66 protein-coding genes (2 of these 66 running past the window's edge) are annotated in these 54,238 nt (G+C 58.8%); 52 read left to right on the top strand and 14 right to left on the bottom strand.

Annotation, left to right across the window (positions count from 1 at the left end):
* From rpoC to bfr, 35 genes are all read left to right on the top strand, one after another.
* Window positions 1–3,707, top strand: the 3' portion of a protein-coding gene (gene rpoC, locus E1K68_RS24870) for a DNA-directed RNA polymerase subunit beta' (RefSeq protein ID WP_003194653.1). The gene continues 493 nt to the left of window position 1, outside the view; 3,707 of the gene's 4,200 nt are visible here — the last part of the coding sequence; its start codon lies off the left edge, out of view; its stop codon occupies window positions 3,705–3,707.
* Between the two features lie 216 nt (window positions 3,708–3,923).
* Window positions 3,924–4,295 carry a 30S ribosomal protein S12 gene (rpsL, locus tag E1K68_RS24865; RefSeq protein WP_002555494.1) on the top strand — a complete coding sequence of 124 codons (372 nt, stop codon included), beginning with the start codon at window positions 3,924–3,926 and terminating at the stop codon, window positions 4,293–4,295.
* Between the two features lie 118 nt (window positions 4,296–4,413).
* On the top strand, window positions 4,414–4,884 hold the full coding sequence (rpsG, locus tag E1K68_RS24860) for a 30S ribosomal protein S7 (RefSeq protein WP_002555493.1): 471 nt from the start codon (window positions 4,414–4,416) through the stop codon (window positions 4,882–4,884).
* Between the two features lie 30 nt (window positions 4,885–4,914).
* A complete protein-coding gene (gene fusA / locus E1K68_RS24855; protein WP_003194651.1) occupies window positions 4,915–7,020 on the top strand; it encodes an elongation factor G in 2,106 nt (701 codons plus the stop codon).
* 30 nt (window positions 7,021–7,050) lie between these two features.
* Window positions 7,051–8,244 carry an elongation factor Tu gene (tuf, locus tag E1K68_RS24850; RefSeq protein WP_003176426.1) on the top strand — a complete coding sequence of 398 codons (1,194 nt, stop codon included), beginning with the start codon at window positions 7,051–7,053 and terminating at the stop codon, window positions 8,242–8,244.
* Window positions 8,245–8,401: 157 nt separating this feature from the next.
* Window positions 8,402–8,713, top strand: a complete 312-nt coding sequence (gene rpsJ / locus E1K68_RS24845; protein WP_003186070.1) for a 30S ribosomal protein S10 — start codon at window positions 8,402–8,404, stop codon at window positions 8,711–8,713.
* Window positions 8,714–8,794: 81 nt separating this feature from the next.
* Window positions 8,795–9,430 (top strand): 50S ribosomal protein L3, encoded by a 636-nt coding sequence (rplC, locus tag E1K68_RS24840; protein ID WP_003194649.1) that lies wholly within the window; start codon window positions 8,795–8,797, stop codon window positions 9,428–9,430.
* Window positions 9,431–9,442: 12 nt separating this feature from the next.
* Entirely contained in the window at window positions 9,443–10,045 is a 603-nt protein-coding gene (gene rplD, locus E1K68_RS24835) for a 50S ribosomal protein L4 (protein WP_003176424.1), read from the top strand.
* Complete coding sequence (rplW, locus tag E1K68_RS24830; RefSeq protein ID WP_002555488.1) at window positions 10,042–10,341, top strand: 50S ribosomal protein L23; 300 nt, start codon at window positions 10,042–10,044, stop codon at window positions 10,339–10,341. Before rplD ends, rplW begins: the two co-directional genes overlap by 4 nt.
* 14 nt (window positions 10,342–10,355) lie before the next feature.
* Window positions 10,356–11,180 carry a 50S ribosomal protein L2 gene (gene rplB, locus E1K68_RS24825; RefSeq protein WP_003186055.1) on the top strand — a complete coding sequence of 275 codons (825 nt, stop codon included), beginning with the start codon at window positions 10,356–10,358 and terminating at the stop codon, window positions 11,178–11,180.
* A 16-nt stretch (window positions 11,181–11,196) separates the two neighbouring features.
* Complete coding sequence (gene rpsS / locus E1K68_RS24820; RefSeq protein WP_002555486.1) at window positions 11,197–11,472, top strand: 30S ribosomal protein S19; 276 nt, start codon at window positions 11,197–11,199, stop codon at window positions 11,470–11,472.
* An 11-nt stretch (window positions 11,473–11,483) separates the two neighbouring features.
* The gene (gene rplV, locus E1K68_RS24815) at window positions 11,484–11,816 is read left to right on the top strand and encodes a 50S ribosomal protein L22 (protein ID WP_003103908.1); all 333 of its coding nucleotides are present in this window, start codon (window positions 11,484–11,486) and stop codon (window positions 11,814–11,816) included.
* Window positions 11,817–11,829: 13 nt separating this feature from the next.
* Window positions 11,830–12,516: a 30S ribosomal protein S3 gene (gene rpsC, locus E1K68_RS24810; RefSeq protein ID WP_003176422.1), complete on the top strand. Its 687-nt coding sequence runs from the start codon at window positions 11,830–11,832 to the stop codon at window positions 12,514–12,516.
* A gap of 12 nt (window positions 12,517–12,528) precedes the next feature.
* Complete coding sequence (gene rplP, locus E1K68_RS24805) at window positions 12,529–12,942, top strand: 50S ribosomal protein L16 (RefSeq protein WP_003176421.1); 414 nt, start codon at window positions 12,529–12,531, stop codon at window positions 12,940–12,942.
* A complete protein-coding gene (gene rpmC, locus E1K68_RS24800; protein ID WP_002555481.1) occupies window positions 12,942–13,133 on the top strand; it encodes a 50S ribosomal protein L29 in 192 nt (63 codons plus the stop codon). Before rplP ends, rpmC begins: the two co-directional genes overlap by 1 nt.
* A gap of 2 nt (window positions 13,134–13,135) precedes the next feature.
* Window positions 13,136–13,402, top strand: coding sequence for a 30S ribosomal protein S17 (rpsQ, locus tag E1K68_RS24795; RefSeq protein WP_003194644.1), 267 nt, complete (start codon window positions 13,136–13,138; stop codon window positions 13,400–13,402).
* 23 nt (window positions 13,403–13,425) lie between these two features.
* Complete coding sequence (gene rplN / locus E1K68_RS24790; RefSeq protein WP_002555479.1) at window positions 13,426–13,794, top strand: 50S ribosomal protein L14; 369 nt, start codon at window positions 13,426–13,428, stop codon at window positions 13,792–13,794.
* 11 nt (window positions 13,795–13,805) lie between these two features.
* Window positions 13,806–14,120 carry a 50S ribosomal protein L24 gene (gene rplX / locus E1K68_RS24785; protein WP_003176416.1) on the top strand — a complete coding sequence of 105 codons (315 nt, stop codon included), beginning with the start codon at window positions 13,806–13,808 and terminating at the stop codon, window positions 14,118–14,120.
* A 22-nt stretch (window positions 14,121–14,142) separates the two neighbouring features.
* Window positions 14,143–14,682 (top strand): 50S ribosomal protein L5, encoded by a 540-nt coding sequence (gene rplE / locus E1K68_RS24780; protein WP_003194642.1) that lies wholly within the window; start codon window positions 14,143–14,145, stop codon window positions 14,680–14,682.
* Between the two features lie 13 nt (window positions 14,683–14,695).
* A complete protein-coding gene (gene rpsN, locus E1K68_RS24775; RefSeq protein WP_003176414.1) occupies window positions 14,696–15,001 on the top strand; it encodes a 30S ribosomal protein S14 in 306 nt (101 codons plus the stop codon).
* Between the two features lie 208 nt (window positions 15,002–15,209).
* Window positions 15,210–15,602, top strand: coding sequence for a 30S ribosomal protein S8 (gene rpsH, locus E1K68_RS24770; protein WP_003176413.1), 393 nt, complete (start codon window positions 15,210–15,212; stop codon window positions 15,600–15,602).
* Between the two features lie 12 nt (window positions 15,603–15,614).
* A complete protein-coding gene (rplF, locus tag E1K68_RS24765) occupies window positions 15,615–16,148 on the top strand; it encodes a 50S ribosomal protein L6 (RefSeq protein ID WP_003194640.1) in 534 nt (177 codons plus the stop codon).
* 10 nt (window positions 16,149–16,158) lie between these two features.
* Window positions 16,159–16,509 (top strand): 50S ribosomal protein L18, encoded by a 351-nt coding sequence (gene rplR / locus E1K68_RS24760; protein ID WP_003186037.1) that lies wholly within the window; start codon window positions 16,159–16,161, stop codon window positions 16,507–16,509.
* Window positions 16,510–16,512: 3 nt separating this feature from the next.
* Entirely contained in the window at window positions 16,513–17,013 is a 501-nt protein-coding gene (gene rpsE, locus E1K68_RS24755; protein ID WP_003176409.1) for a 30S ribosomal protein S5, read from the top strand.
* Between the two features lie 2 nt (window positions 17,014–17,015).
* On the top strand, window positions 17,016–17,192 hold the full coding sequence (gene rpmD / locus E1K68_RS24750; RefSeq protein WP_003176408.1) for a 50S ribosomal protein L30: 177 nt from the start codon (window positions 17,016–17,018) through the stop codon (window positions 17,190–17,192).
* Window positions 17,193–17,195: 3 nt separating this feature from the next.
* A complete protein-coding gene (gene rplO / locus E1K68_RS24745; RefSeq protein ID WP_003176407.1) occupies window positions 17,196–17,633 on the top strand; it encodes a 50S ribosomal protein L15 in 438 nt (145 codons plus the stop codon).
* The gene (gene secY / locus E1K68_RS24740) at window positions 17,634–18,962 is read left to right on the top strand and encodes a preprotein translocase subunit SecY (RefSeq protein WP_003194637.1); all 1,329 of its coding nucleotides are present in this window, start codon (window positions 17,634–17,636) and stop codon (window positions 18,960–18,962) included.
* A 28-nt stretch (window positions 18,963–18,990) separates the two neighbouring features.
* Window positions 18,991–19,107, top strand: a complete 117-nt coding sequence (gene rpmJ / locus E1K68_RS24735; protein WP_002555468.1) for a 50S ribosomal protein L36 — start codon at window positions 18,991–18,993, stop codon at window positions 19,105–19,107.
* 129 nt (window positions 19,108–19,236) lie between these two features.
* Window positions 19,237–19,593: a 30S ribosomal protein S13 gene (rpsM, locus tag E1K68_RS24730; protein WP_003194635.1), complete on the top strand. Its 357-nt coding sequence runs from the start codon at window positions 19,237–19,239 to the stop codon at window positions 19,591–19,593.
* Window positions 19,594–19,623: 30 nt separating this feature from the next.
* Window positions 19,624–20,013 carry a 30S ribosomal protein S11 gene (gene rpsK / locus E1K68_RS24725; protein WP_002555466.1) on the top strand — a complete coding sequence of 130 codons (390 nt, stop codon included), beginning with the start codon at window positions 19,624–19,626 and terminating at the stop codon, window positions 20,011–20,013.
* An 18-nt stretch (window positions 20,014–20,031) separates the two neighbouring features.
* Window positions 20,032–20,652 (top strand): 30S ribosomal protein S4, encoded by a 621-nt coding sequence (gene rpsD, locus E1K68_RS24720; protein WP_003176404.1) that lies wholly within the window; start codon window positions 20,032–20,034, stop codon window positions 20,650–20,652.
* A 22-nt stretch (window positions 20,653–20,674) separates the two neighbouring features.
* Window positions 20,675–21,676 (top strand): DNA-directed RNA polymerase subunit alpha, encoded by a 1,002-nt coding sequence (gene rpoA, locus E1K68_RS24715; protein WP_003176403.1) that lies wholly within the window; start codon window positions 20,675–20,677, stop codon window positions 21,674–21,676.
* 41 nt (window positions 21,677–21,717) lie between these two features.
* On the top strand, window positions 21,718–22,104 hold the full coding sequence (gene rplQ / locus E1K68_RS24710) for a 50S ribosomal protein L17 (RefSeq protein WP_003176402.1): 387 nt from the start codon (window positions 21,718–21,720) through the stop codon (window positions 22,102–22,104).
* Window positions 22,105–22,342: 238 nt separating this feature from the next.
* A complete protein-coding gene (locus tag E1K68_RS24705) occupies window positions 22,343–23,791 on the top strand; it encodes a catalase (RefSeq protein ID WP_003194632.1) in 1,449 nt (482 codons plus the stop codon).
* A 155-nt stretch (window positions 23,792–23,946) separates the two neighbouring features.
* Entirely contained in the window at window positions 23,947–24,411 is a 465-nt protein-coding gene (bfr, locus tag E1K68_RS24700; protein ID WP_003176400.1) for a bacterioferritin, read from the top strand.
* 66 nt (window positions 24,412–24,477) lie between these two features.
* Here the strand turns inward: bfr and uvrA are convergent, their stop codons facing one another.
* Entirely contained in the window at window positions 24,478–27,312 is a 2,835-nt protein-coding gene (gene uvrA, locus E1K68_RS24695; RefSeq protein WP_003194630.1) for an excinuclease ABC subunit UvrA, read from the bottom strand.
* Between the two features lie 178 nt (window positions 27,313–27,490).
* Here uvrA and E1K68_RS24690 point away from each other — a divergent pair, with 178 nt between their 5' ends.
* The 3 genes from E1K68_RS24690 (at window position 27,491) to tam (ending at window position 30,357) form a co-directional block, all read left to right on the top strand.
* A complete protein-coding gene (locus E1K68_RS24690) occupies window positions 27,491–28,885 on the top strand; it encodes an MFS transporter (RefSeq protein ID WP_034133877.1) in 1,395 nt (464 codons plus the stop codon).
* A gap of 9 nt (window positions 28,886–28,894) precedes the next feature.
* On the top strand, window positions 28,895–29,410 hold the full coding sequence (locus E1K68_RS24685) for a single-stranded DNA-binding protein (protein WP_003194626.1): 516 nt from the start codon (window positions 28,895–28,897) through the stop codon (window positions 29,408–29,410).
* 185 nt (window positions 29,411–29,595) lie between these two features.
* Window positions 29,596–30,357, top strand: coding sequence for a trans-aconitate 2-methyltransferase (gene tam, locus E1K68_RS24680; protein WP_003194624.1), 762 nt, complete (start codon window positions 29,596–29,598; stop codon window positions 30,355–30,357).
* Window positions 30,358–30,378: 21 nt separating this feature from the next.
* Here tam and E1K68_RS24675 read toward each other — a convergent pair whose 3' ends face one another.
* Window positions 30,379–30,942 carry a cysteine hydrolase family protein gene (locus tag E1K68_RS24675; protein ID WP_212614773.1) on the bottom strand — a complete coding sequence of 188 codons (564 nt, stop codon included), beginning with the start codon at window positions 30,940–30,942 and terminating at the stop codon, window positions 30,379–30,381.
* A gap of 96 nt (window positions 30,943–31,038) precedes the next feature.
* Here E1K68_RS24675 and E1K68_RS24670 point away from each other — a divergent pair, with 96 nt between their 5' ends.
* From E1K68_RS24670 to E1K68_RS24660, 3 genes are all read left to right on the top strand, one after another.
* Window positions 31,039–32,010, top strand: a complete 972-nt coding sequence (locus E1K68_RS24670) for a GlxA family transcriptional regulator (protein WP_120248732.1) — start codon at window positions 31,039–31,041, stop codon at window positions 32,008–32,010.
* 168 nt (window positions 32,011–32,178) lie between these two features.
* The gene (locus E1K68_RS24665; RefSeq protein WP_212614772.1) at window positions 32,179–33,291 is read left to right on the top strand and encodes a DUF3182 family protein; all 1,113 of its coding nucleotides are present in this window, start codon (window positions 32,179–32,181) and stop codon (window positions 33,289–33,291) included.
* Window positions 33,281–34,036 (top strand): alpha/beta fold hydrolase, encoded by a 756-nt coding sequence (locus E1K68_RS24660; RefSeq protein WP_003194616.1) that lies wholly within the window; start codon window positions 33,281–33,283, stop codon window positions 34,034–34,036. The genes E1K68_RS24665 and E1K68_RS24660 overlap by 11 nt, the downstream gene beginning before the upstream one ends.
* Before the next feature lie 113 nt (window positions 34,037–34,149).
* On the opposite strand, the gene E1K68_RS24655 is transcribed toward E1K68_RS24660, so the two are convergent.
* The 4 genes from E1K68_RS24655 to E1K68_RS24640 are packed head-to-tail and all read right to left on the bottom strand — an operon-like array spanning window position 34,150 to window position 38,063.
* Complete coding sequence (locus tag E1K68_RS24655; RefSeq protein ID WP_003194614.1) at window positions 34,150–35,115, bottom strand: lysylphosphatidylglycerol synthase domain-containing protein; 966 nt, start codon at window positions 35,113–35,115, stop codon at window positions 34,150–34,152.
* On the bottom strand, window positions 35,105–36,367 hold the full coding sequence (clsB, locus tag E1K68_RS24650) for a cardiolipin synthase ClsB (protein ID WP_212614771.1): 1,263 nt from the start codon (window positions 36,365–36,367) through the stop codon (window positions 35,105–35,107). Before clsB ends, E1K68_RS24655 begins: the two co-directional genes overlap by 11 nt.
* A complete protein-coding gene (locus E1K68_RS24645) occupies window positions 36,364–37,140 on the bottom strand; it encodes an endonuclease/exonuclease/phosphatase family protein (protein ID WP_032895083.1) in 777 nt (258 codons plus the stop codon). The genes clsB and E1K68_RS24645 overlap by 4 nt, the downstream gene beginning before the upstream one ends.
* Window positions 37,137–38,063, bottom strand: a complete 927-nt coding sequence (locus E1K68_RS24640; RefSeq protein ID WP_003194609.1) for a DUF72 domain-containing protein — start codon at window positions 38,061–38,063, stop codon at window positions 37,137–37,139. The genes E1K68_RS24645 and E1K68_RS24640 overlap by 4 nt, the downstream gene beginning before the upstream one ends.
* A gap of 188 nt (window positions 38,064–38,251) precedes the next feature.
* On the opposite strand from E1K68_RS24640, the gene E1K68_RS24635 reads away from it, so the two are divergent.
* Window positions 38,252–40,336, top strand: coding sequence for a mechanosensitive ion channel domain-containing protein (locus E1K68_RS24635; protein WP_169900131.1), 2,085 nt, complete (start codon window positions 38,252–38,254; stop codon window positions 40,334–40,336).
* Window positions 40,337–40,448: 112 nt separating this feature from the next.
* Complete coding sequence (locus E1K68_RS24630; RefSeq protein WP_032900893.1) at window positions 40,449–41,333, top strand: sugar nucleotide-binding protein; 885 nt, start codon at window positions 40,449–40,451, stop codon at window positions 41,331–41,333.
* A gap of 164 nt (window positions 41,334–41,497) precedes the next feature.
* Here E1K68_RS24630 and E1K68_RS24625 read toward each other — a convergent pair whose 3' ends face one another.
* From E1K68_RS24625 to E1K68_RS24605, 5 genes are all read right to left on the bottom strand, one after another.
* A complete protein-coding gene (locus tag E1K68_RS24625) occupies window positions 41,498–42,196 on the bottom strand; it encodes an OmpW family outer membrane protein (protein WP_212614770.1) in 699 nt (232 codons plus the stop codon).
* A gap of 147 nt (window positions 42,197–42,343) precedes the next feature.
* On the bottom strand, window positions 42,344–42,865 hold the full coding sequence (locus tag E1K68_RS24620; protein ID WP_032900890.1) for a DUF3299 domain-containing protein: 522 nt from the start codon (window positions 42,863–42,865) through the stop codon (window positions 42,344–42,346).
* An 11-nt stretch (window positions 42,866–42,876) separates the two neighbouring features.
* Complete coding sequence (locus E1K68_RS24615) at window positions 42,877–44,142, bottom strand: ABC transporter permease (protein WP_003194597.1); 1,266 nt, start codon at window positions 44,140–44,142, stop codon at window positions 42,877–42,879.
* A 1-nt stretch (window position 44,143) separates the two neighbouring features.
* Window positions 44,144–44,854 (bottom strand): ABC transporter ATP-binding protein, encoded by a 711-nt coding sequence (locus E1K68_RS24610; RefSeq protein ID WP_054896940.1) that lies wholly within the window; start codon window positions 44,852–44,854, stop codon window positions 44,144–44,146.
* Between the two features lie 148 nt (window positions 44,855–45,002).
* A complete protein-coding gene (locus tag E1K68_RS24605; RefSeq protein WP_003194593.1) occupies window positions 45,003–45,602 on the bottom strand; it encodes a DUF2796 domain-containing protein in 600 nt (199 codons plus the stop codon).
* Between the two features lie 130 nt (window positions 45,603–45,732).
* On the opposite strand from E1K68_RS24605, the gene E1K68_RS24600 reads away from it, so the two are divergent.
* Window positions 45,733–46,074 (top strand): hypothetical protein, encoded by a 342-nt coding sequence (locus tag E1K68_RS24600; protein ID WP_003194591.1) that lies wholly within the window; start codon window positions 45,733–45,735, stop codon window positions 46,072–46,074.
* Here the strand turns inward: E1K68_RS24600 and trxA are convergent.
* From trxA to E1K68_RS24585, 3 genes are all read right to left on the bottom strand, one after another.
* A complete protein-coding gene (trxA, locus tag E1K68_RS24595) occupies window positions 46,071–46,943 on the bottom strand; it encodes a thioredoxin (protein WP_019818859.1) in 873 nt (290 codons plus the stop codon). The genes E1K68_RS24600 and trxA overlap by 4 nt on opposite strands.
* A gap of 125 nt (window positions 46,944–47,068) precedes the next feature.
* Window positions 47,069–47,725 carry a 50S ribosomal protein L11 methyltransferase gene (locus E1K68_RS24590; RefSeq protein ID WP_003194588.1) on the bottom strand — a complete coding sequence of 219 codons (657 nt, stop codon included), beginning with the start codon at window positions 47,723–47,725 and terminating at the stop codon, window positions 47,069–47,071.
* Window positions 47,722–48,177: a YbaY family lipoprotein gene (locus E1K68_RS24585; protein ID WP_034133864.1), complete on the bottom strand. Its 456-nt coding sequence runs from the start codon at window positions 48,175–48,177 to the stop codon at window positions 47,722–47,724. Before E1K68_RS24585 ends, E1K68_RS24590 begins: the two co-directional genes overlap by 4 nt.
* A 140-nt stretch (window positions 48,178–48,317) precedes the next feature.
* Here E1K68_RS24585 and nrdR point away from each other — a divergent pair, with 140 nt between their 5' ends.
* The 8 genes from nrdR to E1K68_RS24545 form a co-directional block, all read left to right on the top strand.
* The gene (nrdR, locus tag E1K68_RS24580) at window positions 48,318–48,782 is read left to right on the top strand and encodes a transcriptional regulator NrdR (protein ID WP_019818855.1); all 465 of its coding nucleotides are present in this window, start codon (window positions 48,318–48,320) and stop codon (window positions 48,780–48,782) included.
* Window positions 48,779–49,906 carry a bifunctional diaminohydroxyphosphoribosylaminopyrimidine deaminase/5-amino-6-(5-phosphoribosylamino)uracil reductase RibD gene (gene ribD, locus E1K68_RS24575; RefSeq protein WP_003194582.1) on the top strand — a complete coding sequence of 376 codons (1,128 nt, stop codon included), beginning with the start codon at window positions 48,779–48,781 and terminating at the stop codon, window positions 49,904–49,906. Before nrdR ends, ribD begins: the two co-directional genes overlap by 4 nt.
* Window positions 49,907–49,955: 49 nt before the next feature.
* Window positions 49,956–50,618, top strand: a complete 663-nt coding sequence (locus E1K68_RS24570) for a riboflavin synthase (protein WP_003194580.1) — start codon at window positions 49,956–49,958, stop codon at window positions 50,616–50,618.
* Between the two features lie 15 nt (window positions 50,619–50,633).
* The gene (ribBA, locus tag E1K68_RS24565) at window positions 50,634–51,725 is read left to right on the top strand and encodes a bifunctional 3,4-dihydroxy-2-butanone-4-phosphate synthase/GTP cyclohydrolase II (RefSeq protein WP_003194579.1); all 1,092 of its coding nucleotides are present in this window, start codon (window positions 50,634–50,636) and stop codon (window positions 51,723–51,725) included.
* An 89-nt stretch (window positions 51,726–51,814) separates the two neighbouring features.
* Window positions 51,815–52,291, top strand: coding sequence for a 6,7-dimethyl-8-ribityllumazine synthase (ribE, locus tag E1K68_RS24560; protein ID WP_003194576.1), 477 nt, complete (start codon window positions 51,815–51,817; stop codon window positions 52,289–52,291).
* Window positions 52,288–52,788 carry a transcription antitermination factor NusB gene (gene nusB, locus E1K68_RS24555; RefSeq protein ID WP_003194574.1) on the top strand — a complete coding sequence of 167 codons (501 nt, stop codon included), beginning with the start codon at window positions 52,288–52,290 and terminating at the stop codon, window positions 52,786–52,788. The genes ribE and nusB overlap by 4 nt, the downstream gene beginning before the upstream one ends.
* Before the next feature lie 18 nt (window positions 52,789–52,806).
* Window positions 52,807–53,772: a thiamine-phosphate kinase gene (gene thiL, locus E1K68_RS24550; protein ID WP_169900137.1), complete on the top strand. Its 966-nt coding sequence runs from the start codon at window positions 52,807–52,809 to the stop codon at window positions 53,770–53,772.
* A gap of 54 nt (window positions 53,773–53,826) precedes the next feature.
* Window positions 53,827–54,238, top strand: partial view of a transporter substrate-binding domain-containing protein gene (locus E1K68_RS24545; RefSeq protein ID WP_120248740.1) — the 5' portion only. The gene runs 311 nt beyond the window's last position; the window shows 412 of its 723 coding nt (coding positions 1–412); the start codon lies at window positions 53,827–53,829; its stop codon lies off the right edge, out of view.

Raw genomic sequence — 54,238 nt, 5'->3', positions numbered from 1 at the left:
ACTTCGAAGCGCTGGAAGAGTTCGGCGACGATTTCGATGCCCGCATGGGTGCCGAAGCTGTCCGCGAACTGCTGCACGCTATCGACCTGGAGCACGAGATTGGTCGTCTGCGCGAAGAGATTCCGCAAACCAACTCCGAAACCAAGATCAAGAAGCTGTCCAAGCGTCTGAAGTTGATGGAAGCCTTCCAGGGTTCCGGCAACTTGCCAGAGTGGATGGTGCTGACCGTTCTGCCGGTTCTGCCGCCAGACCTGCGTCCGCTGGTACCGTTGGACGGTGGTCGTTTCGCGACGTCCGACCTCAACGACCTGTACCGCCGCGTGATCAACCGTAACAACCGCTTGAAGCGCCTGCTTGATCTGTCCGCTCCGGACATCATCGTGCGCAACGAAAAGCGTATGTTGCAAGAAGCGGTCGATGCCCTGCTCGACAACGGTCGTCGTGGCCGCGCTATCACCGGTTCCAACAAGCGTCCTCTGAAATCCCTGGCTGACATGATCAAGGGTAAGCAAGGTCGTTTCCGTCAGAACTTGCTCGGTAAGCGTGTTGACTACTCCGGTCGTTCGGTAATTACCGTAGGCCCGACCCTGCGTCTGCACCAGTGCGGTCTGCCTAAGAAGATGGCACTCGAGCTGTTCAAGCCGTTCATCTTCGGCAAGCTGGAAATGCGCGGTCTCGCGACCACCATCAAAGCGGCCAAGAAAATGGTCGAGCGCGAACTGCCAGAGGTTTGGGACGTTCTCGCTGAAGTGATTCGCGAACACCCGGTTCTCCTCAACCGTGCACCGACCCTTCACCGTCTGGGTATCCAGGCGTTTGAACCTGTACTGATCGAAGGTAAGGCTATCCAGCTGCACCCTCTGGTCTGTGCTGCGTACAACGCCGACTTCGACGGCGACCAAATGGCCGTGCACGTACCGCTGACACTGGAAGCCCAGTTGGAAGCGCGTGCGTTGATGATGTCGACCAACAACATCCTGTCGCCAGCCAACGGTGAGCCAATCATCGTTCCGTCGCAGGACGTTGTATTGGGTCTGTACTACATGACCCGTGAAGCGATCAACGCCAAGGGCGAAGGTCGTGTGTTCGCTGACCTGCAAGAAGTTGACCGTGTGTTCCGTGCCGGCGAAGCCGCACTGCACGCCAAGGTCAAGGTGCGGATCCACGAAACCGTCAACGACCGTGACGGCGGCAGCGTGAGCAACACCCGTATCGTCGACACCACTGTCGGCCGTGCGCTGTTGTACCAGGTTGTGCCAAAAGGTCTGTCTTACGACGTCGTCAACCTGCCGATGAAGAAAAAGGCGATCTCCAAGCTGATCAACCAGTGCTACCGCGTGGTTGGTTTGAAAGAGACCGTTATCTTCGCTGACCAGTTGATGTACACAGGTTTCGCTTACTCGACTATCTCCGGCGTTTCCATCGGCGTTAACGACTTCGTTATCCCGGATGAAAAAGCTCGCATCATCAGTGCTGCCACTGACGAAGTGAAAGAGATCGAGAGCCAGTACGCCTCCGGCCTGGTAACCCAGGGCGAGAAGTACAACAAGGTGATCGACCTTTGGTCCAAGGCGAACGACGAAGTTTCCAAGGCGATGATGGCAAACCTCTCGAAAGAGAAAGTCATCGACCGTCACGGCGACGAAGTTGACCAGGAATCCTTCAACTCGATGTACATGATGGCCGACTCGGGCGCACGGGGTTCTGCTGCGCAGATCCGTCAGCTCGCCGGTATGCGTGGCCTGATGGCCAAGCCGGACGGCTCCATCATCGAAACGCCGATTACTGCGAACTTCCGTGAAGGTTTGAGCGTACTCCAGTACTTCATCTCCACTCACGGTGCTCGTAAGGGTCTTGCGGATACCGCGTTGAAAACCGCTAACTCCGGTTACCTGACTCGTCGTCTGGTAGACGTTGCACAAGATCTGGTTGTAACCGAGATCGATTGCGGCACCGAGCACGGCCTGCTGATGACTCCGCACATTGAAGGCGGTGACGTTGTAGAGCCACTGGGTGAGCGCGTATTGGGTCGTGTGATTGCCCGTGACGTGTTCAAGCCAGGTACCGAGGAAGTTATCGTTCCTGCCGGCACCCTGGTTGACGAGAAGTGGGTCGAGTTCATCGAACTCAACAGCATCGACGAAGTGATCGTTCGCTCGCCGATCAGCTGCGAAACCCGCTACGGCATCTGCGCCAAGTGCTACGGCCGTGACTTGGCTCGTGGTCACCAGGTGAACATCGGTGAAGCGGTCGGCGTTATCGCTGCCCAGTCCATCGGTGAGCCGGGTACCCAGCTGACCATGCGTACGTTCCACATCGGTGGTGCGGCAAGCCGGACCTCCGCAGCCGACAGTGTTCAGGTTAAGAATGGCGGTACCGTCCGCCTGCACAACCTCAAGCACGTTGAGCGAGTGGATGGCCACCTGGTTGCTGTGTCCCGTTCCGGTGAGCTGGCCATCGCTGATGACTACGGTCGTGAGCGCGAGCGTTACAAGCTGCCGTACGGTGCTGTGATTTCGGTTAAAGAAGGTGACAAGGTCGACGCTGGCGCAATCGTGGCCAAGTGGGATCCGCACACTCACCCGATCGTTACCGAAATGAAAGGTACCGTGACCTACGTGGGCATGGAAGAAGGCATCACGATCAAGCGTCAGACTGACGAATTGACCGGTATGACCAACATTGAAGTACTCGACGCCAAAGATCGTCCAGCTGCCGGTAAGGACATCCGTCCTGCCGTGAAGATGGTCGATGACAACGGCAAGGATCTGTTGCTGCCAGGCACTGACGTAATCGCTCAGTACTTCCTGCCAGCCAACGCCCTGGTCGGTGTAGCGGATGGTGCGAAGATCGCGATCGGTGATGTTATCGCGCGTATCCCGCAAGAAACTTCGAAGACCCGTGACATCACCGGTGGTCTGCCGCGTGTTGCCGACTTGTTTGAAGCTCGTCGTCCGAAAGAAGCGTCGATTCTGGCTGAAGTCAGCGGTACCATCGCGTTCGGTAAAGAGACCAAGGGCAAGCGCCGTCTGGTCATTACTCCGAACGACGGTAGCGATCCGTACGAAGAGCTGATTCCGAAGTGGCGTCACCTGAACGTGTTCGAAGGCGAACAGGTAAACCGCGGCGAAGTTATCTCCGACGGCCCTAGCGATCCACACGACATCCTGCGTCTGCTGGGTGTAAGTGCGCTGGCCAAGTACATCGTTAACGAGATCCAGGACGTTTACCGTCTGCAAGGCGTGAAGATCAACGACAAGCACATCGAGACCATCCTGCGTCAGATGCTGCGTAAAGTTGAAATCGCTGAATCCGGCGATTCCAGTTTCATCAAGGGCGACCAGATGGAACTGACTCACGTACTGGTAGAAAACGAGCGCCTGGCGAACGAAGAGAAATTTGTCTCCAAGTTCACTCGCGTGCTGCTGGGTATCACCAAGGCGTCGTTGTCCACTGAGTCGTTCATCTCGGCGGCCTCCTTCCAGGAGACCACTCGCGTACTGACCGAAGCAGCGGTAACCGGCAAGCGCGATTACCTGCGCGGCCTGAAAGAAAACGTAGTCGTGGGTCGTCTGATCCCGGCAGGTACCGGTTTGGCTTACCACAGCGAGCGTAAGCGTCGCCGTGATGCTGACAAGCCGTTGCGCGTAAGCGCCAGTGAAGTGGAAGCTGCACTGACCGAAGCGCTGAACTCAAGCGGTAACTGAGTTCTGCGATAGATGAGTCTGGGCCCTGACACTCCCATTCGTCGGATCGAGGCATTTTTGCCCCGGTTCGACGCGAGGGGAGGTCGGGGCCTTGCCTTGACTGGGGACAAGATCCTCTTTAGACTCTTGTACCCCTAAATTTGGCGGGAATTCGTTCCTGCCATTTTGCTTTTCTTGCAAGACAATAGCGTCGCAAGACAACAGTGGAGCTAGTAGATGGCAACTATCAACCAGCTGGTACGTCAGCCGCGTAAGCGTATCGTCGAGAAATCCGACGTACCTGCGCTGCAGAACTGCCCGCAACGTCGTGGCGTATGCACCCGTGTGTATACCACCACGCCGAAAAAACCTAACTCGGCACTGCGTAAAGTATGCCGTGTGCGTCTGACCAACGGTTTCGAGGTTTCCTCGTACATCGGCGGTGAAGGCCACAACCTGCAAGAGCACAGCGTGGTACTGATCCGCGGCGGTCGTGTAAAAGACTTGCCAGGTGTTCGTTATCACACCGTACGCGGTTCTTTGGATACTTCCGGCGTTAAAGGTCGTAACCAGGGTCGTTCGAAGTACGGTACCAAGAAGCCTAAGTAGTAGCGGCTTTTTGTAAACCTGAATCATCTTATTTTCTGAGTCGATAAGAGTAAGGTCGGAGGCGTCCCGAAAGGGCACCGATTCCGAGCGAACCTGAAGACCGTTTGAGGGCTTATCCATGCCAAGAAGACGCGTAGCAGCCAAGCGCGAAGTGCTTGACGATCCAAAATACGGAAGCCAAATCCTGGCCAAGTTCATGAACCACGTGATGGAAAGCGGCAAGAAAGCCGTTGCCGAGCGTATCGTTTATGGCGCGCTGGAAAAGGTTAAAGAACGCAAGAACAGCGACCCCCTGGAAATCTTCGAGAAAGCTCTCGACGCCATCGCTCCGCTGGTCGAAGTGAAGTCGCGCCGTGTAGGCGGTGCTACTTACCAGGTTCCGGTTGAAGTTCGCCCGTCCCGTCGTAACGCTCTGGCAATGCGCTGGTTGGTAGACTTCGCCCGTAAGCGTGGCGAGAAGTCTATGGCTCTGCGTTTGGCCGGCGAACTGTTGGACGCTGCTGAAGGTAAAGGTGCTGCTGTTAAGAAGCGTGAAGACGTGCACCGTATGGCTGAAGCCAACAAAGCTTTCTCGCACTACCGCTTCTAATTTTAGCTTCACTAATTTTGCGAGGGCTTTATGGCTCGTACTACTCCGATTAGCCGCTACCGTAACATCGGTATCGTCGCTCACGTGGATGCTGGTAAAACCACCACCACCGAGCGCGTACTGTTTTACACCGGCAAAAGTCACAAAATGGGCGAGGTGCATGACGGCGCCGCGACCACAGACTGGATGGTTCAGGAGCAGGAGCGTGGTATTACCATTACTTCTGCTGCTATTACCGCCTTCTGGAAAGGTTCCGAGAAGCAGTACAAAGACGAGCATCGCTTCAACGTAATCGATACCCCGGGCCACGTAGACTTCACCATTGAAGTTGAACGTTCCCTGCGCGTACTCGATGGCGCTGTCGTTGTGTTCTGCGGTACCTCGGGCGTTGAGCCTCAGTCGGAAACCGTATGGCGTCAAGCCAACAAGTACGGCGTTCCACGTCTTGTTTATGTAAACAAGATGGACCGTGCTGGTGCCAACTTCCTGCGCGTGATCGGTCAGATCAAGCAGCGTCTGGGTCACACTCCGGTGCCTATCCAGTTGGCTATCGGTTCCGAAGACAACTTCCAGGGTCAGATCGATCTGATCAACATGGAAGCTGTTTACTGGAATGATTCCGACAAAGGTATGGTTCCTGTTCGTAAGCCTATCCCTGAAGAGCTTCAGGAACTGGCTGACGAGTGGCGCAACAACATGGTTGAGGCTGCCGCCGAAGCCAGCGAAGAGCTGATGAACAAGTACCTCGAAGGTGAAGAACTCACCAACGTGGAAATCAAGGCCGCTCTGCGTCAGCGTACTATCGCTGGTGAGATCGTCTTGGCTGTTTGCGGTTCCTCGTTCAAGAACAAGGGTGTTCCCCTGGTTCTCGACGCCGTTATCGACTACCTGCCTGCTCCAACCGACATTCCTGCTATCAAGGGTTCCAACCCTGATAACGAGGAAGAAGAAATGGAGCGTCACGCCGATGACAACGAGCCGTTCTCGGCTCTGGCGTTCAAGATCGCTACCGACCCATTCGTGGGTACTTTGACCTTCGTCCGCGTTTACTCGGGCGTGTTGGCCTCCGGCGACGGCGTGATCAACTCGGTTAAAGGCAAGAAAGAGCGCGTGGGTCGTATGGTGCAAATGCACGCAAACGCCCGTGAAGAGATCAAGGAAGTACGCGCTGGTGACATCGCGGCCCTGATCGGCATGAAGGACGTCACCACTGGTGAGACTTTGTGCGACGCTGCCAAGCCAATCATCCTGGTTCGCATGGACTTCCCGGAGCCGGTTATTTCGGTTGCCGTAGAGCCTAAGACCAAGGATGACCAGGAAAAAATGGGTATCGCTCTGGGCAAGCTTGCTCAGGAAGATCCATCTTTCCGCGTCAAGACTGATGAAGAGACTGGTCAAACGATCATCTCCGGCATGGGCGAGCTGCACCTGGACATCCTGGTTGACCGGATGCGCCGTGAGTTCAACGTCGAAGCCAACATCGGTAAGCCTCAGGTTTCCTATCGTGAGCGCATCACGAAGAACTGTGAAATCGAAGGCAAGTTCGTTCGTCAGTCCGGCGGTCGTGGTCAGTTCGGTCACTGCTGGATCCGTTTTGCTCCTGCTGACGAAGGTCAGGAAGGTCTGCAATTCGTGAACGAAGTAGTAGGCGGTGTTGTTCCTAAGGAATACATCCCTGCTATCCAGAAGGGTATCGAAGAGCAGATGAAGAACGGTGTTGTTGCCGGCTATCCGCTGATCGGCCTGAAAGCAACCGTTTTTGACGGTTCTTACCACGACGTCGACTCCAACGAGATGGCGTTTAAGGTGGCTGCTTCCATGGCAACCAAGCAACTGGCCCAGAAGGGCGGTGGTGAGTTGCTTGAGCCAATCATGGCGGTAGAAGTTGTTACACCTGAAGACTATATGGGTGATGTCATGGGCGACCTTAACCGTCGTCGCGGCATGATCTTGGGTATGGAAGACACGGTTTCCGGCAAAGTGATTCGCGCCGAGGTTCCGTTGGGCGAGATGTTCGGTTATGCGACCGACGTTCGTTCCATGTCTCAGGGTCGCGCAAGCTACTCTATGGAATTCAAAAAATACAACACAGCTCCGGCGCACATCGCTGAAACTGTATCCAAAAAACAAGGCTGATTCAGTCCTTTAGGCAAGGAGTTAATTGTCGTGGCTAAAGAAAAATTTGATCGTTCCCTACCGCACGTCAACGTTGGCACCATCGGTCACGTTGACCACGGTAAAACCACTCTGACTGCTGCTCTGACTCGCGTTTGCTCCGAAGTATTCGGTTCCGCAATCGTTGATTTCGATAAAATCGACAGCGCGCCAGAAGAGAAAGCTCGTGGTATCACCATCAACACCGCGCACGTTGAATACAACTCGCTGATCCGTCACTACGCTCACGTTGACTGCCCAGGTCACGCTGACTATGTGAAGAACATGATCACCGGTGCTGCCCAGATGGACGGCGCAATCCTGGTTTGCTCGGCCGCTGATGGTCCGATGCCACAAACCCGTGAGCACATCCTGCTGTCCCGTCAGGTAGGCGTTCCGTACATCGTGGTTTACCTGAACAAGGCTGACCTGGTAGACGACGCTGAGCTGCTGGAACTGGTTGAGATGGAAGTGCGCGATCTGCTGAGCACTTACGACTTCCCAGGCGACGACACTCCGATCATCATCGGTTCTGCTCGTATGGCTCTGGAAGGCAAAGACGACAACGAAATGGGCACCACGTCCGTTCGTAAACTGGTTGAGACTCTGGACAGCTACATCCCAGATCCAGTCCGTGTTATCGACAAGCCGTTCCTGATGCCAATCGAAGACGTATTCTCGATCTCTGGTCGCGGTACTGTTGTAACTGGTCGTATCGAGCGCGGTATCGTCAAGGTTCAAGATCCACTGGAAATCGTTGGTCTGCGTGACACTACCGTCACCACCTGCACCGGTGTTGAAATGTTCCGTAAGCTGCTCGACGAAGGTCGTGCTGGCGAGAACTGCGGCGTTCTGCTTCGTGGTACCAAGCGTGACGACGTTGAGCGTGGCCAGGTTCTGGTCAAGCCAGGTTCGGTTAAGCCGCACACCAAGTTCGAAGCTGAAGTGTACGTGCTGAGCAAAGAAGAAGGCGGTCGTCACACTCCGTTCTTCAAAGGCTACCGTCCACAGTTCTACTTCCGTACTACTGACGTGACTGGTAACTGCGAACTGCCGGAAGGCGTAGAAATGGTAATGCCAGGCGACAACATCAAAATGGTTGTCACCCTGATCAAAACCATCGCTATGGAAGACGGTCTGCGTTTCGCAATCCGTGAAGGCGGCCGTACCGTTGGTGCTGGCGTTGTAGCTAAAATCATCGAGTAATCTCTCTTTTGAGTGAGCTTTGATGTTTTGAGAAAGCCCCCGCTTAGCGGGGGCTTTTTTATTGGGTTGACACCTATCTAGGGCGTCTATAGAATTGCGCCTCCTTTTAACGGGCGTATTGCGCCCGGTGGGAATAGCAGCCGGAGTCTGAAATCCAATGCAAAATCAGCAAATCCGTATCAGGTTGAAGGCTTTTGACCATCGCCTGATCGACCAATCCACCCAGGAAATCGTGGAAACCGCGAAACGTACTGGTGCTCAAGTGCGTGGTCCAATTCCACTGCCTACCCGTAAAGAGCGGTTCACCGTTCTGGTCTCCCCGCACGTCAACAAAGACGCGCGTGACCAGTACGAGATCCGTACTCATAAGCGCGTACTGGACATCGTCCAGCCAACGGATAAAACCGTTGATGCACTTATGAAGCTCGATCTGGCGGCCGGTGTGGAAGTACAGATCAGCCTCGGCTAAGACTTGGGTCTTAGTCGTGTAACGCTCTGAAATGGGCGGCCATAGCGGGTGAAAGCCCCGTACACTCATGAGGTTTACAACATGACTATTGGTGTAGTCGGTCGTAAATGCGGTATGACCCGTATTTTCACCGAAGAAGGTGTCTCCATTCCGGTCACGGTCATTGAGATCGAACCGAATCGCGTCACCCAGTTCAAAACTGAAGAGACCGATGGCTATCGTGCAGTGCAAGTCACTGTCGGCGAGCGTCGTGCTTCGCGCGTGACTGCTGCTCAAGCAGGTCACTTCGCTAAAGCAAACGTTGCAGCTGGTCGTACTGTCATGGAGTTCCGTCTTGAAGACGGCGACTACCAGGCTGGCGATCTGATCAACGCTGAAATCTTCGCCGCTGGTCAACTGGTCGATGTGACCGGTCAGTCCAAAGGTAAAGGCTTCCAGGGTACGATCAAGCGTTGGAATTTCCGTGGTCAAGACAACACTCACGGTAACTCCGTTTCCCACCGCGTCCCGGGCTCTATTGGCCAGTGCCAGACTCCTGGTCGTGTATTCAAGGGCAAAAAAATGTCCGGTCATATGGGCGCTGAGCGCGTGACCGTGCAGTCCCTCGAAGTAGTGCGCGTCGACGCTGAACGCAATCTGTTGTTGGTCAAGGGTGCTGTTCCTGGCGCTACTGGCGGCAACCTGGTTGTACGTCCAGCGGCCAAGGCTCGCGGTTAAGGGGAAGCTGACATGCAATTAAATGTAAATGACGCTCAAGCGATCGAAGTTTCCGAACTGACATTTGGCGGCGAATTCAACGAGACGCTCGTTCACCAAGCAGTCGTGGCCTACATGGCCGGCGGCCGTCAAGGTAGCAAGCAGCAAAAGACCCGTTCCGACGTACGTGGTGGCGGTAAGCGCCCTTGGCGTCAGAAAGGCACTGGCCGTGCTCGTGCCGGTACTATCCGTAGCCCAATCTGGCGTGGCGGCGGTACCACTTTCGCAGCTCGTCCACAGGATCACTCTCAGAAGCTCAACAAGAAGATGTACCGCGCAGCACTGCGCTCCATCCTTGCTGAACTCGTGCGTACTGATCGTCTGGTCGTGGTTCAGGACTTCGCTGTTGAAAGTCCAAAAACCAAAGATCTGCTGGGCAAACTGAACAACATGAGCCTGACCGACGTTTTGATCGTGTCCGAAGCTGTTGATCAGAACCTGTACCTGGCTGCTCGCAACCTGCCACACGTTGATGTACGTGACGTGCAAGGTTCCGATCCAGTTAGTCTGATCGCATACGACAAGGTGTTGATCACCGTGTCGGCCGTGAAGAAATTCGAGGAGCTGCTGGGATGAACCAGGAACGCGTATTTAAAGTTCTGCTTGGCCCGCACGTTTCCGAAAAGGCTACGGTTCTGGCTGACAAGAAAGGCCAGTTCGTTTTCAAGGTTGCAACTGACGCAACCAAGCTGGAAATCAAGAAGGCCGTCGAAAGCCTGTTCAGCGTGAAAGTAGAGCGTGTTACTACCCTGAATGTTCTGGGTAAGAGCAAGCGCACTGCTCGCGGTCTGGGCAAGCGTAATGACTGGAAGAAGGCAGTTATCTCCCTTCAGCCAGGCCAAGATCTCGATTTCAGCAGCAGTGCTGAGTAAGGAAGGGGTGCATCATGGCAATCGTTAAATGCAAACCGACTTCCCCTGGCCGCCGTTTTGTGGTCAAGGTGGTCAACCAGGAGCTGCATAAAGGCGCTCCTCACGCACCGCTGCTCGAGAAAAAATCGAAGTCTGGTGGTCGTAACAACAATGGTCGCATTACCACTCGTCACATCGGTGGTGGCCATAAGCAGCATTATCGTCTGGTCGACTTCCGTCGCAACGACAAAGATGGCATCGCTGCCACTGTCGAGCGTATCGAATACGATCCAAACCGTACTGCTCACATCGCTCTGCTGCTGTACGCAGATGGCGAGCGTCGCTACATCATCGCCCCTAAAGGCGTGAGTGCTGGCGACCAGCTGATCGCAGGTGCTCTGGCACCGATCAAGCCGGGCAACGCTCTGCAACTGCGTAACATTCCAGTTGGTAGCACCGTACACGGCATCGAATTGAAGCCAGGTAAAGGCGCACAGATCGCTCGTTCCGCTGGTGCTTCGGCTCAGCTGATCGCTCGTGAAGGTGTCTACGTGACCCTGCGTCTGCGTTCTGGTGAGATGCGTAAAGTACTGGCTGAATGCCGTGCGACCCTGGGCGAAGTCTCGAACTCCGAGCACAGCCTGCGTTCGTTGGGTAAAGCTGGTGCCAAACGCTGGCGTGGCGTTCGCCCAACCGTTCGTGGTGTTGCCATGAACCCGGTTGACCACCCACACGGTGGTGGTGAAGGTCGTACCTCTGGTGGTCGTCATCCGGTATCGCCATGGGGCTTCCCGACTAAGGGCGCGAAGACTCGTGGTAATAAGCGTACCGACAAAATGATCGTCCGTCGTCGCAAGTAAATAGAGGGATACGACAGTGCCACGTTCTCTGAAAAAAGGTCCTTTTATTGATCTTCACCTACTGAAGAAGATCGAAGTGGCGGCGGAAAAGAACGATCGCAAACCAGTTAAAACCTGGTCGCGTCGTTCGATGATCCTGCCACAAATGGTCGGTTTGACCATCGCAGTACACAACGGTCGTCAACACGTCCCAGTTCTCGTTAACGAAGACATGGTCGGCCACAAACTGGGCGAGTTTGCCGGTACCCGCACTTATCGTGGGCACGTGGCAGACAAGAAAGCCAAGCGTTAAGGGGTTAGGAAATGGAAGTAGCCGCTAAGTTGTCGGGCGCTCGAATCTCCGCCCAGAAAGCCCGCTTGGTCGCCGACCAGATCCGCGGGAAGAAGGTGGGCGAAGCGCTCAACCTGTTGGCTTTCAGCAGTAAGAAAGCCGCCGAGATCATGAAGAAAGTGCTGGAGTCGGCCGTAGCCAACGCCGAGCATAACGAAGGCGCAGACGTTGATGACCTGAAGGTCAGCACCGTTTTCGTCAACGAAGGGCGTTCGCTGAAGCGCATCATGCCACGTGCCAAAGGCCGTGCTGATCGCATCGTCAAGCGGTCTTGCCATATCACTGTCAAGGTTGCTGACAAGTAACGGAGTCGAAGAGATGGGTCAGAAAGTACATCCCATTGGCATTCGCCTGGGAATCGTCAAGGAGCACACCTCCGTCTGGTACGCAGACGGTCGGACTTATGCGGACTATTTGTTCGCTGATCTGAAGGTGCGTGAGTATCTCCAAGACAAACTAAAAAGCGCGTCCGTAAGCCGTATCGATATCCATCGTCCGGCCCAAACTGCACGTATCACCATCCACACCGCTCGTCCAGGTATCGTTATCGGGAAGAAAGGTGAAGATGTTGAGAAACTGCGTCAGGACCTGACCAAGCAAATGGGTGTGCCTGTGCACATCAATATCGAAGAGATCCGCAAGCCGGAGCTCGACGGTATGCTGGTTGCGCAGAGCGTAGCTCAGCAGCTGGAGCGTCGCGTAATGTTCCGTCGCGCTATGAAGCGCGCCGTACAGAACGCCATGCGCATTGGTGCCAAAGGCATCAAAATCCAAGTGAGCGGTCGTCTCGGCGGTGCTGAAATCGCACGTACTGAATGGTATCGCGAAGGTCGTGTGCCACTGCACACCCTGCGTGCCGACATCGACTATGCCAACTACGAAGCTCACACCACTTACGGTGTGATCGGTGTAAAGGTTTGGATCTTCAAAGGCGAAGTAATTGGTGGTCGCCAAGAAGAACTGAAACCACAAGCACCAGCGCCTCGTAAAAAAGCTGCTAAGTAAGGGGTACGCCAAATGTTGCAACCTAAGCGTACGAAGTTCCGCAAGCAGATGACAGGCCACAACCGTGGTCTGGCTCAGCGCGGTAGCAAAGTCAGCTTCGGCGAGTTCGCGCTGAAGTCTGTAGCTCGTGGTCGTCTCACCGCTCGTCAGATCGAGTCAGCGCGTCGTGCTCTGACCCGTCACGTAAAACGTGGCGGCAAGATCTGGATCCGTGTATTCCCGGACAAGCCGATCTCCAAAAAACCTCTCGAGGTTCGGATGGGTAAAGGTAAGGGTAACGTGGAATACTGGGTAGCCCAGATTCAGCCAGGCAAAGTCCTGTATGAAATCGAGGGTGTTTCTGAAGAGCTGGCGCGTGAGGCTTTCGCCCTGGCTGCTGCAAAGCTGCCGCTCGCCACCTCCTTTGTTAAACGGACGGTGATGTGATGAAAGCGAATGAACTTCGTGAAAAATCCGCACAGCAGCTGAACGAGCAACTGCTCGGCCTGCTGCGCGACCAGTTCAATCTGCGTATGCAGAAAGCAACTGGCCAGTTGGGGCAGTCTCATCTGCTCTCGCAAGTTAAGCGTGACATCGCTCGCGTGAAGACTGTGCTCAACCAGCAGGCAGGTAAGTGATCATGGCTGAAGCCGAAAAGACTGTCCGTACGCTGACTGGCCGTGTTGTCAGCGACAAGATGGACAAAACCATCACCGTTTTGATCGAGCGTCGCGTTAAGCACCCGATCTACGGTAAATACGTTAAGCGTTCGACTAAGCTGCACGCGCACGACGAAACCAATCAGTGCCACATCGGCGACAAAGTCACTATTCGTGAAACTCGTCCGATGGCCAAGACCAAGTCTTGGGCACTGGTTGATGTTCTCGAACGCGCTGTGGAAGTCTAAGGACTAGGGGTCGGAGAAATTATATGATTCAGACTCAATCCATGCTCGATGTGGCCGATAACAGCGGCGCTCGCCGTGTTATGTGCATCAAGGTGCTGGGTGGCTCCCATCGTCGTTACGCTGGTATCGGTGACATCATCAAAGTTACCGTGAAGGAAGCAATTCCTCGCGGTAAGGTGAAAAAAGGCCAAGTGATGACTGCTGTTGTAGTCCGCACTCGTCACGGCGTACGTCGTGCTGATGGCTCCATTATCCGCTTTGATGGCAACGCTGCTGTTCTTCTGAACAACAAGCAAGAGCCGATCGGCACCCGTATCTTTGGGCCAGTGACCCGTGAACTTCGTACTGAGAAGTTCATGAAGATCGTCTCGCTCGCCCCAGAAGTGCTGTAAGGAGATCCGACATGCAAAAGATTCGTCGTGACGACGAGATCATCGTGATCGCCGGCAAAGACAAAGGTAAGCGCGGTAAGGTGCTTAAGGTTCTCGCTAATAACCGTCTGGTTATCGGTGGTCTGAACCTGGTCAAGCGTCATACCAAGCCTAACCCGATGTCGGGCGTGCAGGGCGGTATCGTCGAGAAAGAAGCTCCGCTGGATGCTTCTAACGTCGCCATCTTCAACGGCGAAACCAACAAGGCTGACCGCGTTGGTTTCAAAGTAGAAGACGGTAAGAAAATTCGTGTCTTCAAGTCGACCCAAAAAGCGGTTGATGCTTGAACACTGCTAGGTAGATTAGACCATGGCACGACTACAAGAGATTTACCGGAAGGAAATCGCCCCTAAGCTTAAGGAAGAACTTAAGCTCGGGAACGTGATGGAAGTTCCGCGCGTTACCAAAATCACCCTGAACATGGGTCTGGGCGAAGCGATCGGCGACAAAAAAGTCATCGAGCACGCTGTTGCCGACCTGGAAAAGATCACCGGTCAAAAAGTCGTTGTGACTTACGCTCGGAAATCCATCGCTGGCTTTAAAGTCCGTGAAGGTTGGCCGATCGGCGTCAAAGTGACTCTGCGCCGTGAGCGTATGTACGAATTCCTGGATCGTCTGCTGTCGATCTCCCTGCCTCGGGTTCGCGACTTCCGCGGCCTGAATGCCAAGTCCTTCGATGGTCGTGGTAACTACAGCATGGGCGTGAAAGAGCAGATCATCTTCCCGGAAATCGACTACGACAAGATCGATGCTCTCCGCGGTCTGGACATCACCCTGACCACCACTGCCAAGAACGATGATGAAGGTCGCGCCCTGCTGCGTGCTTTCAAATTCCCGTTCCGCAACTGATTGGAGTAGGACCATGGCCAAGATGAGCATGAAAAACCGCGAGCTGAAGCGTCAGCTCACGGTTGCCAAGTACGCCAAGAAGCGTGCAGCACTGAAAGCAATCATCGTTGATCTGAACGCAAGTCCAGAAGCACGTTGGGAAGCTACAGTTGCTCTGCAGAAGCAGCCACGTGACGCAAGCGCTTCGCGCATGCGTAACCGCTGCCGCCTGACCGGTCGTCCACACGGCGTTTACCGCAAGTTCGGCCTCGGCCGTAACAAACTGCGTGAAGCGGCAATGCGTGGTGACGTACCAGGTCTGGTTAAAGCCAGCTGGTAAGTACTTTCAACGTCCAGGTGGTCGGAATCGCAAGATACTGACCGCCGGTGACCTTGAATCTGGATCAAGCCCCTTTTGGGGCTTGTTTCATTTCTGGAGTATGTCTAAAATACGCGGCTCGCCTGAGCCCGTGTTTTTTGTGCTCGGAGATTCTCGGCGACATATGTAGCCGCAAGGCTAATTTTTTTGTATTAGGAGCGTCTAGCCCATGAGTATGCAGGACCCGTTAGCGGACATGCTAACTCGTATCCGTAATGCCCAGATGGCTGAAAAGTCCGTCGTAAGCATGCCATCTTCCAAGTTGAAGGTAGCTGTTGCCAAAGTCCTGAAAGACGAAGGCTACATTGCGGGTTATCAGATCAGCAGCGAAATCAAACCACTGCTGTCCATCGAGCTGAAGTACTTCGAAGGCCGTTCGGTCATCGAGGAAGTGAAGCGCGTTAGCCGTCCAGGCCTGCGTCAGTACAAGTCCGCTGAAGATCTGCCGAAAGTTCGTGGCGGTCTGGGCGTGTCTATCGTCTCCACCAACAAAGGTGTGATGACGGATCGTGCTGCGCGCGCTGCCGGTGTCGGCGGCGAAGTTCTTTGCACTGTGTTCTAAGGGGGGATAAGCATGTCTCGCGTCGCTAAGAACCCCGTTAAGCTGCCAGCCGGTGTCGAAGTCAAATTCGCAGGCCAACAGCTTTCGGTGAAGGGTGCCAAGGGTACTCTTGAACTGAACATCCATTCGTCCGTTGAGATCGTTGAGGAAGCTGGTGAGCTGCGTTTCGCTGCTCGCAATGGCGATCAACAAACTCGCGCAATGGCCGGTACCACGCGTGCGTTGGTAAACAACATGGTCCAAGGCGTAAGCCAAGGCTTCGAGCGTAAGCTCCAGCTGGTCGGTGTTGGTTACAAAGCGCAAGCAAAAGGCACGGTTTTGAACCTTGCCCTTGGCTTCTCGCACCCAGTGGATTACGAACTGCCAGCGGGCATCACTGCTGAGACTCCTAGCCAGACCGATATCCTGATCAAGGGCATCGATAAGCAGCTGGTAGGTCAAGTGGCCGCTGAGATCCGCGACTTCCGTCCACCAGAGCCGTACAAAGGCAAAGGTGTGCGCTACGCGGACGAAGTCGTCCGTCGTAAAGAAGCCAAGAAGAAGTAGGGCATAGCAAATGACCGACAAAAAAGTTACTCGACTGCGTCGCGCTCGCAAAGCACGCCTGAAAATGCACGAACTCGAAGTCGTGCGTCTCTGCGTGTTCCGCTCGTCGCAGCACATCTACGCCCAGGTCATCTCGGCCGACGGCAACAAAGTCCTGGCAAGCGCCTCGACTTTGGATAAAGAACTGCGTGATGGTGCCACTGGCAACATCGACGCGGCCACAAAGGTTGGCCAGCTGGTCGCTACGCGTGCTAAGGCCGCTGGCGTCTCGCAAGTGGCTTTCGACCGCTCTGGCTTCAAGTACCACGGTCGCGTGAAAGCGCTGGCTGATGCTGCTCGTGAAGCTGGGCTGGAGTTCTAAGTTATGTCAAATAACGACCAAAAGCGCGACGAAGGCTACATTGAGAAGCTGGTTCAAGTTAACCGCGTAGCCAAAACCGTTAAAGGCGGCCGTATCTTCACTTTCACCGCGTTGACCGTGGTAGGTGATGGTAAAGGGCGTGTTGGCTTCGGCCGTGGCAAGTCACGTGAAGTGCCTGCTGCGATCCAGAAGGCAATGGAAGCTGCTCGTCGCAACATGATCCAAGTTGATCTGAACGGCACCACTCTGCAGTACGCAATGAAGTCCGCTCACGGCGCTTCGAAGGTGTACATGCAGCCTGCTTCTGAAGGTACCGGTATCATCGCTGGCGGCGCTATGCGTGCTGTCCTCGAAGTTGCTGGCGTTCAGAACGTTCTGGCCAAGTGCTACGGCTCGACTAACCCAGTAAACGTGGTTCACGCCACTTTCAAGGGTCTGAAGGCTATGCAATCTCCTGAGTCCATCGCTGCCAAGCGTGGTCTGACTGTCAAGGAGATCTTCTGATCATGGCTACCGTTAAAGTAACGCTGATCAAAAGCATGACCGGCCGCATCCCTAACCACAAATTGTGCGTTAAAGGTTTGGGTCTGCGTCGCATCGGTCACACTGTAGAAGTCCAGGATACTCCCGAGAATCGCGGGATGATCAACAAGGCTTACTACATGCTGCGTGTAGAGGGTTAATCGATGAAACTCAATGATCTGAGTCCAGCGCCGGGTTCCCGTCGCGAAAAGCATCGTCCGGGCCGTGGTATCGGTAGTGGTTTGGGTAAGACCGGTGGCCGTGGCCACAAGGGTCAAACCTCCCGCTCCGGTGGCACCATTGCTCCAGGCTTTGAAGGCGGTCAACAGCCGCTGCATCGTCGCCTGCCTAAGTTCGGTTTCGTATCCCTGAAAGCCATGGATCGCGCAGAAGTGCGTCTGTCCGAGCTGGCTAAAGTGGAAGGCGACATCGTTACTGTGCAGACCCTGAAAGATGCCAACGTGATCAACGTCAACGTACAGCGTGTGAAAATCATGCTGTCCGGTGAAGTGACTCGCGCTGTCACTATCGGCAAGGGAATCGGCGCCACCAAAGGTGCGCGTTCGGCTATCGAAGCAGCTGGCGGCAAGTTCGAGGAATAAATGGCTAAGCAAGGTGCTCTCTCAGCGCTCGGCAAAGGCGGTATGTCTGAACTTTGGGCTCGTCTGCGTTTTCTGTTCCTGGCGATTATCGTCTACCGAATAGGCGCACACATCCCGGTTCCAGGTATCAACCCGGACCGACTCGCAGACCTGTTTCGACAGAATGAGGGGACCATTCTTAGCTTGTTCAACATGTTTTCCGGCGGCGCGCTGGAGCGGATGAGCATCTTTGCACTGGGGATCATGCCGTACATTTCGGCATCGATCATCATGCAACTGATGACAGCCGTCAGCCCGCAGCTGGAGCAGTTGAAGAAGGAAGGTGAAGCTGGCCGTCGCAAGATTAGCCAGTACACCCGCTACGGCACTGTCGTCCTCGCCCTGGTTCAAGCTATCGGCATGTCCGTTGGCCTGGCCGGGCAGGGCGTTGCGTTCACTGGTGACTTTGGCTTCCATTTCGTCGCAGTATCCACGTTTGTGGCTGGTGCGATGTTCATGATGTGGCTGGGTGAGCAGATTACTGAGCGTGGTGTTGGCAACGGTATCTCGATGTTGATTTTCGCAGGTATCGTCGCCGGTCTTCCGAGAGCAATCGGGCAGTCTTTCGAGTCTGCGCGTCAGGGTGATATCAATATCTTCGCCTTGGTTGCCATCGGTTTGCTGGCAGTAGCGATTATCGGTTTTGTGGTGTTCATTGAGCGTGGCCAGCGTCGTATTGCTGTTCACTACGCCAAGCGTCAGCAGGGCCGTAAGGTCTTTGCTGCGCAGACCAGCCACTTGCCGCTGAAAGTGAATATGGCCGGTGTTATTCCGGCAATTTTCGCGAGCAGCATCTTGCTGTTTCCGGCTTCGTTGGGTACCTGGTTTGGTCAGTCTGAAAATATGGGCTGGCTGCAGGACCTCTCTCAGTCGATCGCTCCTGGTCAGCCGTTGAATATTCTGCTGTTTAGTGCAGGGATTATTTTCTTCTGCTTCTTCTATACGGCGTTGATGTTCAATCCGAAAGACGTAGCGGAAAACCTGAAGAAGTCCGGTGCCTTTATTCCGGGCATCCGTCCAGGTGAGCAGTCGGCACGCTACATTGATGGCGTTCTGACTCGTTTGACCCTGTTCGGTGCTCTATATATGACGGCCGTGTGCCTGTTGCCCCAGTTCCTGGTGGTTGCAGCAAACGTTCCGTTCTACCTTGGCGGGACCTCGTTGCTGATCGTGGTCGTGGTTGTGATGGACTTCATGTCCCAAGTACAATCGCACCTCGTTTCGCACCAGTACGAATCCCTGATGAAGAAAGCCAACCTGAAGGGCTACGGCAGCGGCATGTTGCGCTGAGTACCCCATAAGGTTCGAGGAGTTGGTGATGAAAGTTCGTGCATCGGTGAAAAAGCTGTGCCGTAACTGCAAGATTATTCGCCGCGAAGGTGTTGTTCGAGTAATTTGCAGCGCGGAACCGCGTCACAAACAGCGCCAAGGCTGAGTGTGATCCGCTTGAAGCCCGGCAGCTAGTGCGCTGCCGGGTTGATTATTTGTTATTACAGCGATATTATCTCGCGCCCTATTTCTTGGCTTCCGGGGCGTAGGTAGCTGTCAATTGGAGTCCCACTGAATGGCCCGTATTGCAGGCGTTAACATTCCAGATAACAAGCACACTGTTATCTCGCTGACCTACATCTATGGTGTTGGTCGCACTACTGCGCAGAAAATTTGCGCAGTCGCTGGGGTAAACCCAGCCGCTAAGATCAAGGATCTGAGCGACGAGCAGATTGAACAGCTGCGTGGCGAAGTGGCGAAGTTCACCACTGAAGGTGACCTGCGTCGCGAAATCAACATGAAAATCAAGCGTTTGATGGACCTCGGTTGCTATCGCGGTCTGCGTCATCGTCGTGGTCTTCCAGTACGCGGTCAGCGTACCAAGACTAACGCGCGTACCCGTAAAGGTCCGCGTAAGCCGATCCGCAAGTAATCGCCCCAGCGAATCGACAGGAAAATTATCATGGCAAAACCTGCTGCTCGTCCTCGTAAAAAAGTTAAAAAGACAGTGGTTGATGGCATCGCCCACATCCATGCATCTTTTAACAACACCATCGTGACCATCACCGACCGTCAAGGTAACGCGCTTTCTTGGGCTACCTCCGGTGGTTCGGGTTTCCGCGGTTCCCGCAAGTCCACCCCGTTTGCTGCTCAAGTAGCTGCTGAACGTGCTGGTCAAGCTGCGCTGGAATATGGCCTGAAAAACCTCGACGTTAACGTCAAGGGTCCAGGTCCAGGTCGTGAGTCTGCTGTCCGTGCTTTGAACGGCTGTGGCTATAAGATCGCCAGCATCACCGACGTGACGCCAATCCCGCACAACGGGTGCCGTCCGCCGAAGAAGCGCCGCGTGTAATCCAGGAGATTGTAAAGAATGGCTCGTTACATTGGTCCAAAATGCAAACTCGCTCGTCGCGAAGGCACCGATCTCTTCCTGAAGAGCGGCGTGCGCGCGATCGAATCGAAGTGCAACATTGAAGCAGCACCTGGTATCCACGGCCAACGCCGCGGTCGCCAGTCCGACTACGGCACCCAACTGCGTGAAAAGCAGAAGGTCCGTCGTATCTACGGCGTTCTCGAGCGTCAGTTCAGCGGCTACTACAAAGAAGCTGCTGGCAAGAAAGGTGCAACCGGTGAAAACCTGCTGCAACTGCTCGAATGCCGTCTGGACAACGTTGTATACCGTATGGGCTTTGGTTCGACTCGTGCCGAATCCCGTCAGCTGGTATCGCACAAGTCGATCAGCGTTAACGGTCAGACCGTAAACGTTCCGTCCTACCAGGTTCGTGCTGGTGACGTGGTCGCAGTTCGCGAGAAAGCAAAAAACCAACTTCGCATTGTCCAAGCTCTCGATCTGTGTGCCCAACGTGGCCGCGTAGAATGGGTAGAAGTAGACACTGAGAAGAAGTCGGGCGTTTTCAAGAACGTTCCTGCTCGCAGTGATCTGTCCGCCGACATCAACGAAAGCCTGATTGTCGAGCTCTACTCCAAGTAAGGGCTAGAAAATAGGTGCATCCATGCAGATTTCGGTAAATGAGTTCCTGACACCCCGCCACATTGATGTGCAGGTTGTCAGTCCAACCCGCGCCAAAATTACTCTCGAGCCTCTCGAGCGTGGTTTTGGCCACACCCTGGGCAACGCGCTGCGCCGCATCCTGTTGTCCTCAATGCCCGGCTGTGCAGTAGTCGAGGCCGAGATTGACGGTGTGCTCCACGAGTACAGCGCCATCGAAGGTGTACAGGAAGACGTAATTGAAATCCTGTTGAACCTTAAAGGTCTGGCTATCAAGCTGCACGGCCGTGACGAAGTTACGCTGACCTTGTCGAAGAAGGGTTCGGGGGTGGTTACCGCTGCCGATATTCAGCTGGATCATGATGTCGAGATCGTTAACCCCGATCACGTAATCGCTAACCTGGCGTCTAACGGCGCCCTGAACATGAAGCTCACTGTAGCTCGTGGTCGTGGTTATGAACCGGCCGACTCGCGTCAGAGCGATGAAGACGAAAGCCGCAGCATTGGTCGCTTGCAGCTTGACTCTTCGTTCAGCCCGGTTCGCCGTATCGCATACGTGGTGGAAAACGCCCGTGTCGAACAGCGTACTAACCTGGACAAGCTGGTTATTGATCTGGAAACCAACGGTACCCTGGATCCTGAAGAGGCTATCCGCCGCGCTGCAACCATTCTGCAACAGCAGTTGGCTGCGTTCGTCGACCTCAAAGGTGACAGCGAACCAGTGGTAATCGAGCAGGAAGACGAGATCGATCCGATCCTGCTTCGCCCGGTTGACGATCTGGAACTGACTGTACGTTCGGCTAACTGCCTTAAGGCGGAAAACATTTACTACATCGGTGACCTGATCCAGCGCACCGAAGTAGAACTGTTGAAGACTCCGAACCTGGGCAAGAAATCCTTGACTGAAATCAAGGACGTTCTGGCCTCCCGCGGTCTGTCCCTCGGCATGCGCCTCGACAACTGGCCGCCTGCAAGTCTTAAGAAGGACGACAAGGCGACTGCCTGATCGTCGTAATCACCGAACGTGAGTTTGGTAAGGAATGAACCATGCGTCATCGTAAAAGTGGTCGTCACCTGAGCCGTACCAGCTCGCACCGCAAGGCCATGTTCCAAAACATGGCGGTGTCGCTGTTCGAGCACGAGCTGATCAAAACTACACTGCCGAAAGCTAAAGAACTGCGTCGCGTTGCTGAGCCGCTGATCACTTTGGCCAAGACAGACAGCCTGGCTAACCGCCGTCTGGCTTTCGACCGTACTCGTTCGAAAGCTATCGTTGGTAAGCTCTTCAACGACCTGGGCAAGCGTTACGCTACCCGTGAGGGTGGCTACCTGCGCATCCTCAAGTGCGGTTTCCGCGCTGGCGACAACGCGCCTATGGCGTACGTCGAGTTGGTTGATCGTGCTACTGCCGGCGAAGCTGTAAGCGCCGAGTAAGACGACAAGCTGCAACGAGAAACCGGGCCTAGTGCCCGGTTTTTTGTGCGCGTAACAAAAGCGCGCTGCGTACAAGAATCCTCAAGCGACACGCTTCACTATGAGCGTTGGGTATGTTGGTAGTTATTTTCTATTGATGCCTACAATTTAATGAATTTGTAGGTGCCATGTGGATGGTCAATACTCCCTCCAAGCCGATTAGCCGGCAGTTCCAAGTCCGACCTGAGGAAGATTGCGCATGAGCCAGAATAAAGTCCTTACCACCGCCAGCGGCGCACCCGTTGCGGACAACCAGAACTCACGTTCCGCCGGCCCACGTGGCCCCTTGCTGCTCGACGATTTTCACCTGATCGAGAAGCTCGCGCACTTCAACCGTGAAAACATCCCTGAGCGTCGCGTGCACGCCAAAGGTTCGGGTGCCTACGGTACCTTCACTGTAACTAAAGACATTACCCAGTACACCAGCGCCAAGTTGTTCGAGTCCGTTGGCAAGCAGACGCCTACGTTCCTGCGTTTTTCTACCGTAGGCGGTGAGCGTGGTTCGGCTGACACTGAGCGCGATCCACGTGGCTTCGCCTTGAAGTTCTACACCGAGGAAGGCAACTGGGACATTGTCGGTAACAACACCCCGGTGTTCTTTATCCGTGACCCGCTGAAATTCCCTGACTTTATCCACACCCAGAAGCGTCTGCCCCAAAGCAATCTGAAAAGCGCACAAATGATGTGGGATTTCTGGTCGCATTCCCCGGAGGCGCTGCACCAGGTCACCATTCTGTTTTCGGACCGTGGCATCCCAGACGGCTACCGTCACATGCACGGCTTCGGCAGCCACACTTACAGTCTGATCAACGCCAAGGGCGAACGCCACTGGGTGAAGTGGCACTACAAGACCAAGCAAGGCATCAAGAACCTGGCGCCGGCCGAGGCTGCACGCCTGGCGGGTACCGACCCTGACTACGCCCAGCGTGATCTGTTTGGTGCGATCGAGCGCGGTGACTTCCCGAAATGGCGCGTCTGCATCCAGATCATGACTGAGGCTCAAGCAAACGCTCATTACGAGAACCCGTTTGACGTGACCAAGACCTGGTCGCAAAAAGAATTCCCTTTGATTGAAGTGGGTGAGTTGGAGCTCAATCGTAATCCGCAGAACTACTTCGCCGAAGTCGAGCAGGCCGCATTTGGCCCAAGCAATATGGTCCCAGGCGTTGGCCTGTCGCCGGACCGCATGCTGCAAGGCCGGGTCTTCGCCTACGCTGATGCGCACCGCTACCGTGTGGGCACCAACCACCAGCAACTGCCGGTGAACGCGCCACGTAGCCCGGTTAACAGCTACCAGCGTGACGGCTCCATGGCTTTCGGTAGTAACGGCGGTGCGGCTCCGAACTACGAGCCAAACAGCTATGCCGATGCACCGAAACAAGCCCCGCAGTATGCAGAGCCGGCACTGGCCCTGAGCGGCGCCGCTGATCGCTACGATCATCGTGAAGACACGGACTACTACAGCCACGCCGGTGCGCTGTTCCGTCTGATGAATGATGAGCAGAAAGCCCTGCTCACCAATAACATCGCCGGTGCTATGGGTGGCGTTTCCAGCGACGTGGTCCAGCGTCAACTGCAGCACTTCTATAAGGCTGACCCGGCTTATGGAGAAGCAATCGCAAAGGCACTGGGTGTATCGCTTAACTGACTCTAAACGATAAGCAGAACCGCCCTCATTTGGGCGGTTTTTGCGTTATTTCAGCTACTTTTCTCCGGAAATCTTCACTTTTCTGCCGTTTGTCCCGTGACCTTCAAGTCAGCATGGTTCAAACTACAGTCTTTCAAGCAGGGAGATGTAGGGCGATGCAAGGTCACCCCGACGTAATCGATTACCTCAACACGTTGCTGACGGGCGAACTGGCAGCTCGTGACCAATATTTCATCCATTCGCGTATGTACGAAGACTGGGGCTTTACTGAGCTCTACGAGCGTATCAACCACGAGATGGAAGAAGAAGCACAGCACGCTGACGCCCTGATGCGCCGTATCCTGATGCTCGAAGGCACGCCGCGTATGCGTCCTGATGATCTGGACGTGGGTACCACAGTGCCTGACATGCTCGCTGCCGATCTTCGCCTTGAGTACAAGGTCCGTGCCGCACTCTGCAAGGGCATCGAGCTTTGCGAGCAGCACAACGACTATGTCACCCGGGAAATACTGCGGGTGCAGTTGAATGACACCGAAGAAGATCACACCTACTGGCTGGAAAAGCAGTTGGGCCTGATCAAGCTGATCGGCCTGGAGAATTACCTGCAATCGCAGTTCTGATTCCCGGCTATAAAAAGCCCCTGTCACCGCAAAGTGACAGGGGCTTTTTATTGGACGATGAAAAGATCAGGCCCGATCGCGTTCCAGCAATGGTTTCAGGTAGTAACCGGTGTGCGACTGAGGCATTTCGGAAACCTGCTCCGGCGTGCCCACTGCGATGATCTGGCCACCCTTCGAGCCACCTTCCGGCCCCAGGTCTACCAGCCAGTCGGCCGTCTTGATCACATCAAGGTTGTGCTCGATCACCACCACGGTATTGCCGTGGTCCCGCAAGCGGTGGAGTACGTCCAGCAACTGCTGGATATCCGCAAAGTGCAGGCCAGTGGTCGGCTCATCGAGGATGTACAAGGTTTTGCCAGTATCGCGCTTGGACAGCTCGCGAGACAGCTTGACCCGCTGCGCCTCGCCACCTGACAGCGTGGTCGCGGACTGCCCCAGCTTGATGTACGACAGGCCCACATCCATCAGCGTCTGCAGTTTGCGCGCCAACGCCGGCACTGCGTCGAAGAACTCGCGAGCTTCCTCGATGGTCATTTCCAGGGTCTCGTGAATGCTCTTACCCTTGTACTTGATCTCCAGGGTCTCGCGGTTGTAGCGCTTGCTCTTGCACACATCGCACGGCACGTAGATGTCCGGCAGGAAGTGCATCTCCACCTTGATCAGGCCATCGCCCTGGCACGCTTCACAGCGCCCGCCCTTGACGTTGAACGAGAACCGGCCTGGCCCATAACCTCGTGAGCGCGACTCTGGCACGCCAGCGAACAACTCACGGATAGGCGTAAACAGCCCGGTGTAGGTGGCTGGGTTTGAACGCGGCGTACGCCCAATCGGGCTCTGGTCGATATCGACCACCTTGTCCAGATGCTCCAGGCCCTTGATGCTGTCGTGGGCCGCTGCTTCCAGGGTGGTCGCGCCGTTCAGGGCGGTGGCACTCAGGGGGAACAGGGTGTTGTTGATCAGCGTCGACTTGCCCGAACCGGAAACACCGGTCACGCAGGTCAGCAGGCCCAGCGGAATCTCCAGGTCGACATTGCGCAGGTTGTTGCCGCGCGCGCCCTTGAGATGCAGCGCCATCTTCTTGTTACGCGGCGTTCGCTTGGCGGGTACTTCAATTTTCACACGGCCGGACAAGTATTTGCCGGTCAGTGAATCAGGATGTGCCATCACCTCGGCAGGCGTGCCTTCAGCAACAATATGGCCACCATGCACGCCCGCGCCGGGGCCGATATCGACCACGTAGTCCGCCAGGCGGATAGCGTCTTCATCATGCTCGACCACGATTACGGTATTGCCGATATCGCGCAGGTGTTTGAGCGTGCCCAGTAGGCGGTCGTTATCGCGTTGGTGCAAGCCAATCGACGGCTCGTCGAGGATATACAGCACGCCCACAAGACCGGCGCCAATCTGGCTGGCCAGGCGAATGCGCTGTGCCTCACCGCCAGACAAGGTGTCGGCGCTGCGGTCCAGCGACAGATAGTCCAAGCCCACGTTAACCAGAAACTGCAATCGCTCGCGAATCTCTTTGAGGATCTTGTCGGCAATTTCCCCGCGACGACCGGTCAGCTTCAGCACGCCAAAGTATTCACAGGCATCGCCGATCGGCAGGTTGGTCACTGCCGGCAGGGTCTTCTCGCCTACCCATACATGCCGGGCTTCACGGCGCAGACGCGTGCCACGGCAATCCGGGCAAGGTTGTGTGCTGAGGAATTTCGCCAGCTCCTCGCGCACGCTCGCCGATTCGGTTTCGCGGTAGCGGCGTTCCAGGTTCGGCACGATGCCTTCGAACGGGTGCGAGCGCTTGACGATATCGCCACGGTCGTTCAGGTACTTGAAGTCGACGTTCTGAGAACCGCTGCCATTGAGAATGACCTTCTGCTGGTCTGCCGGCAATTGGTTGAACGGTACTTCCAGGCTGAACTTGTAGTGGGACGCCAACGACCCAAGCATCTGGAAGTAGTAGACGTTACGCCTGTCCCAGCCGCGTATCGCACCCTCGGCCAAGGTCAGTTCGCCATTGACCAGGCGCTTGATATCGAAAAACTGCTTCACACCCAGGCCGTCGCAGGTCGGGCAGGCGCCGGCCGGGTTGTTGAAGGAAAACAGCTTGGGTTCCAGCTCACTGATGGCATGGCCACAAATCGGGCAGGCGAACCGCGCGGAGAAGATGATCTCTTCGCCCGGCTCGTCATCCATCGGCGCTACCAGGGCAATGCCATCGGCCAGCTTCAGCGCGGTTTCGAACGATTCCGCCAAACGCTGCTGCAGGTCGGCGCGCACCTTGAATCGGTCCACCACCACATCAATGGAGTGCTTTTTCTGCTTGTCCAGCTTCGGCGCTTCATCCAGCTCGTAGAGCTTGCCGTTGATGCGCGCTCGCACGAAGCCCTGGGCCCGCAGCTCTTCGAAGACCGACAGGTGTTCACCCTTGCGCTCGCGAATGACGGGCGCCAGCAGCATCAGCTTGGCGCCTTCGGGCTGGGCCAGCACCAGGTCGACCATCTGGCTGACGGTCTGGGCTTCCAGGGGGATATCGTGGTCCGGGCAACGGGGGATACCCACGCGTGCGTAGAGCAGGCGCAGGTAGTCGTAGATCTCGGTAATGGTACCCACGGTAGAGCGCGGGTTGTGGGACGTGGACTTCTGCTCGATGGAAATAGCCGGCGACAGGCCTTCAATGGTGTCGACATCGGGCTTTTCCATCATCGACAGGAACTGCCGGGCATAGGCCGACAGCGATTCCACATAGCGACGCTGACCTTCGGCATACAGCGTGTCGAACGCCAGGGACGATTTGCCGGAGCCGGACAAGCCGGTGATGACGATCAGTTTGTCCCGGGGCAGGGTCAGGTCGATGTTCTTCAGGTTGTGGGTTCTAGCCCCACGAATCAGGATCTTGTCCAAGATGGCCTCGCACGGCGGGCGTAAATGATGCCGGAGTATACGGCTAAAGACTGGATGAATATACACTGTCAAAACGCCGCTTGCAGCCTTACATGAAAGCTGCGCGGCAAAGCGCCGCATATACCCTCTCAATCGATGGGACTGGTAGAATCGCCGCCGGTTCACACGAGGTTTTTCCATGCACGATCCCCACAGCGAACGCATGAGTAGCGGCGAGACCCGAGCGGCAAGCGGGCTGGCCCTGGTGTTCGCCTTCCGTATGCTGGGCATGTTTATGGTGTTGCCGGTGCTGGCCACCTATGGGATGGATCTCGCAGGCGCCACCCCCGCCTTGATCGGCCTGGCGATTGGCGCCTATGGCCTGACCCAGGCGATTTTCCAGATTCCGTTCGGGATTATTTCCGACCGCATTGGCCGTCGCCCGGTGATCTATCTCGGGCTGATCGTATTCGCCCTTGGCAGTGTGCTCGCGGCCCAATCCGATTCGATCTGGGGCGTGATCGCCGGGCGCATCCTGCAGGGCGCCGGTGCGATCTCCGCCGCCGTGATGGCGCTGCTCTCGGACCTGACCCGCGAACAACACCGCACCAAGGCCATGGCGATGATCGGCATGACCATCGGCCTGTCGTTTGCCGTGGCCATGGTGGTCGGCCCCTTGCTCACGCGCGCGTTCGGCTTGCATGGGCTGTTCCTGGCCACGGGCGGCATGGCGTTGTTCGGCATCCTGATTGTGGCGTTTATGGTGCCGCGCTCCACCGGCACCCTGGCGCACCGTGAATCGGGCGTTGCACGCAAGGCGTTGCTGCCGACGCTCAAGCACCCGGACCTGCTGCGCCTGGATTTAGGTATCTTCGTATTACACGCCATGCTGATGTGCAGCTTCGTCGCCTTGCCCCTGGCCCTGGTGGAAAAAGCCGGGCTGCCCAAGGAGCAGCACTGGTGGGTCTACCTCACTGCGTTGCTGATTTCGTTCTTCGCCATGATCCCGTTCATCATCTATGGCGAGAAGAAACGCAAAATGAAACGAGTTTTACTCGGCGCCGTCGCGACATTGATGCTCACTGAACTATTCTTCTGGCAGTTCGGCGACAGCCTGCGCGCACTGGTGATCGGCACGGTGGTGTTTTTCACCGCGTTCAACCTGCTCGAGGCGTCGTTGCCGTCACTGATCAGTAAAGTTTCACCGGCAGGCGGCAAGGGCACGGCCATGGGGGTGTATTCCACCAGCCAGTTCCTGGGCTCCGCGTTGGGCGGTATCATGGGCGGCTGGATGTTCCAGCATGGCGGTTTGTCGGTTGTGTTCCTTGGATGCGCCGCGCTGGCTGCACTTTGGCTGGTCTTTGCTGTTACCATGCGCGAACCTCCCTACGTCACCAGCCTGCGTTTGCCGCTATCGCCCGAGGCGATCCGCGAAGCCGGCCTGGTCGAGCGCCTGAAGGCCGTGGTAGGGGTAACGGATGCAGTGGTGGTCGCTGAAGAGGCGGCCATTTACATCAAATTGGACACCGAATTATTGGATCGCGCGACGCTCGAGCAACTGGTCAACCCAGTGCCGACAGCGCGCCCAGCCTAGGAGAACGTTATGGCCCGTGGGGTTAACAAAGTCATATTGGTCGGTACTTGCGGCCAGGATCCCGAAGTTCGCTACTTGCCTAACGGTAATGCTGTGACCAACCTGAGCCTGGCGACCAGCGAACAGTGGACCGACAAGCAGACCAACGAGCGCAAAGAGAAAACCGAGTGGCACCGCGTGTCGTTGTTCGGCAAGGTCGCAGAGATCGCCGGTGAATACCTGCGCAAAGGTTCGCAGGTGTACATCGAAGGCAAACTGCAAACCCGTGAGTGGGAAAAAGACGGCATCAAGCGTTACACCACCGAAATCGTGGTCGACATGCAAGGCACCATGCAACTGCTGGGCGGCCGTCCACAGGGCGACCAACAGGGCCAGGGCGGCATGTCCAACTCGGCACCGCGCCCACAGCAGTCGCGTCCGCAGCCAAGCCAGCAGCCACAGCGTGAGTCGCGCCCAGCGCCACAACAGGCTGCTCCGCAACCGGCTCCGGATTTCGACAGTTTTGATGACGATATCCCGTTCTAAGGTCCAAGACCGACCCTGAACAAACAAAACCCCCGATAGCGAAAGCATCGGGGGTTTTTTATGGGCAATGCCCAGGTGTCGGTGCACGGGATGCCTTTGTGCAAACAGCACACCAACCCCAGCATTTGTTCTCATGGCTCACAAGATTTAGGCTGTCGCCACCTCTAGCAAGAAGGAAAGCTGTGATGACCTGGTCCGCCAAGCAGTACACGATGTTCGAACAGCAGCGCACTCGCCCCGTCCGTGACCTGGTGGCGGCCATTCCCAACACCGACGTGAACACCGCCGTCGACCTGGGTTGCGGGCCGGGGAACTCCACCGAAGTACTGGCCGAGCGTTTCCCCCAAGCGCACGTCACGGGCATGGACAGCTCCGATGACATGTTGCTGGACGCCCGCAAGCGCCTGCCCAGGTTGAACTTCGAGCTGGCAGACATCGGCGCCTGGCATCCGGCGCAACGCTTGGATGTGATCCTGGCCAATGCCTCGCTGCAATGGCTGCCCGATCACGCCACGCTGTACCCGCACTTGGTCCACCAACTGAACCCAGGCGGTACGCTGGCGGTGCAAACCCCGGACAACCTTGACGAGCCCGCCCATCGCCTGGCCCGTGAAGTTGCGGCCGATGGCCCATGGGCGGCCAAGATTGGGGCGGTCAAACACAATGAACGGCACACCGCCAGTTACTACTACGAACTGCTGAGCAAGCATTGCAGTACCGTGGATGTGTGGCGCACCACCTATCAGCACCCGTTGGCGGACCACGGGGCGGTGGTGGAGTGGTTCAAGGCTTCGGCATTGCGGCCTTTTCTTGCGCCGTTGACCGACGATGAAAAAGCCGCCTTCCTGCAGCAATACCAGGCGCGAATTACCCAGGCTTATCCAGCCCTGGCCGATGGCACGGTGTTGTTGCCTTTTCCGCGGCTGTTCATCATTGCCACGCGCTAAAGCGATCAGCCCGGGTGGCGGTCACGCGGCCGCTGCTTGGGCCTTCAAATATTCCTCTGCCGACACCACACCCGCATAGCCAAAGGCCAGGGAGGCCATGTACGCGCCGTGCACCTGCGCCGCCGGAATCACCTGGCCGTTGAATTCCTGGTCGCGGGTCGCGCAGGCATCATGAATCACCGTAACCTTGTAGCCCAGGTCCGCCGCTGCCCGCACCACGGCGTCAACGCACATATGGCTCATGCTACCCACCACCACCACGTCGGTGATGCTGCGCCGTTCCAGCAGTTCGCGCAGGTTGGTTTGGCGAAACGCATTCACGAAGTGTTTGAGCACCACCGGTTCATCGCCCTCGTTGAGCACCTTGGCATGCAAATGCGCGCCTTCGGAGCCCGGTGTGAAGAACGGTGCGTCGTCGCCAGCGAACTCATGCCGTACATGAATCACCGCATCGCCTGCTTGCCGAAACGCCTGTAGCACCTGCGCTGCCTTGTCCGCTGCGGCTTCCACGCCGTCGAGCGGCCACTTGCCCTGGGGGAAGTAGTCGTTCTGGATATCGATTAGGATGAGCGCCTGCTTGGCCATGTGTGTTGCCTCGTGATGGGTTGATGGGCCTAGTATCTTATCTGGCGGCCGCGCCGAGGATTGGCTGCACCGACAATAACAGGGGGAAAACTGACAATGGCCGCGCAACGCAGCACTGTCGAGCTGGGTGTGTTGATCTACCAGGGCGCGCAACTCGCCGCAGTCCACGGGCTGACCGACCTGTTCGGGGTCGCTAACCGCATCGCCGCCGAGCATGAATCTGCGCAACTGCCGCTGCTGCGGGTCAGCCACTGGCAGGTAGATGCCCGCGGCATGCCCGCGCGCACGTTCGACAGCCACCCAGGCCCCGACCAACCGATGATGGCCGTGTTGGTGCCGCCCTCGATTGCCGAGTTCACCGAAGACCAGGCGCCGCCTGCACTGCTGCAATGGCTGCGCCAGCAACATGCAGCCGGCACCGTGCTGGGCGGTGTGTGCATCGGTTCGATCATGCTGGCGCGCAGCGGCTTGTTGGATGGTCGCAGCGCCACCACCCACTGGTCCTCCGCGAAGTCTTTTGCGGCCAGTTACCCGGCGGTGCGCCTGGAAGCGGATAAACCCATTGTCGATGACGGCGACTTGATCACTTCCGCGGGGCTGATGGCTTGGTCCGAACTGGGCCTGCGCCTGGTCGACCGGCTGATGGGCCCGAGCGTTGCGGCCGATACGGCGCGTTTTCTGGTGATCGAACACAGCGCCAGCGCCAGCCAATGTGGTAGCAACTTTGCGCCGCTTCTCAGGCACGGTGATGGTGCAGTCCTCAAGGTCCAGCATTGGCTGCAAGCCAGTGGCGCGGTGGATGTGTCCGTGGCGGCGATGGCGCAGGAGGCCAACCTGGAGGAGCGTACCTTCCTGCGGCGCTTTCGCAACGCCACCGGGTTGAAACCCACCGAGTACTGCCAGCACCTGCGTGTCGGTAAGGCACGGCAGATGCTGGAGTTCACCAACGGCACGATCGATCACATTGCCTGGACCGTGGGCTATCAGGACCCCAGCGCCTTTCGCGCCATTTTCAAGAAAATCACCGGCTTGTCCCCCAGCGATTACCGCAACCGCTTTGGGGTTTGAATCGTGCAGAACGCCGCAGGGTTAACCTCGGGTCGTGCAGAATAAAACAGGCTAACGGCCATCACTTTGGGCGCAACTGATTGATTTAACAGCCACGCCCGCAAACCCTACGTTGGCCTGATCCATGCAGCCCTCCTGCTACACAACGGCTGATAGAAAGGGGAACGCATGACCCCCATAAGTCGCAACAAGAAGCTAGTGGTTGCCCACTCCATGCGAGAAGGCGCGCCCTTGCATGAAATCGAAACCAACCGCGCCCTCGCACGCTGGCTGGCGCAGATCCTGGGGCTCAAGTTCGGTGGCAGTTACGACCCGGCCCTGCATGCGGGTCGGGAATTGTATCTGCTGCCCACGCAAACCCTGGTCGGGCCCGCCCAAGCGCGCCTGCTCAATATCGAGGGGCCACAAGATCTGTGGGGCGGCTATGTCGATCACGCTTTCATCTGCACCAAAGCCATCAGTCACGGCCTGCTGAGTCCTGAGGCCAAGGCGCCCGAAGGCTGGTCGCCGACATTCTGCGAGCGTGTGCGTGACGTGGTGTTGGACGGCGTGAGTGTGTTCGCCCTTGAGGACGCGCGGCCTGCCGCGACCCGCTTGCTCTACAGCGGCCCGATTCGTCTGAAACCCGTAAATGCCTGTGCAGGGCGGGGGCAGGAAGTTATCCACAGCCTGGATGAGTTCGACGCGATAGTGGCGCGCCCGGAAGCGGCCGGAATGTTCAATCAAGGCGTGGTGCTGGAACAAGACCTGCACGAGGTGGTCACCCATAGTGTGGGCCAGAGTTTTATCGGCGATCACCTCTTCAGCTACTGCGGCGAGCAGCACCTGACGCAAGACGGGCTGGGGGAAGAGGTCTACGGCGGTTCCGATCTGCTGGTCGTCCCCGGTGATTATGCAGCGCTGCTCAAACTGAATCTGCCTGAAGACGTGCATAAGGCTATCGAACAGGCGCTGGTGTTCGACCGTGCTGCGAATGAGGCCTACCCAGGCTTCTTCGCCTCGCGCCGCAACTACGACATCGCCCAAGGCCTGGACAGCACAGGCCAGCGCCGCAGTGGCGTGCTCGAACAATCCTGGCGCATGGGCGGGGCCAGCAGCGCGGAAGTCGCGGCGCTGCAGAGCTTTATCAACCATCCGGGCCTCAAGGCCATCCGTGTGTCCTCGGTAGAAACCTATATAGACCAAGCGCTGCCGGCGGATGCCATCGAGGTATACCGAGGCCCGGCCGAAAACAGCGACTTTCTACTCAAGTATGTGACGGTCAAGACTTATGACGGCTAGAAGCGAGAGCATCAGCATTGATATAGACGACGAACAAATGAGCGGGACCTTCCTCAGCCCCAAGTCCAAAGTGCCCGGTGTGTTGTTCGTGCACGGTTGGGGCGGTAGCCAGGAGCGCGACCTGGAGCGGGCCAAAGGTATCGCAGGCCTTGGGTGTGTGTGCCTGACCTTCGACCTGCGTGGTCATGCTGGCACCGGCATCCCCTTGTCCCGCGTCACCCGCGAAGACAACCTGCGCGACCTGCTGGCCGCTTATGACCGCCTGCTGTCCCACCCGGCGATCGACACCTCGGCGGTGGCGGTGGTAGGCACCAGTTATGGCGGCTACCTGGCAGCGATCCTCACCTCATTGCGCCCGGTGCGTTGGCTGGCGCTGCGAGTGCCGGCGCTGTACCGCGACCAGGAATGGCTCAAGCCCAAGCGCGACTTGGACAAAGCCGACCTGATGGATTACCGCGGCACCCTCGTGCACGCCGAAACCAACCGGGCCCTGCATGCCTGCGCGCAATTTACCGGCGATGTGCTGATTGTCGAGTCGGAAACCGACGACCATGTGCCCCACGCCACCATCATGAGTTACCGCGCGGCGTGCCAGCAGACCCACTCCCTGACCCACCGCATCATCGACGGCGCCGACCATTCCCTGAGCGACCCGGTGTCGCAACAGGCGTATACCTCGATACTGGTGGACTGGATTACCGAGATGGTGGTGGGGGAGCGGTTGAGCATCATTCAGGCCCGATAGTCGTTGTCCTCGTGATCGCTATCGCGGGGAAGCCCGGCTCCCACTTTGGAATGCATTCCCCTGTGGGAGCCGGGCTTGCCCGCGATAGCGATTCAACAGTCACCACCGTCTCATCAGGCTGTCTTCTTCACCCGCAACGCCTTGGCCTTGGCCTCCACCCCCAAATACATCACCAGTGCAATCAACAACGGGCAAATAAAATAAATTGCCCGGTACGCGATCAGCCCCGCCAGCAAACTCCCCCGCGACGCCTCATGTTGCAATAGCGCAATGAACACTGCCTCCAACACCCCCAACCCGGCCGGGATATGGGTGACCACCCCGGCAATCGCACTGATCAACAGCACCCCCAGCACCAACGGGTAATCCAGTTTGGCCGGCAGCAAGGTGAATATCACTGCGGCCATCAACGACCAGTTCAACGCACCCAGAGCCAGCTGCAAACAGGCCATGCGCAGCGACGGCAAGTTGATCTCGATACCGCGAATCGACCACGCGCGCTTTTTAGAAAACCGGCACGCCGCCAGGTAACCCAGGCTCGCGAGCACCAATAACACCCCGACCCCTTGCAAGGCGCCGCTGCTGAGCTTCCAGCCTGGCGGCAGGGTCACCAACCCGCTGCTGAACACCACCCCGGCCAACGCCATATAGCCGAACCAATTGGTGGCCAGGCTCAGGCCGAGGATCTTGGCGATATTGCTGGTGCTCACGCCCAGGCGCGAATACAGCCGGTACCGCATGGCAATGCCGCCGACCCAAGCGCTGAGGTTGAGGTTGAACGCGTAGCTGATGATGCCCACCGGCAATATCTGCTTCCAGCGCAGCGGCTGGCGAATGTAGGTGCGGCCGATCAGGTCAAAACAGGCGTAGACAATGAAACTGCACAGCGTCAGCGCGCCGGCGATGAACAATGTGCGCAGCTTGAACTCGCTCAGGGTCTGGAACACTTCGCTCCAGTCGATGCGCCGGGCGAGCAGGGTAAACAACACGATCAGCAGCACGAAGAACGCAATCGTCAGCGGTTTCTTCCAGCGCTTGAACCCAGAGGCTTGCGCTTGGGGGCGGGCTTCAGACGTCATGGGGCGCGGCCTCAAAAGGTTTCAAGCGCGGTTTGTGGGCCGGCAACCAACTGGCCAGTACCGGGAAATGGCGCATCACATGAAACACCAGGAAACCCACGGTCAAGCGCCAGAGCCACAGGCGTGGTTTGCGCTTTTCCGGCATGGTCTGGCAATGATTGTGGGCGAGGGCTTCCAGGCGTTCGTAGAGCTGTTGATTGAAAGCCCGGTCGCGAATCAGCACGTTGGCTTCCAGGTTCAGTGCCAGGCTCAGTGGGTCCAGGTTGCTGGAGCCGACGGTGCTCCATTCGTCATCCACCAGCGCCACCTTGCCGTGCAGCGGGCGTTGGCAGTATTCGTGGATCACCACGCCATCCTTGAGCAAGTAGTCATAGAGCATGCGCGCGGCCAGTTTCGCCAACAGCACGTCCGGCTGGCCCTGCATGATCAACTGCACCTGCACGCCACGGCGTGCCGCGTTACGGATCTCGCGAAGCAGGCGATAGCCGGGGAAGAAGTACGCGTTGGCGATCACCACCCGCTGCCGGGCCTGGCTCAAGGCGTGGATATACGCGTCTTCGATGTCATCACGATGCTGGATGTTATCGCGATAGATCAGACGTACCAGGCCGTCGCCTGGCTCGTTCGTCCAGGGCGAAGGCCGTTGTTGGCGCCGCCGCCAACCGCGACGGCTGCGCACCTGGCGGCCACTTTGGGCGAGGGCGAAATGGTGGAGGTCGGCCACAGCCGGGCCGATCACCTGTACTGAGTAATCCTGCTTGGCTTCGGGGCCGAAATCCGCCAGGTGATCGGCAGAAAAATTGATCCCGCCGATAAACGCCACGCGGGCGTCCACCACGACGATCTTGCGATGCAGGCGGCGAAACCAGTTAGTGCGTATGCCAAGGGTCTTGGGCGCCGGGTCGAACATCTGCACCATTACCCCGGCCTCGGCCAACTCCCGCAGGAAGCCCGGGCTCAGTTCGCCGCAGCCAAAACCGTCGAGGCTGACCACCACCTTCACCCCGCGCTTGGCCGCCTCGATGAGGATGCTGTGCAGCTCAACGCCGACCTTGTCTTCAAAGAGGATAAAGGTCTCCAGCAGGATCTCGCGCTCGGCGCCGCGCAACGCCTCGAATACGGCAGGAAAGTACGCCTCGCCGTTCTCCAGCAATTGCACCTGGTTGCCGCTCTGCCAGCCGTAATCCAGATCCCGCGCCTTGCTGTCGTCTGGCGGTTGGTCTGTGGCGATATGGTCTACCGCAACGTTCATAGCTCCACCTCCACCGACAGCGGCACATGGTCTGAGAGATGGGACCAAGGCCGAGTGGTGAGCACGCGCGGGTTGTGCACCGTCAGGTTGCGCACATAAATACGGTCCAGCGGCAGTAGCGGCAGGCGTGCTGGGAAGGTGCGCGCCGGTTTACCGAGGGTGTGCATGAACACTTCCTGCAAACCGCTTTGGCTCAGGTCGGCCTTTTGCCGCCAGTCGTTGAAGTCGCCAGCGACCACCAACGGCGCATCAGCCGGAATCTCGCTGATACGTTGTTCCAGCAACCGCAACTGCTGTTGGCGATGCACCTCGCGCAAGCCCAGGTGGATGCAGATCGCGTGCACCTGCTGACCGCTGCCCGGCAGGCGCAGCACGCAATGCAGCAGGCCGCGGTTTTCATGGCCGCTTTGCGATATGTCGAGGTTGTCATAGCGGATGATCTGAAATTTGGACAGCAGTGCATTGCCATGGTCGCCATGGGGGTACACCGCATTGCGGCCATAGGCAAACTGCGGCCAGATGCTGTCAGCGAGAAATTCATACTGCGGCATTTTTGGCCAGTCGCTGTAGCGCTGTGGATGGCGTTCGTGGGTGCCATGAATTTCCTGCAAGAACACCATGTCTGCGCCCACACTGCGCACCGCTTCACGCAGCTCGGGCAAGATGAAGCGGCGATTCAGCGCGGTGAAACCCTTGTGGATATTGACCGTCAGCACTGTAAAGCGGGTGATGGCGGTGGTCGGCGGGGTGGGGATCAGCTCTGGATGTGTCATGGCAATACTCCTGGTTCCGGCAGCCGGCCAGGTTCGGTGAGCAGGTGTTGGTCCAGCCCGAAACGTTGCAGCAATTGGCGTGCATCGAAGGGGGCGCGAACTTTGATGTCGTTGTCGAAAAAGCAGAACACATCGCGCTGTTTACGCCTGCGGGGCGTGTGGTGCGGGTCGACCAGGTGTGCATCGGCAGGCTGCTTGCCGTGGGCCCAGCGCTCGATGCGGTCACCCCAGCGCTGGAGCGCTTCGGCGCTATAGCCACTGGCGTATAACTGCTTGTCGCCGTGCAAGCGCAGGTACATGAAGTTGGCGGTCACGTCTTCCATGTATGGCCACTTGCCTGCGGTGTCTGCGACCACCAGGGCCACCCCGTGTTTATCCAGCATCTGGATGAACTCCGGCACGGCAAAACTCGTGTTGCGAATCTCCACGGCATGGCGCAACGGCTTCTTGGCATAGGCCTTCATGCTCGCCTTGCCGTTAAGGCGCGGCTCATGCTGGCGCGCGAGGGCGGCGGCCTGCTGGGTATCGGTAGGTAATTCAGCCAAAAAGGTTTCGAACAGCGTGGCGTCGAATTTGAAGCTGGGCGGAAACTGCCAGAGGATTGGGCCGAGTTTTTCTTTGAGTTCCAGCACCCCGGAAGCGAAGAAATTCGCCATCGGCTTGTGTACATCGCGCAGGCGCAGGATGTGCGTGATGAAACGGGGCGCCTTGACACTGAACATGAAACCTTCAGGCGTATCGGCATACCACTCGGCATAGCGCTTAGGGGTTTGCAGCGCGTAGAACGAGCCGTTGATTTCGATGCTGTTGACGGCGCGTGACGCAAACTGCAACTCGCGTTTCTGGGTCAGCCCTTCGGGGTAGAAGTCCCCGCGCCAGGGCGTGTAGCGCCAGCCGGAAATGCCGATGTGAATCGCCGCCATGTGTGCTCCCGTGGTTGGTGGGTGAGGTGACCTCCGTTATGGGATGACTGCGCTATTTGGCTGAAAGTTTCCACATTCCTACAGGCGGTACAGGGTAGGAAAAGATCGGAGGGCATCGCCCATGCGGGGAACGATCAAGGCCTAAACCCGTCAGTTTCTTACAGACCCTGCTGAAGGAGCTCGCTGTTTTGCTGAATCTAAAGACTGCATTACTGCTCGGTGCGTTGCTGCTTTGCGGTAACGGCGCACTGCAAGCCGCAGCGACGGCACCCGCTGCCGAGACGCCGGCCAAGCCGGAATTGCTGGTGCAAGGCGGGCTACTCGGGGCCATCAGTTCCAGCATTGATGACGTGCAAGACAAGCTCGACCTCAACCAGAACCTCATTGACGCCTGGCGCCTGCGGGCCGACCGCGCCGCAGACGAAGTAGGGCGCCTGGTGGACCAGACCACCGCTCGCTCGCCGTGGAGCGTGGCCGGCGATTTCCTGCTGTTGTCTGGCGTGTGGGCCGGTGCCTTTGCTGTGCTGACGATGCTGGGGCGCCTGGTTGTGAAACGCGCGAGCCGCCGCGCATTCCTTGCGCGGCGTCAACGGCTGCAAGGCTTGCTGGGCTATGTGGTGCCCTACACGATTCCAGCGCTGATCTGCCTGCCGTTGACCCTTTATGTCAGTCACTTTTTAGCTGCGTCTGTCGGTCGCGCCCTGGCGCTGTGTTTTGCCTACGCCACCAGCAGTGGCATCTTTTCCACCTCGTTGCTGCTGTGCGTCATTGTCATGTTTAACGTCGGGCACAAGCGGCCTGCGGTGCGGATCATTCGTGACTATTGCCCCAAGCCGCTGTTCCTGATCGGCTTTCTCGCGGCCCTCAGCGATGCGCTGACCAGCCCGCAAATCGCTCGGCAACTGGGCGGTAATATCACCAGCAGCATCGCCGTGTTTACCGGCCTGTTTGCCGCGGTCATCTTTGGCGTGCTGGTGGTCCGCCTGCGTCGGCCGGTGGCCCATTTGATCCGCAATCGGCCGCTGGCCCAGCGCCTCAAACATCCAGCATTGCAACAATCGTTGCGGGTGTTTTCCGGGCTCTGGTACTGGCCGATTCTGTTGATGGTGCTGGTCTCGGCGGTCAACCTGATTGGCGCCGGTGACGATAACCAAGAGGCCCTGCGCTGCGCGCTGCTCACCACCTTGTTACTGATCGGCACGGTGTTTCTCAGCACCGTGTTGCAACACCTGTTCAAGTCCCGCAGCCAGGTATCGATCCAGCGCAGCAGCGCCTACAAGGAACGCTTCCTGAGTTTGCTGCACGCGATTTTGCGCATCGTCATGGCCATCGCGTTTATCGAGATACTCGGGCGTATCTGGGGTGTTTCGCTGTTCGAATTCGCCCAGCGCAACTCCGTGGGCCGGGCCATCAGTGACTCCCTCAGCAGTATCGGCCTGATCCTGTTGGTGACCTGGCTGTTCTGGGTGGTGCTCGATACGGCGATCCAGGAAGCCCTCAAGCCACCGGTGAACAAACGCTCCAGTCGCCAGCCCAGTACCCGGGTCAAAACCATCCTGCCGCTGCTGCGCAATGCGGTGAAGATCATCCTGGTGGTGATCTGCGCGATCACCACCATGGCCAACCTGGGCATCAATGTCGCGCCGTTGCTGGCGGGCGCCGGGGTGGTGGGCCTGGCCATCGGTTTCGGGTCACAGCAACTGGTGCAGGACGTGATCACCGGCCTGTTCATCATTATCGAAGACACCCTGTCCATCGGCGATTGGGTGGTGCTCGACTCCGGCCACGCCGGCACCGTCGAAGGCCTGACCATCCGCACCCTGCGCCTGCGCGACGGCAAGGGCTTTGTGCATTCTGTGCCGTTCGGGCAGATCAAGGCGGTCACCAACCAGTCCCGTCAGTTCGCCTATGCGTTCTTCTCCGTGCAGTTCACCTACGACACCGACGTGGACAAGGCCGTGGAGCTGATCCGCGAAGCCGGCCAGTCGATCCGCGACGATGTGTTCCTCAAGTACAACCTGCAAGGGCCGTTGGAGGTGTTCGGGGTAGACAAGATGGACCTCAATGGCGTGGTGCTCACCGCGCAGTTCCGCACGGTTTCGGGTGGCCAGTACGCGGTCAGCCGTGCGTTTAACCAGCGCCTGAAAAAGCTTGTGGATAACTGTGAGGCGGTGCACTTCGCCCAGACTTATCCACAGCAGCTCTTGCTCGCACCGCGCGCGGCGCTGAAACAGGAGGCCGCCGAACCCGACGTCAAGACACTTAATCCGTGACGGTTGCGCTACAAGCCCGCAAAATGCAACGATTCTGGCAATGACCTACGACAGGGCACACGCGTCTGTCGATAATAACCATCGTTCCAAACAGACCGGGCCTGCTCAATCTATGCGAATGCGCCTTATGTTACTGGGCGGCGGGAATGCCCTCGGGCAGGCGCTGATTCGCCTCGGTGCGGAGGAAGACATCGGTTTCCTCGCCCCCAAACCGCCCCAAGACGGCTGGGATGCCGCAAGTCTCACCCAATTGCTCGACGACACCCGTCCCGATGCCTTGATCAACCTCGCCTACTATTTCGACTGGTTCCAGGCCGAAGCCGTGAGCGAGTCCCGCTTGGCCGCCCAGGAATTCGCCATCGAACGCCTGGCCGAGCTGTGCCAGCATCACAGCATCACCCTGCTGCAACCGTCCAGCTACCGCGTATTCGATGGCTCCCGCGCCACCGCCTACAGCGAGAAAGACGAGCCGGTGCCCCTGGGCCTGCGCGGTCAGGCGTTGTGGCGTATCGAACAAAGCGTGCGCGCCACATGCCCGCAGCATGTACTGCTGCGGTTTGGCTGGTTGCTCGATGACAGCGCCGATGGCACGCTCGGGCGCTTCCTGGCCCGGGCCGAGAGCGCCGACGAGCTACTGATGGCCGACGACCGCCGGGGTAACCCGACGCCGGTGGACGATGCAGCACGGGTGATCATCTCGGTGCTCAAGCAACTCGATTGCGCTGCGCCGCTGTGGGGCACTTACCACTACGCCGGCCACGAGGCGACGACGCCGTTGGCGCTGGGCCAGGCGATTCTCACTGAAGCGCGCAACTTCCATCCGCTCGCCATCGAGTCCCCCACCGCCCAGGCTCACGCAGCGCGGCCGGATGCGGCGGATGAACCGCAGCATGCGGTGTTGGCCTGCAAGAAAATCCTGCATACCTTTGGTATCAAACCACGGGCATGGCGGGCAGGCTTGCCGGCGCTTCTGGATAGCTTCTACCGCCATAGCTGACACCCCCAAAACCAAAAGTGGGAGGGGACTTATGTGGGAGCTGGCTTGCCTGCGATAGCATCACCTGGGTATCACTGATACACCGAGGTGTCTGCATCGCGGGCAAGCCCGGCTCCCACATAAGCCCCCTCCCACATGGGTTATGCGGTGTGGCTTAACCGGACTTAGAACTTGTAGCCGATACCCACCATGTAAACCATCGGGTCTACATCCACATTGACCTTGGCCCGAGTGCCTTGGCCCAGCGCGTTGTTATCCACAGTCGCTTTGGTGCTGATGTTGATGTAGCGCGCCTGGGCGTTGATCATCCACTTGTCGTTGATCATGTAGTCGGCGCCGATCTGCGCGGCCCAGCCCCAGGAGTTTTCGGCCTTGAAGTTGCTGAAACCGGCCTGTTCGGCACGGCTGCCCACGTGTTCGTCGTAGATCCAGGTGTAGTTGATACCGGCGCCCACATACGGCTGGAACGCAGACTTATGATCCAGCGGGTAGTACACGACGCTCAAGGTCGGCGGCAGGTGTTTGAGCGTGCCGAGCTTGCCGTTGGCGGCACCGAGGGCGGTGTTCTTGATCTTCACGTCGTGCTCGAACGGCGTGGCCGCGAGCAATTCGATGCCGACGTGGTCGGTGATCATGTAGGCGAAGTTCAAGCCCAATTGGGTGTCGCTGCTCATGGTCGCCTTGCCGCCCAGGTTGGTACCGGCCAGCGGGCCCTGGTCAACCTTGACGCTGCCGCTGTCGGCCTTCGGGTTCACGGTAATAGCACCGGCACGAACCAGAATATCGCCCGCCTGGTGAGCGTGAGCGACGGGGGCGACGAGGGCGAGCGCGAAGAGGGACGCGCCGAGCAGAGACTTGTTCATGGGAGCTCCAAAGGACGTTTAAAAGTTGTACGTCCAATGGTAAAGATCGTTCCGTTCGGTCTTTTGACTCAGCTCAATGAAAGGGTGATCAGTCACTTTCGGCACTGATCTAAACCTGTGGGAGCTTCAGTGTGTTGCTGGTGGGGGTTATTCCTCCAGCTCGTACATATAAATCTTCTGGGCATCCATCTGGTAACCCGCGTCGGCCAATTCGCTGGACGATGGCTTGACCTGCATCGCGCCTTCGATCCAGTACGGTTGATACAGCTCATCGAGCTTCACCCCCACCTCGCTTTTCACATGCACGATCTGGTTCGACGGCGGTGGCGGCACATGGATGCAGGCGCCGAAATACGGCACCAGCAGAAACTCCGTAGTGCGGCCTTCTTCGCTGACTTCCAGCGGCACGATATACCCTGGCAGGCGAATATGCTGGCCATCCAGGCTCTGTACCACCGGCGCGTTGGGCATGTCCTGCTTGGCCGCCGGCGCGGCTTCGGCGGACAAGGCATCGGCCATGTTCGACAGGTCGTGCAGCGGCTTCATATTGGGCACTTCTGGTGGCGCATCCGGCGGGATCATCTCCTGCCAGGACAAATCCCTGGGCTGCTCCTGCGCCCAGGCAGGCACGGCCATCAACAACAACAGGGCAAACAGGGCACGACGCATCGAAGCCTTCCTCATAAACGGATGGACAGGCCATCGGCCAAAGATTGGCGGTAGGCGCGCCACGCGGGCACGCTGCCCATCAACAGGGCGGCTGCCAGGATACCGGCGAGCAACGTCCATTCATATTCGCTCGGCCACGACATCGGCAGGTCCAGGCCGTAATTGGCCTGCAAATAACCCCGCGAGGCGGCGATGCACAGGTACAGCAAACCCAGGCCCGCTACCACGCCGGACAAGGCCAGGGCGAAGGCTTCGAAGATCAGCAGCGTTGCGATGTGCCAAGGCCGCGCGCCCACCGACCGCAGGATCGCCATCTCGCGGCGACGCTCGTTAAGGCTGGTGAGGATCGCCGTGAGCATGCCGATCAAACCGGTCAGCACCACGAACAGCGAGATCACGAACAAGGCTTTTTCGGCGGTGCCCATCATGCTCCACAGTTCTTGCAACGCCACGCCTGGCAGGATCGCCAGCATGGGCTCGCCACGAAATTCATTGATCTCTCTTTGCAAGGCAAAGGTGGAAATCTTGTTGTTCAGGCCGAGCATGAACGCGGTAATGGCTTGCGGCGTGAGGTCCATATTGCGCGCCTGGTCGGCACTGATGCGGCCTTTGCCCTGGGCCGGCACGCCGTTGTGCCAGTCGATATGAATCGCTTCCATGCCGCCGAGGCTGATATGCAGCGTGCGGTCCACTGGCGTGCCGGTGCGCTTGAGAATGCCGACCACCGTGAACGGTTTGTCGTCATGCTTGACCAGGCTGACCACCGCCACGCCATGGGCCAGCACCAGCTTGTCGCCGAGTTTGTAATGCAGGGCCTCGGCCACTTCGGCGCCGAGCACTACCTCGAACGGGTCGGTGGCGAAGGCGCGGCCGCTGGCCAGCTCGAGGTTTTGCTTGCGCCCGTACTGGTAGTGCTCGAAGTAGGACTCGTTGGTGCCCATCACCCGGTAGCCGCGATGGGAGTCGCCGAGGGAGATCGGGATCGCCCATTTCACTTGTGGGCTGGCGGCGAAGTGCTCGTAGCTGTCCCAACGGATGTTGTTGGTGGCGTTGCCAATGCGGAACACCGAGTACAGCAGCAGGTTGACCGAGCCGGAACGGGCGCCGACGATCAGGTCGGTGCCGCTGATGGTGCTGGCGAAACTGTTGCGCGCCTCGACGCGCACACGCTCCACCGCGAGCAGCAAGCAGACGGAAAGCGCGATGGCAAACGCGGTGAGGATCGCGGTAAAGCGGCGGTTAGCCAGGCTGGCCATGGCTAGACGGAACAGATACATCTCAAACCTCTGCGGGCATGGCGGCGCGATTGAGTTCGGCCAGCGACAGGTTGCGGTCGAACAGCGACGCCAGGCTCTGGTCATGGCTGACAAACAACAGGCTGGCGCCCGCTTCGCGGCATTCGGCGAACAGCAACTGCAGGAAGGCTTCGCGGGCGTCGTAGTCCAGGGCCGAGGTGGGCTCGTCGGCGATCACCAGCTCCGGCTGGCCGATCAGCGCTCGGGCAGCGGCCACCCGTTGTTGCTGGCCGATGGACAGCGAATCGGCACGGCGTTCCAGCAGGCTCTGGTCCTTCAAACCCAGGTGTGCGAGCAAGGTCGCAGCGGCCTGGTCGACGCTGCCGTGACGCTGCTTGGCCCGTTGCGCGCGCAGCTTGGAAAAGTGGCAAGGCAGCTCGACGTTCTCGCGCACCGACAGAAACGGCAGCAGGTTGAACTGCTGGAAGATATAGCCGGTGTGGTCCACACGGAAACGGTCACGAGCACCGGCCGAGAGTTCGGTCAACTCCTGGCCGAGCAGGCGGATGCTGCCTTGGCTGGGTTTCTGCACGCCTCCCAATAGCCCGAGCAAAGTGGTCTTGCCACTGCCGCTCGGGCCCTTGAGAAACAGGGTTTCCCCGGGTTCCAGGCGGAACGCGGGGATGTCCAGCAACTGCGGGTGACCGGGCCAGTTGAAGCCCAGGTCGGACAGTTCGATTAACGCTTGAGTCATGGGAAGTCAGTGTCGCCTGGTAGTCGAAAATGGCGCCGATCCACTGTGGGAGCTGGCTTGCCTGCGATGGCATCGCTACGGTGTGCCTGCTGCACCGCGTCGCCTGTATCGCAGGCAAGCCAGCTCCCACAGGGACTGTGCTTTCAAGTCAGAACTTCAGGGTGGCGGCGGTGGCCGTCGCGTCAACACCTTGCTGACCGCTCGGGCCGATCAGTTGTACCTGAATTTTCTGGGTGGCGGGGAAGGTCTTGAACACTTGGCTCAAGTCCAGGTTGCCCAGGGCCGCCGGCGTGGCGCAGGTGAACTGGTAATGGGCGTGGATTTCACTGTGGTCGTGATCATGCTTGTGGGCGGCGGCGCCTTTGCCGTCGGAGGCGTGGTCATCGTCGTCATGCTCGGCTTCTGGTTTGTCACCGAACAACGGGCTGTTGAGTTCCTGGCTGCTGACCACGCAACCTGCGGCCTTGGGCAGGTTGAACAGCGCCGATGGATTTTCCAGCTGTTTGCGCACGGCGGCGACCTTGGCCTTGTCGGCGGCGCTGGTTGCCACATGCTCGAAACCCACCAGGTTCATGGCCGGGCTGTCCAGTTCCAGCTCCAGGGCCTGGCCGTCCAGCACGGCATTCAGGCGCCCGACGCCATGTTCATGGGCGCCGAGGCTGCCGTGTTCGTGGTCATGGTCTTCGTGAGCATGAGCGACAGCCAGTGGCAGCAGGGCAAACGGCAAAGCAAGCAGCAAACGGCGCATGAGAGGGCTCCAGGATGAAAGTTTTGTTATGTGATCTTATAACAAATGATCCGAGAGTTTGACCGCCCGCTTGGTGTTGCGCAAGCTGCATGGGAGCATGCCCGTCAGAAAAAATGCAGGAGTAAGGACGATGTTGCGAATTCGTGGAACCATCGGCGACCTGCCGGTGGACTTGACCCTGGAGCTGGACGACGGCGATTGGGCGCGATTGGGTGCCCAACTGCAGGCCACGCCAACGCCCAGCGCGCCCACTGCGGCTCCGGTCAAACAGAACGAGGACCTGTGGCAGAACGCCCAGGATTTGCTGCGCAAGGCCGGACAACTCAATGGTCTGGAATTGCTCGATCAACTCGAAGGCTTGGCTGGCGATGCCGGGGCGGGCAAGCGCCTGCTGGTGCGCCTGCGCCACAGCGCCAAGGTGAAGGTGAGCAGCGGCGGGGATACGCCGCTGTACAGTTGGATCGGTGATTAATACAACGCGGCAAACAACTTGCGGCGGTACACCGTGACCAGCGGGTGATCATTGCCCAGCAATTCGAACACCTGCAGCAAGGTTTTGTGGGGCAGGCCTTCGCTGTAGCTGCGGTTGCGGATAAACAACTTGAGCAAGCCTTCCAGCGCCGCGTCGTACTGCTGGCGCGCCAGTTGCTGGATCGCCAACTGATAGGCCGCTTCGTCATCCTGCGGGTTTTGCGCCAGGCGGCTTTTCAGCTCGGCGGCGTCCGGCAAGTCCGCAGCCTGGCGCAGGAAGGTGATTTGCGCCTTGGCCCCGGCCAGCGCGGCCTTGTGGTCGTCGCTCTTGACCGCGTCGAGCACGGCCTGGGCTTCACCCAATTCACCGCGCTCGGCCAGGCAGCGTGCATACAGGATCAGCGCGGCGGCGTTGGTGTTGTCCTCGCCCAACAACTGCACCAGCAGCGCTTCGGCCTCGCTGATGCGTCCTTCGCTGAACAGCGCCTGAGCCTGCTCCAACGGGTCCGCCGCAGCCGGCGGTGGCATTTGCACATGGGGCTCCAGCATCGCCCGCACTGCCGACTCTGGCTGTGCACCGGCAAAACCGTCCACCGGTTGGCCATCCTTGAACAGCACCACCGTCGGCAGACTTTGAATGCCAAAACGCGCCACAATGTCCTGTTCGGCTTCGCAGTCGATCTTGGCCAGCAGCAACTCACCCTGATAACTCTCGGCAATCTTCGCCAGCATTGGCATCAGTGCTTTGCAGGGGGCGCACCATTCGGCCCAGAAATCGACCAATACGGGCTTTTCGAACGAGTTCTGGATAACGGCCTGATCGAAGTTGGCGGTGGTGACGTCGAAGATGTACGGCGTGGGCTCACTCATGGGGCGTCTCGAATAAAGCGGGAATGGGGGCAACTATAAGGGCTGGCGAGGTTGGCTGAAAGTATCGTGGTAGCTCCCACCTTGAAATGCATTCCCCTGTGGGAGCGGGCTTGCCCGCGATGGCCTCAAGCACGCCGCGAATGGTACAGGCTCACCTTACGAAACTCCCAAGGCTCAGCCAGGTCCGGCAACGTCAAGGCCTCGAGGATCTCCAGCCGCCGGTAAGCCGGATGCTGGAAATCCCGTACCCGCGAATCCGCCACCAGCGCTTCGCGGCCGCGGGTGAGGAACTGATCCAGCAACGGCAGGTTGGCGCGGTCGTAGAGCACGTCGGCCACCAGGATCAGGTCGAAGCGGTCGGCTTCGGCAAAAAAGTCTGCCGAATAACTCAGCGCCACCTGGTTGAGTTCGGCATTCGCGCGGCAAGCGGCCAAGGCCAATGGGTCAAGGTCGCAGGCCACCACCTCCAGGGCGCCAGCCTTGACGGCGGCGATCCCGGCTACGCCCGAACCTGCGCCGAAATCCAGCACGCGTTTGCCGGCGACCCACTCGGGATGCGCCGCCAGGTAACGCGCCAACGCCAGGCCGCTGGCCCAGCAAAAACTCCAGTAGGGCGGCTCATGCAGGATGCGCCGGGTTTCTTCCTGGCTGAAGGCGCGGTCCATGTTGTCGGCGTCCAGCAGCCACAACGACAACGCGGTGCCCGGCAACGGGCAGGGCACCAATTGCGCATCGCCAATCAACGCGCTCAAGGCGTGTTGCAGGCCCAGCGGTGGCGTCATGGCGCCTTGACGAGTTGCAGGGGGCCGGTGCTCTGGGTGATCGCCTGGGTGACGCGCACGGCCGGCAGATGCAGGATCAGCTGGCCGGACTGGCTGGCGCGACCGCGCAATTCCACGCGGGCACCGGCCGGGAAGGCTTCAGGGTTGAAGCGCAGGCGGAAGGCCAGGGGCTTGCCGTTGCCGCTCAGTACGCTGCTGGCGAGCAGTTGCTGCGGGCGCGAACGCTCGTCGATCACCAAGAGCGCCATCTCGACTTCGGCACCGGCCGGCACATTGGTCAGGCTGCCGCTGATTTCGCGCTGATAGGCGGGCAGGGGGCCGAGGTCTTCAATGCCCGGGACTTTCTTCTCTTGCGCCGGTGTCGGTTGAGGCGCGGCCGGCTTGGGGGCTTCGCTGCTGCAGGCGACCAGAAAACTGAACAGGCTGAGTAGAACGAGTGGTCGTAACTGCATGTACGGCTCCAGAAAGGACAAAATCCGTGGCTTAAAAAATATGAAACATATAAGCCTGCCTATATACCGTAAAGGCTATGGCTTGTCTTGCCACAGGGATGCGCTACCATGGCCCTCCCATTTTTTGTTGCCTGCCAACCATGCACTGTCCCTTCTGCGGTGCCAACGACACCAAGGTCATCGACTCGCGTCTGGTCGCCGAGGGCGACCAAGTGCGTCGCCGGCGCGAATGCCTGGCCTGTGGTGAACGTTTCACCACCTTCGAAACCGCCGAACTGGTGTTGCCGCGTCTGATCAAGTCCGACGGCAGCCGCCAGCCTTTCGACGAAGAAAAACTGCGCGCCGGTATGCAGCGCGCCCTGGAAAAACGCCCGGTGAGTGTCGAGCGCCTGGAAGCGGCGCTGGTGCATATCAAGCACAAGCTGCGGGCGACCGGCGAGCGCGAGGTCAAGAGCCTGGTGGTCGGTGAACTGGTGATGGGCGAGCTGCAAAAGCTCGACGAAGTCGCCTATATCCGTTTTGCCTCGGTGTATCGACGCTTCCAGGACCTCAATGAGTTCCGCGAAGAGATCGACCGCCTGGCCCGTGAGCCCTCCAAACAATGACCTCTGAACAGGCTGTGCTCGACGCCCACTACATGGCCCGCGCCCTTGAATTGGCGCGCAAGGGCCTGTACACCACTCACCCCAACCCGCGGGTTGGCTGCGTGATAGTGCGTGACGGGCAGATTGTCGGCGAAGGCTGGCATGAGCGCACCGGCGAGCCCCATGCCGAGCCCAATGCCCTGCGCGCCGCGGGCGACAAGGCCCGTGGCGCGACGGTGTACGTGACCCTTGAACCGTGCAGCCATCATGGCCGTACGCCGCCCTGCGCCGATGCGCTGGTGACCGCCGGCGTCGCGCGGGTGGTGGCCGGCATGCAGGACCCGAACCCGGAAGTGGCCGGACGGGGCATGCAGCGTCTGGCCCAGGCGGGTATCGAGGTGCGCAGCGGTGTGCTGGAAGCCGAAGCGCGGGCGCTTAACCCCGGCTTCCTTAAACGCATGGAACACGGCCTGCCGTTCGTGCGGGTCAAGCTGGCAATGAGCCTGGACGGTCGCACGGCGATGGCCAGCGGCGAAAGCCAATGGATCACCGGCCCCGCCGCCCGCGCTGCGGTGCAACGCCTGCGCGCCGAAGCCAGTGTGGTGCTGACCGGTGCCGACACGGTACTGGCCGACGGCGCCCGCTTGACCGTACGCGCCGCCGAACTGGGCCTGGACGAAGCAACCACCGCCCTGGCCATGTCGCGCCCGCCGCTGCGCGTGTTGATCGATGGCCGCCTGCGGGTGCCGCTCAACGCACCGTTCTTCAAGGCCGGCCCGGCATTGGTCATCACCTGCGTCACCCCGGAGAACCAGTTCCCCCGCGGCCCCGAGTGCCTGGTGGTACCGGGGGTGGACGGCCAGGTTGACCTGCGCTCGGCACTGGTCGCCCTGGCTGCCCGTGGCGTCAACGATGTGTTGGTGGAAGCTGGCCCAAGCCTGGCCGGTGCGTTTGCCCAACAAGGCCTGGTGGATGAGTACGTGATATTCATCGCCGGCAAGTTCCTCGGCTCCGCTGCCCGGCCGTTGCTGGACTGGCCGCTTGAGAAACTCGCCGACGCGCCCCAACTCAAGATCACCGACATGCGCGCTGTAGGCGACGACTGGCGAGTCACTGCCATCCCCGTCCCAGCAGCGAGCGTATAATTCCCGGCCTGCGCTTAAGCGGCAGCCCCCTCGTTTTCAGGAGAACGAAATGTTCACCGGCATTATCGAATCCATCGGCAGCATCCGTGCAATGACCCCCAAAGGCGGGGATGTCCGCCTGCTGGTTGAAACCGGCAAGCTGGACCTCGGCGACGTCAAGCTGGGCGACAGCATTGCCGTCAGCGGCGTGTGCCTGACCGTCATCGAGCTGCCAGGCAACGGCTTTGCCGCCGATGTCAGCCGGGAAACCCTGGACTGCACCGCAATGAACGATCTTGCGGCCGGCAGCCCGGTCAACCTGGAAAAAGCTCTCACGCCGACCACCCGCCTGGGCGGTCACCTGGTCAGCGGCCACGTCGACGGTGTCGGCGAAGTGGTTGCCCGCAGCGAAAACGCCCGCGCGGTGGAATTCCGTATCCGCGCGCCCAAAGAGCTGGCCAAGTACATCGCCCACAAAGGCTCGATCACCGTCGACGGCACGAGCCTGACCGTGAACGCCGTGAATGGCGCCGAATTCGAACTGACCATCATTCCCCACACCCTCAGCGAAACCATCATGGCCTCGTACCAGCCGGGCCGCCGGGTGAACCTGGAAGTGGACTTGCTTGCCCGTTACCTGGAGCGCCTGTTGCTGGGCGAAAAGGCCGCAGAGCCTGCAACCGGTAACATCACCGAAAGTTTTCTGGCCGCTAACGGCTACCTGAAATCCTGACCAAGGGGGTGCCGCGTGGCGCTCAATAGCATCGAAGAACTGGTTGAAGACATCCGCCAAGGCAAGATGGTCATCCTCATGGATGACGAAGATCGCGAGAACGAAGGCGATATCATCATGGCCGCCGAGGCGTGCAAGCCCGAGCACATCAACTTCATGGCCAAGCACGCCCGTGGGCTGATCTGCATGCCCATGAGCCGCGAACGCTGCGAATTGCTCAAGCTGCCCTTGATGGCGCCGCGCAATGGCTCGGGTTTCGGCACCAAGTTCACCGTATCGATTGAAGCCACCACCGGCGTCACCACCGGTATTTCCGCCGCTGACCGCGCCCGCACCGTGCAAGCTGCGGCGGCGAAAGACGCCAAGGCTGAAGACATCGTCAGCCCCGGCCACATCTTCCCGCTGATGGCCCAGCCGGGCGGTACCCTGGCCCGCGCCGGCCACACCGAAGCCGCCTGCGATTTGGCGCGCATGGCCGGTTTCGAGCCAAGCGGGGTGATCTGCGAAGTGATGAACGATGATGGCACCATGGCCCGTCGTACTGAACTCGAAGCCTTTGCCGCCGAACACAACCTCAAGATCGGTACCATCGCCGACCTGATTCACTACCGCATGATCCACGAACGTACCGTTCAGCGGATTGCCGAGCAGCCACTGGACAGCGAACTGGGCCAATTCAATTTGGTGACCTACCGTGATTCAGTGGAAGGCGACGTGCACATGGCCCTGACCCTGGGCAACATTTGCGCAGAAGAACCGACCCTGGTACGCGTACACAACATGGACCCACTGCGTGACCTGTTGATGGTCAAACAGCCGGGCCGCTGGAGCCTGCGCGCCGCTATGGCTGCGGTTTCCGAGGCGGGTAGCGGTGTGGTGCTGTTGCTCGGTCACCCGCTCGATGGTGACGTGTTGCTGGCGCACATCCGCGAAACCGCCGACGCCGTGCCGGTGAAAAAACCGACCACCTACAGCATCGTCGGTGCCGGTTCGCAGATCCTGCGCGACCTGGGCGTGCGCAAAATGCGCCTGATGAGCGCACCGATGAAGTTTAATGCGATATCCGGATTCGACCTGGAAGTTGTAGAATACGTGCCCTCCGAATAAAGGCCGGCGATTTTTGCCCCCTTGTTCGCGATTAAATCATCACTAAGGGACGCACTTTTCGCGTCCCGGCTCTTTAAGAGATTTGTCGAATGACCCTGAAGACCATCGAAGGTACCTTCATCGCCCCCAAAGGCCGCTATGCCCTGGTGGTTGGCCGCTTCAACAGCTTCGTGGTTGAAAGCCTGGTAAGCGGTGCCGTTGACGCCCTGGTTCGCCACGGTGTGAGCGAGAGCGATATCACCCTTATCCGTGCGCCTGGCGCCTTCGAAATTCCACTGGTTGCGCAAAAAGTTGCTCAGCAGGGTGAATACGCGGCGATCATCGCCCTGGGCGCAGTGATCCGTGGCGGTACCCCGCACTTCGAATACGTGGCCGGCGAATGCACCAAGGGCCTGGCCCAGGTGTCCATGGAGTTCGGCGTGCCAGTCGCTTTCGGCGTACTGACCGTCGATTCCATCGAGCAAGCCATCGAGCGTTCCGGCACCAAGGCCGGTAACAAAGGCGCCGAAGCTGCCTTGTCCGCCCTGGAAATGGTCAGCCTGCTGTCGCAGTTGGAGGCCAAGTGATTTCCGACGAAAGCGATCGTTTCAACCCGCGCGAGCCTCGCCCTGCGGACGCCGGCAAGCCTTCCAAGAACGAAAAGCGTCGCGCTGCTCGTCAACTGGCCACCCAGGCGCTGTACCAGCGTCACCTGGCAGGTGCTTCGCTGAACGAGATCGAAGCGCAGTTTCGCGTTGACAACGATTTCACCTTCGCCGATCTGCCGTATTTCCACGACATCCTGCACGGCGTGCATGCCAACCTGACCGAGATCGACACAGCCCTGGCGCCATGCCTGGACCTGACCATCGAAGAACTCGACCCGGTTGAGCTGTGCGTGATGCGTCTGTCCACCTGGGAGCTGCTCAAGCGCGTTGACGTGCCGTACCGCGTCGTGATCAACGAGGGCATCGAACTGGCGAAAGTCTACGGTTCGACCGACGGCCACAAGTTCGTCAACGGCGTGCTCGACAAGCTGGCTCCGCGCCTGCGTGAAGCCGAAGTGAAGGAACACAAGCGCTAATCTGCGCTTGATTCCTCAATGGGTGAGTTTGAGCTGATCCGCACATACTTCGCCGCCGCGCCCTGTGCGCAAGGTGGCGAAGGCATTGCCCTGGGGATCGGCGACGACTGCGCCTTGCTGGCGCTTCCCGCCGGGGAGCAACTGGCAGTCTCTACCGATACGCTGGTAGCAGGGGTGCATTTTGCCGACCCCTGTGACCCGTTCCTGCTCGGCCAGCGCTCGCTGGCCGTGGCGGTGAGCGACCTGGCCGCCATGGGCGCCCACCCCCTCGCCTTTACCCTTGCCCTGACCACACCGAGCGTCGAAGCCGATTGGCTGCAACGCTATGCCCAAGGTTTGAATGCCATGGCGCAAAGCTGCGGCGTGGGCCTGGTGGGCGGCGATACCACCCGTGGGCCGCTGAGCCTGACCCTGACCGTGTTCGGCCGCGTGCCGGCTGGCCAGGCCTTGACGCGCAGCGGTGCACAGCCGGGCGACCTGCTGTGTGTGGGTGGCGAGTTAGGCAATGCCGCGGGTGCCTTGCCGTTGGTATTGGGGCAACGCACGGCTGACGCAGCCATCGCCGAGCCGCTGCTGGCGCATTACTGGTCGCCGCAACCGCAGTTAGCCCTGGGGCTTGCGCTGCGGGGCAAGGCGACAGCGGCGATGGATATCTCCGATGGGCTGCTGGCCGATTGCGGGCATATCGCCAAGGCGTCAGCGGTGCGCCTGGTGGTTGAGCGCCACCGGCTGCCGTTGTCTGCGGCCTTGCTGGCGTTTGTCGGTGAAGACCAGGCTCACGTGGCGGCGTTGAGCGGAGGCGACGACTACGTGCTGGCGTTTACCTTGCCACCGTCCGAGTTGACGCCGTTGCAGGCGGATGGCTGGCCGGTGCACGTGGTCGGCCGGGTCGAAGCGGGGCAGGGCGTGACGCTGCTCGACGGCAACGGCCAGGACATCACCCCGGCCGTGCGCGGCTACCAGCATTTTCGCCAGACGCCCTAAGCCGGCGGTCTGCGCTACCTTTTATACGATTATCCCGAGAAAGAGGCCGTGACTATGGCTGTATGCCGCTGGCTGCTGATCGTGCTGTGTACCTTCGCTTCCCTGGCCCAGGCGGACACTCCCATGCCCGGCAAAATCGTGCTGGCCAGTGAGGAGTGGAACGACTACACCAACAAAGATGGCAGCGGCCTGGCCTGGGACGTGTTGCGCCAAGTCTTTGAACCGGCTGGCATCACCGTGCACACCCGCAGCGTGCCCTACACCCGCTCGATCGGCTTGGCCCAGCGTGGTGAGGTGGATGGTTGTGTCGGCACCTATCGCGAGGAGGCCAGTGGTGTGCTGTACCCGCGCTGGAACTTCGACGCCGATCATGTCTACGCTCTCGGGCTGGCCACTGCACCCACGCCGACGTTGGCGACCCTGGGCAAGTACCGCCTGGCCTGGGTGCGTGGTTACAAGTACGAGG

The organism is Pseudomonas sp. B2021, from assembly GCF_018135665.1.
Lineage (GTDB): Bacteria > Pseudomonadota > Gammaproteobacteria > Pseudomonadales > Pseudomonadaceae > Aquipseudomonas > Aquipseudomonas lactis.
Note: the sequence above shows the minus strand (reverse complement) of the source record. Positions and strands in the feature narration are given on the sequence as shown.

Bases quoted from the DNA above. Each gene is read 5' to 3' on its own strand.
- rpsL (WP_002555494.1), top strand. From the start codon at position 3,924: ATGGCAACTATCAACCAGCTGGTACGTCAGCCGCGTAAGCGTATCGTC.
- rpsG (WP_002555493.1), top strand. From the start codon at position 4,414: ATGCCAAGAAGACGCGTAGCAGCCAAGCGCGAAGTGCTTGACGATCCA.
- fusA (WP_003194651.1), top strand. From the start codon at position 4,915: ATGGCTCGTACTACTCCGATTAGCCGCTACCGTAACATCGGTATCGTC.
- rpsJ (WP_003186070.1), top strand. From the start codon at position 8,402: ATGCAAAATCAGCAAATCCGTATCAGGTTGAAGGCTTTTGACCATCGC.
- rplC (WP_003194649.1), top strand. From the start codon at position 8,795: ATGACTATTGGTGTAGTCGGTCGTAAATGCGGTATGACCCGTATTTTC.
- rplD (WP_003176424.1), top strand. From the start codon at position 9,443: ATGCAATTAAATGTAAATGACGCTCAAGCGATCGAAGTTTCCGAACTG.
- rplW (WP_002555488.1), top strand. From the start codon at position 10,042: ATGAACCAGGAACGCGTATTTAAAGTTCTGCTTGGCCCGCACGTTTCC.
- rplB (WP_003186055.1), top strand. From the start codon at position 10,356: ATGGCAATCGTTAAATGCAAACCGACTTCCCCTGGCCGCCGTTTTGTG.
- rplV (WP_003103908.1), top strand. From the start codon at position 11,484: ATGGAAGTAGCCGCTAAGTTGTCGGGCGCTCGAATCTCCGCCCAGAAA.
- rpsC (WP_003176422.1), top strand. From the start codon at position 11,830: ATGGGTCAGAAAGTACATCCCATTGGCATTCGCCTGGGAATCGTCAAG.
- rplP (WP_003176421.1), top strand. From the start codon at position 12,529: ATGTTGCAACCTAAGCGTACGAAGTTCCGCAAGCAGATGACAGGCCAC.
- rpmC (WP_002555481.1), top strand. From the start codon at position 12,942: ATGAAAGCGAATGAACTTCGTGAAAAATCCGCACAGCAGCTGAACGAG.
- rpsQ (WP_003194644.1), top strand. From the start codon at position 13,136: ATGGCTGAAGCCGAAAAGACTGTCCGTACGCTGACTGGCCGTGTTGTC.
- rplN (WP_002555479.1), top strand. From the start codon at position 13,426: ATGATTCAGACTCAATCCATGCTCGATGTGGCCGATAACAGCGGCGCT.
- rplX (WP_003176416.1), top strand. From the start codon at position 13,806: ATGCAAAAGATTCGTCGTGACGACGAGATCATCGTGATCGCCGGCAAA.
- rplE (WP_003194642.1), top strand. From the start codon at position 14,143: ATGGCACGACTACAAGAGATTTACCGGAAGGAAATCGCCCCTAAGCTT.
- rpsN (WP_003176414.1), top strand. From the start codon at position 14,696: ATGGCCAAGATGAGCATGAAAAACCGCGAGCTGAAGCGTCAGCTCACG.
- rpsH (WP_003176413.1), top strand. From the start codon at position 15,210: ATGAGTATGCAGGACCCGTTAGCGGACATGCTAACTCGTATCCGTAAT.
- rplF (WP_003194640.1), top strand. From the start codon at position 15,615: ATGTCTCGCGTCGCTAAGAACCCCGTTAAGCTGCCAGCCGGTGTCGAA.
- rplR (WP_003186037.1), top strand. From the start codon at position 16,159: ATGACCGACAAAAAAGTTACTCGACTGCGTCGCGCTCGCAAAGCACGC.
- rpsE (WP_003176409.1), top strand. From the start codon at position 16,513: ATGTCAAATAACGACCAAAAGCGCGACGAAGGCTACATTGAGAAGCTG.
- rpmD (WP_003176408.1), top strand. From the start codon at position 17,016: ATGGCTACCGTTAAAGTAACGCTGATCAAAAGCATGACCGGCCGCATC.
- rplO (WP_003176407.1), top strand. From the start codon at position 17,196: ATGAAACTCAATGATCTGAGTCCAGCGCCGGGTTCCCGTCGCGAAAAG.
- secY (WP_003194637.1), top strand. From the start codon at position 17,634: ATGGCTAAGCAAGGTGCTCTCTCAGCGCTCGGCAAAGGCGGTATGTCT.
- rpmJ (WP_002555468.1), top strand. From the start codon at position 18,991: ATGAAAGTTCGTGCATCGGTGAAAAAGCTGTGCCGTAACTGCAAGATT.
- rpsM (WP_003194635.1), top strand. From the start codon at position 19,237: ATGGCCCGTATTGCAGGCGTTAACATTCCAGATAACAAGCACACTGTT.
- rpsK (WP_002555466.1), top strand. From the start codon at position 19,624: ATGGCAAAACCTGCTGCTCGTCCTCGTAAAAAAGTTAAAAAGACAGTG.
- rpsD (WP_003176404.1), top strand. From the start codon at position 20,032: ATGGCTCGTTACATTGGTCCAAAATGCAAACTCGCTCGTCGCGAAGGC.
- rpoA (WP_003176403.1), top strand. From the start codon at position 20,675: ATGCAGATTTCGGTAAATGAGTTCCTGACACCCCGCCACATTGATGTG.
- rplQ (WP_003176402.1), top strand. From the start codon at position 21,718: ATGCGTCATCGTAAAAGTGGTCGTCACCTGAGCCGTACCAGCTCGCAC.
- E1K68_RS24705 (WP_003194632.1), top strand. From the start codon at position 22,343: ATGAGCCAGAATAAAGTCCTTACCACCGCCAGCGGCGCACCCGTTGCG.
- bfr (WP_003176400.1), top strand. From the start codon at position 23,947: ATGCAAGGTCACCCCGACGTAATCGATTACCTCAACACGTTGCTGACG.
- E1K68_RS24690 (WP_034133877.1), top strand. From the start codon at position 27,491: ATGCACGATCCCCACAGCGAACGCATGAGTAGCGGCGAGACCCGAGCG.
- E1K68_RS24685 (WP_003194626.1), top strand. From the start codon at position 28,895: ATGGCCCGTGGGGTTAACAAAGTCATATTGGTCGGTACTTGCGGCCAG.
- tam (WP_003194624.1), top strand. From the start codon at position 29,596: ATGACCTGGTCCGCCAAGCAGTACACGATGTTCGAACAGCAGCGCACT.
- E1K68_RS24675 (WP_212614773.1), bottom strand. From the start codon at position 30,942: ATGGCCAAGCAGGCGCTCATCCTAATCGATATCCAGAACGACTACTTC.
- E1K68_RS24670 (WP_120248732.1), top strand. From the start codon at position 31,039: ATGGCCGCGCAACGCAGCACTGTCGAGCTGGGTGTGTTGATCTACCAG.
- E1K68_RS24665 (WP_212614772.1), top strand. From the start codon at position 32,179: ATGACCCCCATAAGTCGCAACAAGAAGCTAGTGGTTGCCCACTCCATG.
- E1K68_RS24660 (WP_003194616.1), top strand. From the start codon at position 33,281: ATGACGGCTAGAAGCGAGAGCATCAGCATTGATATAGACGACGAACAA.
- E1K68_RS24655 (WP_003194614.1), bottom strand. From the start codon at position 35,115: ATGACGTCTGAAGCCCGCCCCCAAGCGCAAGCCTCTGGGTTCAAGCGC.
- clsB (WP_212614771.1), bottom strand. From the start codon at position 36,367: ATGAACGTTGCGGTAGACCATATCGCCACAGACCAACCGCCAGACGAC.
- E1K68_RS24645 (WP_032895083.1), bottom strand. From the start codon at position 37,140: ATGACACATCCAGAGCTGATCCCCACCCCGCCGACCACCGCCATCACC.
- E1K68_RS24640 (WP_003194609.1), bottom strand. From the start codon at position 38,063: ATGGCGGCGATTCACATCGGCATTTCCGGCTGGCGCTACACGCCCTGG.
- E1K68_RS24630 (WP_032900893.1), top strand. From the start codon at position 40,449: ATGCGAATGCGCCTTATGTTACTGGGCGGCGGGAATGCCCTCGGGCAG.
- E1K68_RS24625 (WP_212614770.1), bottom strand. From the start codon at position 42,196: ATGAACAAGTCTCTGCTCGGCGCGTCCCTCTTCGCGCTCGCCCTCGTC.
- E1K68_RS24620 (WP_032900890.1), bottom strand. From the start codon at position 42,865: ATGCGTCGTGCCCTGTTTGCCCTGTTGTTGTTGATGGCCGTGCCTGCC.
- E1K68_RS24615 (WP_003194597.1), bottom strand. From the start codon at position 44,142: ATGTATCTGTTCCGTCTAGCCATGGCCAGCCTGGCTAACCGCCGCTTT.
- E1K68_RS24610 (WP_054896940.1), bottom strand. From the start codon at position 44,854: ATGACTCAAGCGTTAATCGAACTGTCCGACCTGGGCTTCAACTGGCCC.
- E1K68_RS24605 (WP_003194593.1), bottom strand. From the start codon at position 45,602: ATGCGCCGTTTGCTGCTTGCTTTGCCGTTTGCCCTGCTGCCACTGGCT.
- E1K68_RS24600 (WP_003194591.1), top strand. From the start codon at position 45,733: ATGTTGCGAATTCGTGGAACCATCGGCGACCTGCCGGTGGACTTGACC.
- trxA (WP_019818859.1), bottom strand. From the start codon at position 46,943: ATGAGTGAGCCCACGCCGTACATCTTCGACGTCACCACCGCCAACTTC.
- E1K68_RS24590 (WP_003194588.1), bottom strand. From the start codon at position 47,725: ATGACGCCACCGCTGGGCCTGCAACACGCCTTGAGCGCGTTGATTGGC.
- E1K68_RS24585 (WP_034133864.1), bottom strand. From the start codon at position 48,177: ATGCAGTTACGACCACTCGTTCTACTCAGCCTGTTCAGTTTTCTGGTC.
- nrdR (WP_019818855.1), top strand. From the start codon at position 48,318: ATGCACTGTCCCTTCTGCGGTGCCAACGACACCAAGGTCATCGACTCG.
- ribD (WP_003194582.1), top strand. From the start codon at position 48,779: ATGACCTCTGAACAGGCTGTGCTCGACGCCCACTACATGGCCCGCGCC.
- E1K68_RS24570 (WP_003194580.1), top strand. From the start codon at position 49,956: ATGTTCACCGGCATTATCGAATCCATCGGCAGCATCCGTGCAATGACC.
- ribE (WP_003194576.1), top strand. From the start codon at position 51,815: ATGACCCTGAAGACCATCGAAGGTACCTTCATCGCCCCCAAAGGCCGC.
- thiL (WP_169900137.1), top strand. From the start codon at position 52,807: ATGGGTGAGTTTGAGCTGATCCGCACATACTTCGCCGCCGCGCCCTGT.